This window comes from Nonomuraea marmarensis (assembly GCF_043197025.1).
Classification (GTDB): domain Bacteria; phylum Actinomycetota; class Actinomycetes; order Streptosporangiales; family Streptosporangiaceae; genus Nonomuraea; species Nonomuraea marmarensis.
In genome coordinates this window covers 56,082-110,758 of record NZ_JBICRM010000029.1, presented here as the reverse complement: position 1 = coordinate 110,758, position 54,677 = coordinate 56,082, and the positions used below count along the sequence as shown (strand labels likewise).

At 68.9% G+C, this 54,677-nt stretch carries 61 protein-coding genes and 3 pseudogenes (1 of these 64 only partly in view); 33 read left to right on the top strand and 31 right to left on the bottom strand.

Translation table 11 applies throughout. The features are described from left to right. A protein-coding gene (locus ACFLIM_RS36240) for a TetR/AcrR family transcriptional regulator (protein ID WP_393172890.1) crosses the window boundary here: on the bottom strand, positions 1-40 show its beginning. 590 nt of this gene lie to the left of the window's left edge; only the first 40 of its 630 coding nucleotides appear in the window; the start codon lies at positions 38-40; its stop codon lies off the left edge, out of view. Positions 41-391: 351 nt separating this feature from the next. Here ACFLIM_RS36240 and ACFLIM_RS36235 point away from each other — a divergent pair, with 351 nt between their 5' ends. The 3 genes from ACFLIM_RS36235 (at position 392) to ACFLIM_RS36225 (ending at position 2,909) form a co-directional block, all read left to right on the top strand. Then, on the top strand, positions 392-1,309 hold the full coding sequence (locus ACFLIM_RS36235; RefSeq protein ID WP_393172889.1) for an NADP-dependent oxidoreductase: 918 nt from the start codon (positions 392-394) through the stop codon (positions 1,307-1,309). Between the two features lie 153 nt (positions 1,310-1,462). Then, positions 1,463-2,407, top strand: coding sequence for an NADP-dependent oxidoreductase (locus ACFLIM_RS36230; protein WP_393172888.1), 945 nt, complete (start codon positions 1,463-1,465; stop codon positions 2,405-2,407). Between the two features lie 85 nt (positions 2,408-2,492). Continuing rightward, on the top strand, positions 2,493-2,909 hold the full coding sequence (locus ACFLIM_RS36225; protein ID WP_393172887.1) for a GNAT family N-acetyltransferase: 417 nt from the start codon (positions 2,493-2,495) through the stop codon (positions 2,907-2,909). A gap of 155 nt (positions 2,910-3,064) precedes the next feature. Here ACFLIM_RS36225 and ACFLIM_RS36220 read toward each other — a convergent pair whose 3' ends face one another. Further along, the gene (locus ACFLIM_RS36220; protein ID WP_393172886.1) at positions 3,065-3,925 is read right to left on the bottom strand and encodes a zinc-binding dehydrogenase; all 861 of its coding nucleotides are present in this window, start codon (positions 3,923-3,925) and stop codon (positions 3,065-3,067) included. A 269-nt stretch (positions 3,926-4,194) separates the two neighbouring features. Between ACFLIM_RS36220 and ACFLIM_RS36215 the strand changes: the two genes are divergently transcribed. The 6 genes and pseudogenes from ACFLIM_RS36215 (at position 4,195) to ACFLIM_RS36190 (ending at position 9,324) form a co-directional block, all read left to right on the top strand. Continuing rightward, positions 4,195-4,398 carry a hypothetical protein gene (locus ACFLIM_RS36215; protein WP_393172885.1) on the top strand — a complete coding sequence of 68 codons (204 nt, stop codon included), beginning with the start codon at positions 4,195-4,197 and terminating at the stop codon, positions 4,396-4,398. Between the two features lie 886 nt (positions 4,399-5,284). Further along, on the top strand, positions 5,285-5,665 hold the full coding sequence (locus ACFLIM_RS36210) for a nuclear transport factor 2 family protein (RefSeq protein WP_393172884.1): 381 nt from the start codon (positions 5,285-5,287) through the stop codon (positions 5,663-5,665). 50 nt (positions 5,666-5,715) lie between these two features. Further along, positions 5,716-5,976 (top strand): isocitrate lyase/phosphoenolpyruvate mutase family protein, encoded by a 261-nt coding sequence (locus ACFLIM_RS36205; protein ID WP_393172916.1) that lies wholly within the window; start codon positions 5,716-5,718, stop codon positions 5,974-5,976. 137 nt (positions 5,977-6,113) lie between these two features. Further along, positions 6,114-7,418: an MFS transporter gene (locus ACFLIM_RS36200; RefSeq protein WP_393172883.1), complete on the top strand. Its 1,305-nt coding sequence runs from the start codon at positions 6,114-6,116 to the stop codon at positions 7,416-7,418. An 88-nt stretch (positions 7,419-7,506) separates the two neighbouring features. Continuing rightward, positions 7,507-7,785 (top strand): annotated as a pseudogene (locus ACFLIM_RS36195) (DUF4440 domain-containing protein); the annotation flags it as partial. A gap of 390 nt (positions 7,786-8,175) precedes the next feature. Further along, on the top strand, positions 8,176-9,324 hold the full coding sequence (locus ACFLIM_RS36190; protein ID WP_393172882.1) for an MFS transporter: 1,149 nt from the start codon (positions 8,176-8,178) through the stop codon (positions 9,322-9,324). A 199-nt stretch (positions 9,325-9,523) separates the two neighbouring features. Here ACFLIM_RS36190 and ACFLIM_RS36185 read toward each other — a convergent pair whose 3' ends face one another. From ACFLIM_RS36185 to ACFLIM_RS36170, 4 genes and pseudogenes are all read right to left on the bottom strand, one after another. Beyond that, positions 9,524-10,126: a DUF7168 domain-containing protein gene (locus tag ACFLIM_RS36185; protein WP_393172918.1), complete on the bottom strand. Its 603-nt coding sequence runs from the start codon at positions 10,124-10,126 to the stop codon at positions 9,524-9,526. A gap of 30 nt (positions 10,127-10,156) precedes the next feature. Continuing rightward, positions 10,157-10,207, bottom strand: a pseudogene (locus ACFLIM_RS36180) (hypothetical protein); the annotation flags it as partial. 898 nt (positions 10,208-11,105) lie between these two features. Further along, positions 11,106-12,515 (bottom strand): sensor histidine kinase, encoded by a 1,410-nt coding sequence (locus tag ACFLIM_RS36175; RefSeq protein ID WP_393172881.1) that lies wholly within the window; start codon positions 12,513-12,515, stop codon positions 11,106-11,108. Next, positions 12,508-13,218, bottom strand: a complete 711-nt coding sequence (locus tag ACFLIM_RS36170; RefSeq protein ID WP_393172880.1) for a response regulator transcription factor — start codon at positions 13,216-13,218, stop codon at positions 12,508-12,510. The genes ACFLIM_RS36175 and ACFLIM_RS36170 overlap by 8 nt, the downstream gene beginning before the upstream one ends. Positions 13,219-13,372: 154 nt before the next feature. On the opposite strand from ACFLIM_RS36170, the gene ACFLIM_RS36165 reads away from it, so the two are divergent. The 6 genes from ACFLIM_RS36165 (at position 13,373) to ACFLIM_RS36140 (ending at position 19,599) form a co-directional block, all read left to right on the top strand. Next, positions 13,373-13,648 carry a hypothetical protein gene (locus tag ACFLIM_RS36165; protein ID WP_393172879.1) on the top strand — a complete coding sequence of 92 codons (276 nt, stop codon included), beginning with the start codon at positions 13,373-13,375 and terminating at the stop codon, positions 13,646-13,648. A 124-nt stretch (positions 13,649-13,772) separates the two neighbouring features. Then, positions 13,773-16,436: a heavy metal translocating P-type ATPase gene (locus ACFLIM_RS36160; protein ID WP_393172878.1), complete on the top strand. Its 2,664-nt coding sequence runs from the start codon at positions 13,773-13,775 to the stop codon at positions 16,434-16,436. Positions 16,437-16,646: 210 nt separating this feature from the next. Next, positions 16,647-17,018, top strand: coding sequence for a BlaI/MecI/CopY family transcriptional regulator (locus ACFLIM_RS36155; RefSeq protein ID WP_393172877.1), 372 nt, complete (start codon positions 16,647-16,649; stop codon positions 17,016-17,018). Then, entirely contained in the window at positions 17,015-17,968 is a 954-nt protein-coding gene (locus ACFLIM_RS36150) for a M56 family metallopeptidase (RefSeq protein ID WP_393172876.1), read from the top strand. Before ACFLIM_RS36155 ends, ACFLIM_RS36150 begins: the two co-directional genes overlap by 4 nt. Before the next feature lie 171 nt (positions 17,969-18,139). Continuing rightward, positions 18,140-18,805, top strand: coding sequence for a hypothetical protein (locus tag ACFLIM_RS36145; protein WP_393172875.1), 666 nt, complete (start codon positions 18,140-18,142; stop codon positions 18,803-18,805). A gap of 146 nt (positions 18,806-18,951) precedes the next feature. Beyond that, positions 18,952-19,599: a DUF305 domain-containing protein gene (locus ACFLIM_RS36140; protein ID WP_393172874.1), complete on the top strand. Its 648-nt coding sequence runs from the start codon at positions 18,952-18,954 to the stop codon at positions 19,597-19,599. 124 nt (positions 19,600-19,723) lie between these two features. Here the strand turns inward: ACFLIM_RS36140 and ACFLIM_RS36135 are convergent, their stop codons facing one another. Beyond that, positions 19,724-20,884 (bottom strand): hypothetical protein, encoded by a 1,161-nt coding sequence (locus tag ACFLIM_RS36135; RefSeq protein WP_393172873.1) that lies wholly within the window; start codon positions 20,882-20,884, stop codon positions 19,724-19,726. Positions 20,885-21,600: 716 nt separating this feature from the next. Then, positions 21,601-21,771, bottom strand: a complete 171-nt coding sequence (locus ACFLIM_RS36130; RefSeq protein ID WP_393172872.1) for a hypothetical protein — start codon at positions 21,769-21,771, stop codon at positions 21,601-21,603. 333 nt (positions 21,772-22,104) lie between these two features. Here ACFLIM_RS36130 and ACFLIM_RS36125 point away from each other — a divergent pair, with 333 nt between their 5' ends. Continuing rightward, complete coding sequence (locus tag ACFLIM_RS36125) at positions 22,105-22,506, top strand: FixH family protein (protein WP_393172871.1); 402 nt, start codon at positions 22,105-22,107, stop codon at positions 22,504-22,506. On the opposite strand, the gene ACFLIM_RS36120 is transcribed toward ACFLIM_RS36125, so the two are convergent. Then, on the bottom strand, positions 22,490-23,911 hold the full coding sequence (locus ACFLIM_RS36120) for an AfsR/SARP family transcriptional regulator (RefSeq protein WP_393172870.1): 1,422 nt from the start codon (positions 23,909-23,911) through the stop codon (positions 22,490-22,492). The genes ACFLIM_RS36125 and ACFLIM_RS36120 overlap by 17 nt on opposite strands. A gap of 225 nt (positions 23,912-24,136) precedes the next feature. On the opposite strand from ACFLIM_RS36120, the gene ACFLIM_RS36115 reads away from it, so the two are divergent. Then, positions 24,137-24,379 carry a hypothetical protein gene (locus tag ACFLIM_RS36115; RefSeq protein WP_393172869.1) on the top strand — a complete coding sequence of 81 codons (243 nt, stop codon included), beginning with the start codon at positions 24,137-24,139 and terminating at the stop codon, positions 24,377-24,379. Here ACFLIM_RS36115 and ACFLIM_RS36110 read toward each other — a convergent pair. Beyond that, on the bottom strand, positions 24,376-24,849 hold the full coding sequence (locus ACFLIM_RS36110; RefSeq protein WP_393172868.1) for a helix-turn-helix domain-containing protein: 474 nt from the start codon (positions 24,847-24,849) through the stop codon (positions 24,376-24,378). The two genes, ACFLIM_RS36115 and ACFLIM_RS36110, sit on opposite strands and share 4 nt — an antisense overlap. Between ACFLIM_RS36110 and ACFLIM_RS36105 the strand changes: the two genes are divergently transcribed. The 4 genes from ACFLIM_RS36105 to ACFLIM_RS36090 are packed head-to-tail and all read left to right on the top strand — an operon-like array spanning position 24,746 to position 26,735. Then, positions 24,746-25,066: a nitroreductase/quinone reductase family protein gene (locus ACFLIM_RS36105; RefSeq protein ID WP_393172867.1), complete on the top strand. Its 321-nt coding sequence runs from the start codon at positions 24,746-24,748 to the stop codon at positions 25,064-25,066. The two genes, ACFLIM_RS36110 and ACFLIM_RS36105, sit on opposite strands and share 104 nt — an antisense overlap. Before the next feature lie 24 nt (positions 25,067-25,090). Beyond that, the gene (locus ACFLIM_RS36100; protein ID WP_393172866.1) at positions 25,091-25,387 is read left to right on the top strand and encodes a hypothetical protein; all 297 of its coding nucleotides are present in this window, start codon (positions 25,091-25,093) and stop codon (positions 25,385-25,387) included. Beyond that, positions 25,387-26,403: a hypothetical protein gene (locus ACFLIM_RS36095; protein WP_393172865.1), complete on the top strand. Its 1,017-nt coding sequence runs from the start codon at positions 25,387-25,389 to the stop codon at positions 26,401-26,403. The genes ACFLIM_RS36100 and ACFLIM_RS36095 overlap by 1 nt, the downstream gene beginning before the upstream one ends. A 26-nt stretch (positions 26,404-26,429) precedes the next feature. After that, on the top strand, positions 26,430-26,735 hold the full coding sequence (locus ACFLIM_RS36090) for a DUF6247 family protein (RefSeq protein WP_393172864.1): 306 nt from the start codon (positions 26,430-26,432) through the stop codon (positions 26,733-26,735). Between the two features lie 297 nt (positions 26,736-27,032). On the opposite strand, the gene ACFLIM_RS36085 is transcribed toward ACFLIM_RS36090, so the two are convergent. From ACFLIM_RS36085 to ACFLIM_RS36075, 3 genes and pseudogenes are all read right to left on the bottom strand, one after another. Beyond that, on the bottom strand, positions 27,033-27,809 hold the full coding sequence (locus ACFLIM_RS36085) for a hypothetical protein (protein ID WP_393172863.1): 777 nt from the start codon (positions 27,807-27,809) through the stop codon (positions 27,033-27,035). 134 nt (positions 27,810-27,943) lie between these two features. Further along, complete coding sequence (locus ACFLIM_RS36080) at positions 27,944-28,879, bottom strand: helix-turn-helix domain-containing protein (RefSeq protein ID WP_393172862.1); 936 nt, start codon at positions 28,877-28,879, stop codon at positions 27,944-27,946. A gap of 171 nt (positions 28,880-29,050) precedes the next feature. Then, positions 29,051-29,326 (bottom strand): annotated as a pseudogene (locus ACFLIM_RS36075) (DUF5372 family protein); the annotation flags it as partial. 29 nt (positions 29,327-29,355) lie between these two features. Between ACFLIM_RS36075 and ACFLIM_RS36070 the strand changes: the two are divergent. After that, on the top strand, positions 29,356-29,604 hold the full coding sequence (locus tag ACFLIM_RS36070; RefSeq protein WP_393172861.1) for a hypothetical protein: 249 nt from the start codon (positions 29,356-29,358) through the stop codon (positions 29,602-29,604). Between the two features lie 76 nt (positions 29,605-29,680). Here ACFLIM_RS36070 and ACFLIM_RS36065 read toward each other — a convergent pair whose 3' ends face one another. After that, positions 29,681-30,352, bottom strand: a complete 672-nt coding sequence (locus ACFLIM_RS36065) for a response regulator (protein ID WP_393172860.1) — start codon at positions 30,350-30,352, stop codon at positions 29,681-29,683. Beyond that, complete coding sequence (locus tag ACFLIM_RS36060) at positions 30,349-31,488, bottom strand: sensor histidine kinase (protein WP_449291491.1); 1,140 nt, start codon at positions 31,486-31,488, stop codon at positions 30,349-30,351. Before ACFLIM_RS36060 ends, ACFLIM_RS36065 begins: the two co-directional genes overlap by 4 nt. A gap of 165 nt (positions 31,489-31,653) precedes the next feature. Between ACFLIM_RS36060 and ACFLIM_RS36055 the strand changes: the two genes are divergently transcribed. Further along, on the top strand, positions 31,654-33,594 hold the full coding sequence (locus ACFLIM_RS36055; protein ID WP_393172858.1) for a multicopper oxidase family protein: 1,941 nt from the start codon (positions 31,654-31,656) through the stop codon (positions 33,592-33,594). Between the two features lie 7 nt (positions 33,595-33,601). Here ACFLIM_RS36055 and ACFLIM_RS36050 read toward each other — a convergent pair whose 3' ends face one another. From ACFLIM_RS36050 to ACFLIM_RS36040, 3 genes are read right to left on the bottom strand one after another with little or no spacing between them, the layout of a single operon-like run. Then, a complete protein-coding gene (locus ACFLIM_RS36050; protein WP_393172857.1) occupies positions 33,602-33,994 on the bottom strand; it encodes a hypothetical protein in 393 nt (130 codons plus the stop codon). A 52-nt stretch (positions 33,995-34,046) separates the two neighbouring features. Then, positions 34,047-34,991, bottom strand: a complete 945-nt coding sequence (locus ACFLIM_RS36045; RefSeq protein ID WP_393172856.1) for a M56 family metallopeptidase — start codon at positions 34,989-34,991, stop codon at positions 34,047-34,049. A 13-nt stretch (positions 34,992-35,004) separates the two neighbouring features. Continuing rightward, positions 35,005-35,421 carry a BlaI/MecI/CopY family transcriptional regulator gene (locus ACFLIM_RS36040; RefSeq protein WP_393172855.1) on the bottom strand — a complete coding sequence of 139 codons (417 nt, stop codon included), beginning with the start codon at positions 35,419-35,421 and terminating at the stop codon, positions 35,005-35,007. Between the two features lie 147 nt (positions 35,422-35,568). On the opposite strand from ACFLIM_RS36040, the gene ACFLIM_RS36035 reads away from it, so the two are divergent. Genes ACFLIM_RS36035 through ACFLIM_RS36025 form a run of 3 tightly spaced genes read left to right on the top strand, consistent with a single transcriptional unit; the run spans position 35,569 to position 38,383 of the window. Beyond that, complete coding sequence (locus ACFLIM_RS36035) at positions 35,569-36,336, top strand: DedA family protein (protein WP_393172854.1); 768 nt, start codon at positions 35,569-35,571, stop codon at positions 36,334-36,336. Further along, positions 36,333-37,118, top strand: coding sequence for a phosphatase PAP2 family protein (locus ACFLIM_RS36030; protein ID WP_393172853.1), 786 nt, complete (start codon positions 36,333-36,335; stop codon positions 37,116-37,118). Before ACFLIM_RS36035 ends, ACFLIM_RS36030 begins: the two co-directional genes overlap by 4 nt. After that, positions 37,115-38,383, top strand: coding sequence for a glycosyltransferase family 4 protein (locus ACFLIM_RS36025; protein ID WP_393172852.1), 1,269 nt, complete (start codon positions 37,115-37,117; stop codon positions 38,381-38,383). Before ACFLIM_RS36030 ends, ACFLIM_RS36025 begins: the two co-directional genes overlap by 4 nt. A gap of 180 nt (positions 38,384-38,563) precedes the next feature. Here ACFLIM_RS36025 and ACFLIM_RS36020 read toward each other — a convergent pair whose 3' ends face one another. Next, the gene (locus tag ACFLIM_RS36020) at positions 38,564-38,833 is read right to left on the bottom strand and encodes a hypothetical protein (protein WP_393172851.1); all 270 of its coding nucleotides are present in this window, start codon (positions 38,831-38,833) and stop codon (positions 38,564-38,566) included. Between the two features lie 119 nt (positions 38,834-38,952). On the opposite strand from ACFLIM_RS36020, the gene ACFLIM_RS36015 reads away from it, so the two are divergent. Next, positions 38,953-39,123 carry a hypothetical protein gene (locus ACFLIM_RS36015; RefSeq protein WP_393172850.1) on the top strand — a complete coding sequence of 57 codons (171 nt, stop codon included), beginning with the start codon at positions 38,953-38,955 and terminating at the stop codon, positions 39,121-39,123. A gap of 84 nt (positions 39,124-39,207) precedes the next feature. On the opposite strand, the gene ACFLIM_RS36010 is transcribed toward ACFLIM_RS36015, so the two are convergent. Beyond that, on the bottom strand, positions 39,208-39,846 hold the full coding sequence (locus ACFLIM_RS36010; RefSeq protein ID WP_393172849.1) for a TetR/AcrR family transcriptional regulator: 639 nt from the start codon (positions 39,844-39,846) through the stop codon (positions 39,208-39,210). Between the two features lie 82 nt (positions 39,847-39,928). Between ACFLIM_RS36010 and ACFLIM_RS36005 the strand changes: the two genes are divergently transcribed. The 3 genes from ACFLIM_RS36005 (at position 39,929) to ACFLIM_RS35995 (ending at position 42,542) form a co-directional block, all read left to right on the top strand. Continuing rightward, positions 39,929-40,420 carry a hypothetical protein gene (locus tag ACFLIM_RS36005; RefSeq protein ID WP_393172848.1) on the top strand — a complete coding sequence of 164 codons (492 nt, stop codon included), beginning with the start codon at positions 39,929-39,931 and terminating at the stop codon, positions 40,418-40,420. Between the two features lie 160 nt (positions 40,421-40,580). Then, the gene (locus tag ACFLIM_RS36000; RefSeq protein ID WP_393172847.1) at positions 40,581-41,546 is read left to right on the top strand and encodes an NAD(P)H-dependent flavin oxidoreductase; all 966 of its coding nucleotides are present in this window, start codon (positions 40,581-40,583) and stop codon (positions 41,544-41,546) included. A 414-nt stretch (positions 41,547-41,960) separates the two neighbouring features. After that, positions 41,961-42,542, top strand: coding sequence for a hypothetical protein (locus ACFLIM_RS35995; RefSeq protein WP_393172846.1), 582 nt, complete (start codon positions 41,961-41,963; stop codon positions 42,540-42,542). Positions 42,543-42,554: 12 nt separating this feature from the next. On the opposite strand, the gene ACFLIM_RS35990 is transcribed toward ACFLIM_RS35995, so the two are convergent. Continuing rightward, positions 42,555-43,103 (bottom strand): hypothetical protein, encoded by a 549-nt coding sequence (locus tag ACFLIM_RS35990; RefSeq protein WP_393172845.1) that lies wholly within the window; start codon positions 43,101-43,103, stop codon positions 42,555-42,557. Between ACFLIM_RS35990 and ACFLIM_RS35985 the strand changes: the two genes are divergently transcribed. After that, positions 43,076-43,504 (top strand): alpha/beta fold hydrolase, encoded by a 429-nt coding sequence (locus ACFLIM_RS35985; protein WP_393172844.1) that lies wholly within the window; start codon positions 43,076-43,078, stop codon positions 43,502-43,504. The genes ACFLIM_RS35990 and ACFLIM_RS35985 overlap by 28 nt on opposite strands. A gap of 476 nt (positions 43,505-43,980) precedes the next feature. On the opposite strand, the gene ACFLIM_RS35980 is transcribed toward ACFLIM_RS35985, so the two are convergent. The 5 genes from ACFLIM_RS35980 to ACFLIM_RS35960 form a co-directional block, all read right to left on the bottom strand. Next, positions 43,981-44,592, bottom strand: coding sequence for a class I SAM-dependent methyltransferase (locus tag ACFLIM_RS35980; RefSeq protein WP_393172843.1), 612 nt, complete (start codon positions 44,590-44,592; stop codon positions 43,981-43,983). Further along, positions 44,589-45,215 carry a TIGR04282 family arsenosugar biosynthesis glycosyltransferase gene (locus ACFLIM_RS35975; protein WP_393172842.1) on the bottom strand — a complete coding sequence of 209 codons (627 nt, stop codon included), beginning with the start codon at positions 45,213-45,215 and terminating at the stop codon, positions 44,589-44,591. The genes ACFLIM_RS35980 and ACFLIM_RS35975 overlap by 4 nt, the downstream gene beginning before the upstream one ends. Positions 45,216-45,304: 89 nt before the next feature. Further along, positions 45,305-46,612, bottom strand: coding sequence for a hypothetical protein (locus tag ACFLIM_RS35970; protein ID WP_393172841.1), 1,308 nt, complete (start codon positions 46,610-46,612; stop codon positions 45,305-45,307). A gap of 268 nt (positions 46,613-46,880) precedes the next feature. Next, positions 46,881-47,006 (bottom strand): molybdopterin-dependent oxidoreductase, encoded by a 126-nt coding sequence (locus tag ACFLIM_RS35965; protein ID WP_393172915.1) that lies wholly within the window; start codon positions 47,004-47,006, stop codon positions 46,881-46,883. Between the two features lie 34 nt (positions 47,007-47,040). After that, complete coding sequence (locus tag ACFLIM_RS35960; RefSeq protein WP_393172840.1) at positions 47,041-47,247, bottom strand: hypothetical protein; 207 nt, start codon at positions 47,245-47,247, stop codon at positions 47,041-47,043. A 561-nt stretch (positions 47,248-47,808) separates the two neighbouring features. Here ACFLIM_RS35960 and ACFLIM_RS35955 point away from each other — a divergent pair. Both ACFLIM_RS35955 and ACFLIM_RS35950 read left to right on the top strand, forming a co-directional pair. Beyond that, a complete protein-coding gene (locus tag ACFLIM_RS35955; RefSeq protein WP_393172839.1) occupies positions 47,809-49,113 on the top strand; it encodes a molybdopterin-dependent oxidoreductase in 1,305 nt (434 codons plus the stop codon). Further along, positions 49,110-49,583: a hypothetical protein gene (locus ACFLIM_RS35950; RefSeq protein ID WP_393172838.1), complete on the top strand. Its 474-nt coding sequence runs from the start codon at positions 49,110-49,112 to the stop codon at positions 49,581-49,583. The genes ACFLIM_RS35955 and ACFLIM_RS35950 overlap by 4 nt, the downstream gene beginning before the upstream one ends. Here ACFLIM_RS35950 and ACFLIM_RS35945 read toward each other — a convergent pair. The 5 genes from ACFLIM_RS35945 to ACFLIM_RS35925 form a co-directional block, all read right to left on the bottom strand. Further along, entirely contained in the window at positions 49,507-50,952 is a 1,446-nt protein-coding gene (locus tag ACFLIM_RS35945; RefSeq protein WP_393172837.1) for a glycosyltransferase 87 family protein, read from the bottom strand. The genes ACFLIM_RS35950 and ACFLIM_RS35945 overlap by 77 nt on opposite strands. A gap of 55 nt (positions 50,953-51,007) precedes the next feature. Further along, positions 51,008-51,997, bottom strand: coding sequence for an NAD-dependent epimerase/dehydratase family protein (locus ACFLIM_RS35940; protein WP_393172836.1), 990 nt, complete (start codon positions 51,995-51,997; stop codon positions 51,008-51,010). Further along, positions 51,994-52,659 (bottom strand): TIGR04282 family arsenosugar biosynthesis glycosyltransferase, encoded by a 666-nt coding sequence (locus ACFLIM_RS35935; protein WP_393172835.1) that lies wholly within the window; start codon positions 52,657-52,659, stop codon positions 51,994-51,996. Before ACFLIM_RS35935 ends, ACFLIM_RS35940 begins: the two co-directional genes overlap by 4 nt. Beyond that, positions 52,656-53,321 (bottom strand): glycosyltransferase family 2 protein, encoded by a 666-nt coding sequence (locus ACFLIM_RS35930; protein WP_393172834.1) that lies wholly within the window; start codon positions 53,319-53,321, stop codon positions 52,656-52,658. The genes ACFLIM_RS35935 and ACFLIM_RS35930 overlap by 4 nt, the downstream gene beginning before the upstream one ends. 316 nt (positions 53,322-53,637) lie before the next feature. Then, complete coding sequence (locus tag ACFLIM_RS35925; RefSeq protein ID WP_393172833.1) at positions 53,638-54,360, bottom strand: flavodoxin family protein; 723 nt, start codon at positions 54,358-54,360, stop codon at positions 53,638-53,640. Positions 54,361-54,677 lie beyond the last annotated feature (317 nt).

Below are 54,677 nucleotides of genomic sequence, written 5' to 3'. Positions count from 1 at the left end.
TCAGCCTCTGCCCCGGCTGTTCGTTCTCCGGCCTGCTCACAGTCCTCAGGCTACCCTGTTTGATCACAGCCGCCGCATGGACTATATGGTCCCGCTCGGCCACGGGTCTGTCCCTAGACGGGACGCGGTGATGATGTTCTCCGCGGTGAGGATGTTGTCGCCCACAAACCGGAGTCAACTAACTGGACTATCACGTCCATGTAAGTCTGGCGTGGCATCGATTGGCAAGCCCTCCGCCAGTCATTAGCAGTAGGGTTGAGCAGCGCTTCTGATGGTCCTGGCGGTACGTCCTCGTCTGGTGGGGTGCATCTGCACTGTTACCATGATGGACGATATAGTCCACAAAATCGTCCAGAGACTGCGGCGAGGACTGGATACAGGGAGGTGCTGGATGAAGGCGATCGTGGTGACGGACGAGGCCGCGGGAACGGCCGGGATGACGCTGGCGAAGCGACCCCCGCCCGAGGCGGCGGGGAACGATGTGCTGGTTGAGGTTCATGCGTCGGGATTCACCCCAGGGGAGCTGACATGGCCCTCAACCTGGACCGACCGCCTCGGCCGTGACCGGACACCGTCGATCCCCGGCCACGAGCTGGCCGGAGTGGTCAGCGCTCTCGGCTACGGCACGACGGGGTTGTCGGTGGGCCAGCGGGTGTTCGGCCTCACGGACTGGACTCGCGACGGCACCCTGGCGGAGTACGCAGCCGTCGAGGCGCGTAACCTCGCCCAGCTGCCAGGCGACGTCGACTTCACGGTGGGCGCGAGCCTGCCGATCTCGGGCCTGACCGCGTGGCAAGGACTGTTCGAGCATGGCCGTGTCCAGGCGGGGCAGAGCGTCCTTGTGCATGGTGCGGCCGGCGGAGTCGGTTCGATAGTGACGCAGCTCGCCCGCGAGACGGGCGCCTACGTCATCGGCACCGGACGGGCTGCCGACCGGCAGACGGCGCTCGACTTCGGCGCGCAGGAGTTCGTCGACCTCGAGAACGACACCCTGGAAGACGTCGGCGGAGTCGATCTGGTGTTCGACGTCATCGGCGGCGACATCGGGAACCGGTCCGCAGGCCTGATTCGAGCCGGAGGAACGCTGGTGACCATCGCCGGCCCGCCCGAAGCGCGGCCCGCCGACGGCCGAGCGATCGACTTCGTCGTCGAGGCCGATCACGCCCAACTGAAGGAGATCGTCCAGCGGGTGCGGGACGGACGACTGCGGACGGTCATCGGAAACGTCGCGACCCTTGACGACGCCGTCGCCGCCTTCAATCCGACCGAGCGGGTCAAGGGGAAGACGATCATCCGCGTTCGTCCGTAAGGACTCGGGGGACGCGATCACGGGCGGCAGATCGGCACAACGAGCTTGGCGCTCTCCTCGCAACAAGATGTCGCCGGCTAGTCGAGTCGGCGCAGAACGTAACGCAGACCCAAAGCGCCATGTAGGCGAGGGCTAATACAGAGAGGTATTCACATGAAAGCGATCGTGGTGACGGACCAGGTCGCCGGAACGGCTGGGATGAAGCTGGTGGAGCGGCCCGAACCGCAGGCGGCTAGGCTCGCCAGCCTCTCGGGCGCGAACTACGGCGATGTCGTCGTTGAGGTTCATGCGTCCGGATTCACCTGGGATGAGCTATCGTGGCCCTCGACCTGGACCGACCGCCTCGGCCGTGACCGGACGCCGTCGATCCCTGGCCACGAGCTGGCCGGAGTGGTCAGCGCCCTCAGTTATGGCACGACGGGGCTGTCGGTGGGCCAGCGGGTGTTCGGTCTCACGGACTGGACTCGCGACGGCACGCTGGCGGAGTACGTAGTCGTCGAGGCACGCAACCTCGCGCCGCTCCCGGGCGACGTCGACTTCACGGTGGGGGCGAGCGTCGTGATGTCGGGCTTGACCGCGTGGCAGGGGCTGTTCGAGCACGGCCGCCTCCGGGCGGGGCAGAGCGTCCTCGTGCACGGTGCGGCCGGCGCAGTCGGTTCGATGGCGGCGCAGCTCGCCCGCGAGGCCGGCGCCTATGTCATCGGCACCGGACGCGCTGCCGGCCGTCAGACGGCGCTCGACTTCGGCGCGCAGGAGTTCGTCGACCTCGAGAACGACGCCCTGGAAGACATCGGTGGAGTTGATCTGGTGTTCGATGTCTTCGGAGGCGACATCGGGACGCGGTCCGCGGGTCTGGTTCGAGCCGGAGGAACGCTGGTGTCCGTCGTAGGACCGCCCGAGGCGCGGCCCGCCGACGGCCTGGCGGTCGACTTCGTTGTCGTGCCCGATCGCCCTCAACTGAGTGAGATCGTCCAGCGGGTGCGTGACGGACGAGTGCGGACGAACATCGGCAACATCGCAACCCTCGACGATGCCGTCGCCGCCTTCAACCCGACCGAGCGGGCCAAGGGGAAGACCATCATCCGCGTTCGCCCGTAAGGACCCAGCGACGTGATCGCCGGGCGGCAGATCGGCACGGCGAGCCGCGACGGCCCGCAGCCGGTCCACTCGGACGTCGGCTCGTGTGGCCAAGCCCAGGCATAGCCCTGGGATTGCTTTGCCCTCGTTGGTTACGCACATACGGAGAAACCAAATGGAACCCGAGATGAATGTACAGAAGAACGGCGACAGCGGATCGTACGATGCCGTGGTCGACGGACAGGTTGTCGGCATGATCGTCTACCACACGCAGCGAGGTGATCAACGCGTGACGTTCAGCCACACGATCGTTGAGCCTGAGTACCGCGGCCGAGGGATCGCAACTCGGCTTGTCAAACACGCCCTGGACGACCTGCGAGCGCAAGACCTGAAACTCACCAACTACTGCTCCTTCGTGGCGGACTACATTGCCGACCACCCTGAATACAAGGAACTCATCGACAGTCGCTTCCCGGGCCGCGCGACGGTACCCGACCGCGCACCGCGCGAACGCGCCAACTGACGGGGGAATGGCCATGCCGGTGAAGCCGGCGACGCGATCGCGTCACGGGGCTGCGGTGTCGCGAACCTCGGCGTGACCGGTCAGCTCACGTCGAGCACGGCCTTGCCCGCGATCTGGCGGGCGAAGAGCGCCTCCACCGCGCCGGCGACGTCCCTTCAGTCCATGCGCCGACCGATCTGCGGGTCGAGGCGGCCCGCGGCGAGCATCCCGACGAGAATGGCGAGGTCCCCGGCCAGCTCTGCGCCCATCAGGAACGACTGCAGGCTGCGCAGTTCCCCGACCGTCGCATACGGCTCGAACACGGTGGGCTCACCGGACGTGGCGCCGATGGACTGCACCGACCCGCCCACGGCGAGGAGGGCGAACGCTTGGGCGAGCTGAGGGCCACCGACGTTGTCGAGCACGCCGTGCAGCCCCGGCTCGACCCCGTCGAGCCCGACCACGACATCGGCCGCTCCCAGCTCGGCGAGGCCCTCGCCGCGTGCCGCGCTGCCGACCGAGGCGATCACGTGCGCCCCGGCTGCCGCTCCCAGCTGCACCGCGAACCGTCCGACCCCGCCGGACGCCCCGGTGACGAGCACCCGCTGACCCGTCACGAAGCCGAGCCTGCGAAGTGCTCGCAGCGCCGTGACCCCGGCGACCGGGAGCGCCGAGGCCGCTCCGAGGTCCACCTCTTCGGGCACGACCGCCAGCTCGGCGACCGGGACTGCCCGTAGCTGCGCCCATGCACCGGACGGTCCGAACGTGACGACCCGGCTGCCCGCGGGCGGCCCGGAGCCGTCGGCCGCAGGGGTGCGCACCACACCCGCGGCGTCCCACCCCGGTACGTAACCCGCCGGTTGATTGGCGATGCCGCGCAGCTCACCGTGGTTCAAGATCGCGCCGCGCAGCTCGCCGTGATTCAGCGAGATCGCGCGTACCTCGACGAGCACCTCGTCGGACGCGGGAACTGGATCGGTGGTCTCGCCGAGCCGCAACCCGGCCGGGACGTCGTGGTCCACCACTAGAGCGAGCACGGTCAACTCCTTCCGGGCGATCCTGCGACCGCCAGTGTTGAGATCGTCTTGGGGCTGGCTGCAACGGGACCGAGGTCGCCGTACAGGGGCCGCTGTTCACGCCCGCGATCGCACGACGGCACCGCGAACTCGCCGGCCAGAAGATGCGCTGGTTTCCTTCAGCCGGCATCCGATCGGCAGCGCCACCATGGCGGTACCCACGTCGTTCACGTGAGGCTTGAGCGTGGAAACCTAATCTTCCGTGATACGGGCAGTTTCACCACGTGGCTATGATCGTCGACGCCACGCTTAAGAGTGGGTCTATCGCCGGGAACTGCCGTGGCGCGCACGTGTCAGGCGGGCTGTCGCACCGCCGTCCCAAGAGCATTGTCGATCAGGTACCGCCAGAGTCCATCGGCGCCGCGGCGCGCGATATCGCTTGCCGAGCCTTCGAGGTGTACGTGCTTGCCGTCGGGACCTGTGCCATCAATTGACCAGTCCAGCACGGTCTGGGCGATATCGCCGTTAACGAAAACATGGCGTGCCTTGGCCTCCAGCGGCAGGCCGAGACTGATATCGCGCTCGAGTTAGGCAGCGATCTCGGTATGACCAGTGACGGTTCCCCGTCTCTCGCGATGAACACGGCGTCCGGCTCGTACAAGGTCATTATCGCGCTGACCTTGCCAGAGTTGAACCGCTCAAGCAGCGACGCGACGACACCTTCGGGTTCAGTGGCGAGTGAATAAGGCATCGTGGTCTCCTGTTCGTATTGGTTGAACTGCGATGCGGTGATGACGACTCAGGACTCCGTCGCCCTACCCAGGCGGGATGAGACCCTCGTAGGACCGTCGGCACCGCAACTTGGACTATATGGTCCATATTACTACATCCAACAGGCCCCTCGCGGGGGAGCAGCCAGTGGCGCGCCACATCGCAAACAGGGCGCTAGAGTCCAGGCGCGAGCGCTCAGGAGCGCTGCTGGAGGATGGCGGGTGGCCGTGTGCTCTGGTAGGCCAGCTCATCGAACACCCGCCCTGGCCTCGCCGTGATCGAAGCAGGCCGCAGGCTCGGGATGGTCGGGACCAAGCGCACACGCTTGGCAAACGGTGCTGCGATACCCTAACCTGGACTAAATAGTCCTACATCTCCCGGTGTCGGATCGACCGAATCCATCGGGTCAACCACCCGCCGCAACTCGCGGACGGAGCACGCAGGAGCCATCAACTGCGGAACCGATTGCGCCGATGCTGGAGCAAGACGGTGCGACGGATCTGACACTAACCAGGCGGAACAACCGTTCACGGCAGCACCGCGTAATACCGCGCGGAAACGACAACCAAGCTGCGGTGAACGCCGAACCACATGAAGAAGGAGAGAGAAATGAACGAAACCAAGCAGTCGGCCGAAGATCTGGCGATCCTTGAGCAACTTAACCTTGACTACAACCATTCGGACCAGGCCAGCGATGCCAAGCGCTTCAGTGAATTCCTCGCTGAAGATTTCATTGTGCAGACACCGGGTGTCACCCGCAATCGTGAGGAGTACCTCGAATACATCGCTAAGCCCCGGCCCTTCAAGGATCTAGTTCTGCACGAAGTCAAGATCCGCATCCTCGGCGATGTTGCGCTGATCCACGGCAGGGCGACATACACCATGATCGCCGATGGAGTGGATCAGGAAGCTCTGTACACGGACGTGTACCAGAAGCGTGAGGGCGCCTGGGTCTGCGTCTCCGCCTGCGCGATCGCCCCGGGCGCCTGACCCGCCGCCATAACTGACATTGCAGCCCAGGCGCGCTCCGAACGCCGAACCTGCGGGACATGGCGTCCATGAGCGCAGTCATCAGGGCTGTCGCTCCCAAGCCGGTCAATGTGCTCGTCAGCCCCCAAGATGCGGCTACCCTCGCAGAGCTCCAGACGATCGGTGTCCGCCGGGTCAGCCTCGGGGTCGACCCCTACACGCACGCCCTGGGAGCTACACAGGCGGCTGCGGCGAAGCTTGCGAAGGGAGACCTGACGGCACTCGCATCACGTCTCAACTTCGGCCACATCATCGACCTCATCAAGGGCTGACGCGGCCGCGCAATGGGCTCATGGAGCTAGAGCGCAACGTGAGCTGTTTTGACTGCCCGCGTGACTCGCGCAGATACCTTCTGGAGTCCCCACAGAGCAGAGCCCGGTCAGGAGTGTGCGATGAGTGAGGGGAATACGTGATCGAAAACGAAGAGGCGACGCAGACACTCCGTGCGCCGCGGGTGCGCGTGGTCGCGGCATCGTCGTGCGCCGCGGCCGTCCCGACCCAGCATGCAGCTGCCCGCGATGCTGTGCCTGCCGCCACTGGCGCGGAGCCCGGCAGCAGGCGGGGCTGGGCGTCCGTCGGTGCCCTCGCGCTCGGGGCGTTCGTCATCGTCATGACGGAGACGCTGCCAGTGGGGCTGCTGCCGCAGATCGCCGACGGACTGCATGTCTCGCTCGGCCTCGCAGGGCTGATGGTGCTCGTGCCGGGTTTCAGTGCCGCGGTGTCGGCACCGCTGTTCTTCCTCGGCTCCGGCCGCTTCAACCGGCGCTCGGTCATCCTCGTCCTGGGTCTGACGGTGCTGGTGTCGAACGCGGTCGTCGCGGTGGCGCCGAACTTCGTCCTGGTGCTGATCGCCCGTATGCTCTTCGGCGCCACCCTCGGAGCCTTCTGGACCGTGGTCTCACCGGTCGGACCCAAGCTGGTGGGCCCGGCGGGCGGCACTCGCGCCATCACCATCATCGCGGCGGGCATTTCGGGTGGGACGGTGGTGGGGTTGCCGGCGGGACAGTTCCTCGGCAACCTCGTCGGCTGGCGTCTCACTTTCGCCATTGCGGCGGCGGCGACACTGCTTGTCGTGGTGGCGCAGACGGTCCTGCTGCCGGGTATTCCGCCGGACAGGCGTACGCACCTGCGTGATCTCGTGGGAGTCGTGACGCGGCGGGCCGCCCGGTTCGGGATGGCAGCGGGCGCGGTGGTGTTCATCGGGCAGTTCACCGCCTGGACGTACATCACCCCGTTCCTGATGGACCACACGCATCTGTCCAGCAGCGTGATCTCCCTGCTGTACGTCATCTACGGCTGCGGTGGCATCGTCGGCTCACTCGTAGCCGGATCGCTGTTCAAGCGCGGGGTGATCGGCAGCTTCGCCGGGTCGGCGACGGCGGTGGCCGCATTGCTCATCGGGCTGGCGAGCGCGGGCACCATACCCTGGCTGGCCGGCATGTTGTTCGTGCTGTGGGGCTTGTTCTGGGGAATCGTGAACCCGGGAACGCTGGTCTGGATACTCGACGCGGCCCCGGAAACCCCGGAGGCCGCGTCGGCGGTGAATGTGACGAACCTTCAGATAGCCCTGGCGGCAGGGTCTGGCCTCGGCGCGATCCTTGTTTCGTCGACAACCTTGCAGACCCTGTTCCTCACGGCGGGCTTCATCGTCCTTGCCTCCGCCGTGCTCGCCGCGGTGGCGGCGCGGTTCGTGAAACTCGCCCGGAGGGAATGAGGAGACCGGAGCGAGCGGGCCGGCAGCGGGACGGCCTTGAGGGACGACGCCGCCCGCGAGAAGACTTCCGGGAGTCACCCGCAACCGTGCCGAGTTCCTCGACTACATCGCTAGGCCGCGCCCCTTCCTCGCTGTGCACGACGTCAACATCCGCATCCTCAGTGACGTTGCTCTCATCCACGGCCGCAGCACATACACCACGCTCGCGGATGGCGTGGATCAGGAAGCTCTGTACACGGACACGTACCAGAAGCGTGAGGGGACCCTGGGTCTGCGTCTCCGCCCGCGCGATCGCTCCGGGCGCCGCAAAGCTGCTGGTCGCGACGTGGCAACAAGCCGAGACTGTCCGATGAACTGGCTCCGGTAATCAGAGCACACGAGAAGGGCCACGAACAAGATCAGCTGAGTCGATACCGGTGTAGCCGCCTCCTCGTGATCCTCTCCGGCACGCCCGGCTCCGGAGATGGAACACCTCCTGAGGACTTAGCTGAGGAAGCACCCAGGCGTGATGCGACGCGAGGACGCGCTCAAGCACGCCTGAGGGTTCATGACCGACATCGTCTCAGTGCGTCCTGGCTCAGCGACACCTCCACGGTGCGCGGCTACGTCGACGTGCGCACCCCGAAACCTCCAGAAGCGCCGGCATGGTCCAGAACAAGAGAAAGACGGCTTGATGCTACACGTGACTCCAGCGACCAACCTGGGCCGCCGGGACAGAACGCTCCGGCTAGCGTTCGTTTCCGCGGTGGTCTCCCTAGTGGCCGTGTTTGCCGGAGTGGGCTCGACGATCCCTCTTTTCAACATTTACCGAGCCGAGGACGGGTTCACCAACGCCGGCATCTCGCTGACCGTCGTGGTCTACTCCGCCGCTACTCTCAGCACACTGCTGGTGCTGGGACGACTGTCCAATCATGTGGGCCGACGGCCCACCGCGATCGCCAGCCTCGGACTGCTCGTACTGGGTTGTCTGCTGCTTTTGAACGTGCACGACATCGGCATCCTGATCGCCGGTCGGCTCCTGATGGGTCTTGGCGCCGGGCTGGCCAGCAGCAGCCTCACCGCCTACATCGTTGACGCCGCGCCGGCCAGGCCGACCTGGCTGGCCTCCGTCGCTTCCAGCCAGACAGTCATGCTCGGTCTTGCCGTCGGTGCCATCGCCTCCGGTGCCTTGGTCCAGTTCGGCCCCTGGCCACGTGACCTCATCTACCTGGTTGTCGTCGGTCTGCTCCTGCTGTCTGCCGCACTCGTCGCCATCAGCTCGGAGACCGTGACTCCGGCGCCGGGCAGTTGGCGATCACTGCGCCCCAGCGTTCGCGTACCGGTCCGAGTCAAGCATCTGCTCCCCGTCGCGGCCGCAGTGTTCCTGGCCACCTGGGCGACCGGGGCCTTCTACCAGGCCTTCGTGCCCGCACTGGTCGAAGATCAACTTCACACCAACAGCTCGCTCGTCCTTGGACTGGTGTTCGCCGCTTACATGGGCCCCAGCGCTCTGGGCGCTCCCCTTGGGGGCCGGTTCTCACCAGCGGTAGCTCAACGCATCGGCATGATCGCCTTCGTGGCCGGATGGATCGGCATGATCACAGCGGTCACCACCGGCGCACTGCCGTTGTTCATCGCCGCAACTATCGTCGCCGGGGCCGCTCAAGGCATCGCCATCAGCGCCGCCACCCGTGGCCTGCTCTACGGCAGTAGGCTGACCGACCGGGCTCCGATCTTCGCCGTGGTCTATCTCCTCAGCTACAGCGGCGCGACCATTCCCAGCCTCATCTCCGCTCAACTCTCCAACGTCTTCTCAGTGCCGCACATCGCGCTCGGGTACGGCGCACTTGCCCTCATCGCCACCCTGTTCACCGTCGTCGCCGCACGCAACCCGCACACTGACACGACCGGCCAGCCCGATGTGTAATCATGACAAACGTCACCGTCACTCAGACGTCACTCGACGCTGAGCAGCGCGCCGCCCGCACTCGTCCACGTTCGTCGAGCGTCGCGCGGATCGCACGCTCTGCTTCTTCTCCGACCCAGACGAACTCGGCGACTGGTGAACTCGAACCGCACCTCGGGCGGGGATCACAGCTCCATCTGTGGCTTAGCTCGGGGTGGACTCAACCAGCGGACAGGCTCTCGATATGCGTAAGCGCCATGTCGATGGCCTGATCGGCGGCGGTACGGCCGGCCGCCCAGCCCTCCCGGTCCCAGGACGTGCGGACCGCGTGCGAGACCAGGTTCGGGAACATGCGCTCGACCGCCTGCTCCACCTCCTGTTCGCGGGCCGCCAGCACCGGCACCAGGTCGGTGCGCCGACTGGCGCTCTCCTGCGAGACCGCACCCGCCGTGGCCTCGGTGAGCCGCTCCCCGATCCTGGAGGCGAACGCCGATAGGAACGACTGGCGGAACGTCTTGTTCCTCGATCGGCCGGTGCCGTGCTTCTTGGTGCCCGTGTTCACCAGCGCGGTCTGCGCCTGCACCAGCAGCGAGGTGAACAGCATCTCCACCCAGGACAGGTCCGCCCAGAACCCCAGCACGGTGGCGAACCCCAGCTCCTTCGACCAGATCACCCGGCACCTGTTGGCCTCGGCGATGAGGTTGAGCAGCATGGCCTTGGGCTGCTCGTACGGCGCGTCGATGCCGACCCGGATGCCCGCCGGGGCCTCATCTCCGCCTGGTTGCGCGTCCAGCATCGCCGCGTCGATGCTGTACTTTGCCATCAAGCTCTGCGCTGCCGACGTGAACGTCTCCGCCTCCGCTTCGTACGGCGTTGACTCCGCCTTGGCAAGCAGCGCCCGCACCCGCCGCGAGCGTCTTCGCGCTGACCGCGTGCGAGCGTGCCTGGACCGTACAGCGAGCGGCCCCGGGCGGCGGGCTCAACGACTCCAGCCGGGGCAGCCCGGTCAGCAACCCCAGCAGTTCCAGCACACCGGAGACGGTCACCAGCCGGCCGGCCCCGTCGCGCGCCTGCCGCGCCGCCAGGTAGCCGCCCTTCCACCACACCGCGACCTCCAGGCCGGCGAGTTGGTCCCGCCAGCGCTCATCCACCGTGGCCGGCGCGTAGGCCCGCATCTCCCAGGCGATGAGGTCGGCCGTCGCCCGCCCGTGCCAGTCGGTCAGCCGCCTGGCCGCGATTCTGACCACGTCGGCGGGCTGCCAGCCGTTCCGCCACAACCCCGAGATCGCACGGGTCACGACCTCCACCAGCACGCGATCGGCGTCGTCCCGGTCGGCCAGGAAGGCGGCGGCGGAGTCGAGGGCTGCCTGATCCTCGCGGGCAAGGGCCTCCATCGCCGCGCAGATCAGCTCATTGGCCTTGCTCACACGTGCCGTCCACCTTAAAGAAAGTCCGCCCGAACTCTACCGTGACGGAGCCTCGTCCCCTGCTCACCGGCGCGGCGGAAGGCCAGGTGGCTCCAGGCGTTCACCGGCAACGGCGAAACACCGTTAGCCGTCGCATGCCCCGAAGCCGAGGTCTTGACCCAGCCGGACGGAACCGAGTCGCCATTGGCGGTGTACAGCAGGTGGGAGACGCCTCCAGCGCTCAACTCCTTGCCCACTACGCTGCCCCAGCTAGCGGGTCGTAGCGGACGACAAAGTGGTCCCGGGACAGCAGCTCGACCAGCTCGTCGGGCCAGCCCAGCCCGCTCGCGTTGGCGCCCATCACCAGTAGCAGGGCGGGACGCTCCGGATCGCCGGTTATGTTAGCGGCGGGATCGCTCGCCCTGTTCGCGGGGCGTCTTCATGGGCGATCGGCAGGGTGATGGTGAAGGTGCTGCCGCGGCCGGGTTCGCTGTCGGCTCGCACCTGGCCGCCGTGCGCGGCGACGAGTTCGGCGACGATGGCCAGGCCGATGCCGGAGCCTGCGGCGCGGGCCGCGCGGCCGCGGAAGAAGCGGTCGAAGACGTGGGCGAGCTCGTCTGGGGGGATGCCGATTCCGGTGTCGGTGATACGCAGTTCCGCGGAGTCTTCTCGCCGTGTCAGGGTGACGGTGGTGGTGCCGCCTGGTGGGACGAATTTGCGGGCGTTGGTGAGCAGGTTGCTGACGATCTGGCGTAGCCGTACGGCATCGCCGATCAGCACCACGTCGGTCAGATCGGTGTGCAGCGTGATGCCCGCGCCGGCGAACTGGCCGGCCAGCCCGTCGACTGTCTCCTGGACCAAGGCGTGCAGCGCGAGGGGTTCGCGCTGCAGCGTGAAGGCTGCCGCGTCGGCGGAGGCGAGGGCTTCCAGGTCGGTGACGAGCCGGCCGAGCCGCAGCGTCTCTTCGTGCAGCGAGGCGATGGTCTCGGGGCTCGGTTCGGCAATCCCGTCCTGGACGGCCTCGATCTGGCTGCGCAGGATCGCCAGCGGGGTGCGCAGCTCGTGGGCCACGTCGGCGGCGAACAGGCGGCGTAGTTCGTCCTCCTTTTCCACTTGGTCGGCCATGGTGTTGAACGAGCTGGCCAGGCGGCCGATCTCGTCCTGGGAGCGGACGGTGGCGCGTTGGTGGCGGTGACCCGCCGCGAGCTCGTCGGCGGCGCGGGTGAGTTCGGCGACCGGCGCGGTGATCCGGCGGGCGAAGAACAGGCCGGCGGCGAGGGCGATCAGCCCGGCGGCCACCCCGCCCGCGGCGAGCAGGCCGTTGACGGCGGTGCGGAAGTCCTGGTCCACGGCGGGGATCGCGCCTTGCTGAAGCCGCACGGCCAGGGTGCCGACCTGGCGTCCGTCGGCGACGATCGGCAGATTTTTGGGCGGGCCAGGCTCGCCGCCGCCCATCATCTCGCGGTGCATGGCAGCCATCTCCGGGTCGAGTCCCGCGTCGGTGACCGACCAGATGCGCTGCCCGGCGGGGTCGCGCAGTTCGGCCTCGGCGCCGGTCATGGCCACGGACGGTGCGAGTTCGTCTAGCGCCTGCGCTTGCCAGCGGCCCTGGTGCGTGTAACTGTCGGTGAACGCGGCGACCAGTTGCCGTTCACGTACCGATTGCTGGTCGGCGAGGTAGTCGTCGAAGCGGGCGCTGAAGGCGACATTGACCAGGATGGTGGTCAGCACGGCCGCCCCTACGCCGAGGATGGCGAAGGCCAGGGCGAGACGGTAGGCGAACCGGGTCCGCAGCAGCTCACGCATCCCGCTCGACTCCGAGCTTGTAGCCGATGCCCGCGACCGCGAGCACCAGGCGGAAGGGCGGGATGTCGCCGATCTTGCGTCGCAGGTTCTTCACGTGCACGTCGATGGTGCGTTCGTATCCTTCGAAGTCGTAGCCCTGTACGTGGGAGACCAGCTCCAGCCGCGTCCAGGCGCGGCCGGGGCGCGAGGCCAGTGCGGCCAGCAGGTCGAACTCGGTCCGGGTGAGCTCGACAGGGCTGCCGTCGGCGCGTACTTCACGGCGTTCGGTGTCGATGCGCAGGCTGCCGCCTCCGTAGGAGGCCGGCTCCGGCTCCGCCGGATGCGTGCCCCGGGCGCGGCGCAACACGGCCTCGACGCGGGCGGCCAGCTCGCGGGGACTGAACGGCTTGACGACGTAGTCGTCGGCGCCGAGTCGCAGGCCCATCACCCGGTCGTTCTCGGCGGCCTTGGCGGTCAGCATCACGATCGGCACATCGCTGTCCCTGCGCACCATCCGTACCACTTCCTCGCCGGGCAGATCCGGCAATCCGAGGTCGAGGATCACCAGGTCGGGCCGGGCTTCGGCGATGAGCTCGAGGGCTCGCCGTCCGGTGCCGGCCTCCAGCACGGTCAGGCCGTCCCGCACCAGATAGTCGTGGACCAGCCTGCGCAGCTTCGGCTCGTCGTCGACGACCAGGACGGTCCGGCCCGCAGTGCTCGGCATCGTCTTCTCCTCACAGGTGGATACCACCGATTGTCTCCCCGCTGACCAGGCAATCGGCACGTTCGCGAGCCAGGCACAGAGATCGCACATTGCTGCTTCATCGATCCTTCACACCTCGTGCCTAGCGTCACAGGAGAGCAGAGAGGAACACGAAATGTTCAGAAGAAGGACTGTGGCCCTGGCCATCGCGACGGCCGCCCTCGCCGCTGCCGGCACCTATGGGGCCACCACCGCGATCGCGGCCACACCCACCCCGACCCCCACGCCCAGCCCGTACCGCGAGGCGGACCATCCCGGCATGGACAGGGACGCGATGGTCAAACACTGCACGGACCGGCTCCCCGCGAGGGACCGTGATGCGGCGCGCAAGCACATGGAGAGCATGATGCCCATGGACTCGATGATGAACATGTCGGGTGAGGTGCACTGACCAAGCCCGACGCACTCCGGCACAACGGCTAGCCATCGCCTCGTTCGCCTAAGTCTCTTAGTTGACATCACATACCCTAAGGGGGTAATCAGGGTGTAGGAAAGAGATTAGGTGGTGAACAGGCATGACCGTTACGGACATCACGGTCCTCGTGGGCGCCGCCGCCCTGATCGGCCTCCTGGCGTGGTTCTTCTTCGGTCCCAGGAAGGCCCGCCTGGCCGAGGTGCGCGACGGTAGGCAGGAGATCGAGATCACGGTCAAGGGCGGCTACTCGCCGGACCTCATCCGGGTACGGCAGGGCGTCCCGCTACGTATCGTCTTCGACCGGCGCGAAAGCGGGGAGTGCACCTCGCAAGTGGTCTTCCCGGACTTCGGCGTCAGCAAGGCGCTGCCGGCGTTCGGGAAGGCGGCGGTCGAGTTGGTGCCCGACCGGTCCGGCGAATACGGCTTCGCCTGCGGCATGAACATGGTGCGGGGGCGCCTGATCGTCGAGGAAGGCGCCGGTGGAGGATCCTCGCCGGGCGACATCACCCGCAGCCCAGCCGAAACCCGTACAGCGGGTGAAGCAGGCGAAACCCTTGCTGAGGACGGCGAGGCGGCTGAGCGCCGTGCGGAGATCGCCGATCTGTCCCGGCGGGTGCTGGTCGGGGCGGTGCTGACCGCGCCGGTGGCCGTGGCGGTGATGGCGCACGAGGTCTTCGGCGCCGGCTGGGTGCCCGGCTTCCTGCTCAACCCGTGGATCCAGCTGTTGCTGATCACGCCGGTGATGTTCTACACCGGCTGGCCGATCCACCGGATCGGCTGGCTGACGCTCGCGCACCGGGGCGCGGAGATGAACGCGCTGATCACGCTGGGCACCACGGCGGCCTACGGCTACAGCCTGGTCGCCACCGTGGCTCCCGGGGTGCTGCCCGCCGAGGTGCGGGACGTCTACTTCGAGGCGGTCGGGGTGATCATCACCCTGATCCTGCTGGGCCGGTTGTTCGAGGCCACGGCCAAGGCCGGGACTGGGGAAGCGATCCGGGCGCTGATCGGGCTGCAGGCCAAGACCGCCCGCCTGCTGCGCGACGGCGCCGAGGTGGAGGTGGCGATCGAGCAGGTCGCACCCGGCGACGTGGTGGTCGTCCGGCCCGGCGAGAAGGTCCCGGTGGACGGCGTGATCGTCGAAGGGCGATCCACGCTGGATGAATCCATGGTGACCGGGGAGTCGATCCCGATGACCAAGGGCCCGGGCGATGAGGTGGTGGGCGCGACCGTCAACCAGACGGGTGCGTTCCGGTTCGAGGCGACCAAGGTCGGCGCGCAGACGATGCTGGCGCAGATCATCGGCCTGGTACGGCGGGCGCAGGCGTCCAAGGCGCCAATCCAGCGGCTGGCCGACCTGGTCGCCGGCTACTTCGTCCCGGCGGTCATCTTCATCGCGATCGCCACCTTCGCCGTCTGGTTCGTCGGCGGGCCGTCCCCGGCGTTCACCCTGGCCTTGGTGGCGGCGGTGGCCGTGCTCATCATCGCCTGCCCGTGCGCGCTCGGCCTGGCCACCCCGCTGTCGGTCATGGTCGGCACCGGCAAGGGCGCCCAGGCGGGCATCCTGATCCGCGACGCCGCATCGCTGGAGACCGCACACCGGCTCGACACCATCGTGCTGGACAAGACCGGCACCATCACCCGCGGACAGCCCGCCCTGACCGACGTGATCCCGGCGGACGGCTGGTCGGAGGCTGAGGTGCTGCGGTTGGTCGCCGCCGCCGAGCACTCCTCCGAACATCCACTGGGGCAGGCGATTGTGCGCGGTGCCGCCGAACGCGGGCTCGATCTGCCGCGGGTGTCGGCGTTCGACTCGGTGACCGGCAAGGGGATCCGGGCGACGATCGACGGGCGGCAGGTGCTGGTCGGCCGTTCCCGCTTGCTCGCCGAGGCGGGCGTGGACGTCTCCAGTATGGAAGGCACGGCGGGCGGCCTGGCCGCGGCCGGTCGTACGCCCATCCTCGCCGCCGTGGACGGCGCCCCCGCGGGAGTGCTGGCGGTGGCCGACACGGTCAAGGACGACTCCGGCGACGCCGTGGCCGAGTTGCAGCACCTGGGCCTGCAGGTCGTGATGATCACCGGGGACAACGCGCGGACCGCCGAGGCCATCGCCCGCCAGGTCGGCATCACCCGGGTACTGGCCGAGGTACTGCCCGAGCACAAGGCGGCCGAGATCGCCCGGCTACAGGGCGAGAGGCGGCGGGTGGGCATGGTCGGCGACGGCATCAACGACGCCCCCGCCCTCGCTCAGGCCGATGTGGGCTTCGCCATCGGTACCGGCACCGATGTGGCCATCGAGGCCGCCGACGTGACGCTGATCTCCGGTGCGCTCGGCGGCGTGGTCACCGCCATCCGGCTGTCGAAGGCGGCGATGCGCAACATCCGGCAGAACCTGTTCCTGGCCTTCGTCTACAACGTGGTGGGCATCCCGATCGCGGCCGGCGTGCTGTATCCCTTCTTCGGCATCCGGCTCAGCCCGATCATCGCCGCCGCGGCGATGGCCGCCTCGTCGCTGTCGGTGGTCGGCAACGCCAACCGGCTGCGCCGCTTCACAGCTACCGCGCCGCCGAAGGCGCCACCGGTTCCAGCGGACCTGGCGGTCGCCGTGGAAACCGCCAAGCAAGGCGAGACCGTCACCGACCCGGTCTGCGGCATGGACGTCGACCCCTCCACCGCCGTCTCGGCCGAACGCGACGGGCAGACCTTCTGGTTCTGCTCGACCGGCTGCCGCGACGCGTTCATGGCCACATCAGGCTCAACCTAAGCACCTTAGGCGCGCTGGAGCTGGAGCCGATGGTCCGGGAGCGCTGCCCGCGACCTACGTGCTGGACCTGCAAGGCCGGGTAGCGGCCTGCTTCTTCGGTGCGGTCACGGGAAGGAGTCTGCTCGCGGTGGTGCGCGACATCGCCAGCGAAGCCACTGGCCCTGTCGGGTAGATTGACCTATGGAACTTAGGTGATACGGAGGAGGCGGGGTGCGCAGACTCGGTGACCTGGAAGCCGCGATCATGGATGTGATGTGGGCGGCCGACGGTGCGCTGCCGGTGCGCGAGGTCGTCGCCCGGATCCGCGAGGATCGCGACGTCGCCTACACCACCGTGCAGACGGTGATGGACATCCTGTTCCGTAAGGAGTGGGTGGACCGTGAGCTGAAGCGGCGCGCCTACCTGTACTGGGCGAAGGCCAGTCGGGAAGACTACGTCGCCGGGCTGATGGCCGGGGCGCTGGACGAGAGCTCCGATCGCACCGCCGCGCTGGCGAGGTTCGTCGAGCGGATGGACCAGGCGGAGGTGGACGAGTTGCGCTCCCTGCTGGACGCGGCCCGATCCGGTGAGTCCGTCACGTGAACGTCGCGCTGATCCTGACGGCCTACGCGGCCGTCCTGGGCGCACTGGGTCCGTGGGCGCTGCGCCGGGCCGCCTGGCTCGACAGGGCGCCACGGCTGGCCATCCTGGCCTGGCAGTCGCTGGCGGTGGCGGTGGTGGGCGCGGCGACCTTGGCAGGGCTGACGCTTGTGGTGCCCGCCAGTGCCTTCGGCGCGGATCTGGCGGCCTTCCTGAACGCGTGCGTGCTGATGCTGCGCGCCGCATACGCGACGCCGCACGGCGCGCTGGCGGTCACGGCGGGGCTCGCGGTCTCGGCGACGATCGTGGTGAGGGCCCTGTACGGCGTGGCGGCGGAGCTGGCCGCCGCCCGGCGTGAGCGGTGCCGGCACTTGGCCGTGCTGGACATGGTGGCCCACCGGGACGCCGACCTGGGCGCCCTGGTGCTGGAGCATTCCGCCGCCACCGCGTACTGCTTGCCCGGCCGCGGCGGCCGGATCGTGCTGACCACGTCCGCCCTGGCCGCGCTCGACGAACGGCGGCTCGCGGCGGTGCTGGCGCACGAGCGGGCGCATCTTCGCGGGCGCCACCATCTGCTCGTGGCCATCGCCCGCGGGCTCAAGCGGGCCTTCCCCGTCATCCCGCTGTTCGCGGTCGCGGCCGAGGAGATCAGCCGGTTGACCGAGCTGGTGGCCGACGATGCCGCGGTCAAGCGGGCCGGCAGGCTCACCGTGGCCGATGCCCTGCTCACTCTGGCCGATGACCGGATGACCCCGGCCGCGGCGCTCGCCGCCTCCGGCCGGCACACCGGCCGAAGGGTACGTCGCCTACTCGGCGGTAGCCGGCCGTTGAAGGCGGCCGTTGTCGTACCGGCCTCGATCTTTGCGCTGGGGATGATGACCGCACCCGTGGCCGTCGCGGCCGCGCCGGCGGTGGCCGCGGCAGGCCAGAATTACTGCGTCGTCATCACCTGAGCACGGCGAACCCCTGCTGGTCGCTGGGCCGATCTGAACGATCGTCAACCCTGCATGCCAGTCGACGGAACCCCACGAAAGCCGCATCGTGCCTCGCTCTCTCCAGATTGGACTAAGCTCCTTAGGTATAACTAAGCAGGTTAGGTAAACAGTCGAGCGGGAGCATTCCATATGGGCGGGAAGAAGACCAAGGAGACTCGGCAACGGCTCGAGGAATTGCGAGCGACCCAGCAGCGCCAGGACCGCCGCCGCAAGCTCCTGATCACGAGCATCGGCTCAGTGATCGCCGTCGCAGCCCTGGCCGCGCTGGGCTACGGAATCGTCCAAGACCGCGAAGCCGAATCCAAGCCCTCCGGAGACGGCGGCAACCCACCGTGGGCCCTGCCGGCCAACCCCATGCCAGGCATCAAGGCCGCCGGCCTCAGCACCGGCCCCATGGGCACCGCCGACCACTACCACGCCCACCTCGACATCTTCGTCGACAGCAAGCCAGTCCCGGTCGCCGCCAACATCGGCATCGAGCAGTCCGGCGCGATGAGCGCCCTGCACACCCATGACGACCGCGGCGTGATCCACGTCGAAGCCCAGACGAAGGGCGACACCTACACCCTCGGCCAAGTCTTCAAGCAATGGGGTGTCGCGCTGTCGGTCGACCAGCTCGGCGCCCTCAAGACCGGCGCAGGCAAGACGCTCACCGCCCAGGTCAACGGCAAGCAGGTCGGCGGCAACCCCGCCGACATCGTCATCAAGGCACACCAGCAGATCGCCCTGGTGTACGGCAAGCCCGACCCGGCCTTCCGCCCTCCTGCCACGTACCAGTTCCAGGAGGGCGAATGAGGTCCACGAGCGGGCACTTCATCTCGGGACGGCAGACTCAGGCCTGACATACCCATCGCCCGGCGATCAGGCTCGATAGCACCGACACCGGTGAGTTACCCCTGTCTGAGGGCAGGAGAACGCCTCGGAAAGTCTTGGAGGCCGAGATGAATCGTTCGGCACTTGCGGGTATCGTGGCCGGGTCGGTGCTGGCGACCACGGCGGTAATGGGCATCGCCGTCGCGGCCGACCGTGATAGCCCGCCGCGGCAAGCCACGGCCCAGCGGCCGACCGCCTCACCGACCAGCTGGGGCACGATGGAGCCAAACGGCCCGATGTGTGGCGTGAGCGTCAGCGACGAGGCCGATTACCTCGCCCAGATGGTGGCCCATCACCAGGAGGCGGTGCAGGCGGCCAAGCAGCTCCAGCGCTCGGCCCGGACCGAAATGCGTACCCTGGGCGCGTCGATCGTCACCACGCAAAGCGCCGAGATCGCCACGATGAACAAATGGCTGGCCACCTGGTACCCCGGGCGTTCGAGAGCGACCGACTACCAGCCGATGATGCCCGACTTGTCCAAGCTATCGGGAGATGCGCTGGACAAGACGTTCCTGCAGGACATGATCCCGCACCACATGATGGCCGTGATGATGTCCCAGCAGCTGCTCATGCACGGGCGCATCCAACACCCCGAGATCGCCACCTTCGCCACCAAAGTGCGCGACGCCCAGCATGCCGAAATGCTCCAGATGCAGCAGTACCTGGCCAACTGGTTCGGCGGTGGCGGGGGCATGGGCATGCCCTGCCCGATGTGACCGGCCCAGAATGTCCTTGAGCCCCTTGTCCGGCCTGGATTCGTGGGGGATAGGCACCGGCTGGTTCGGCTTTCGTCACCTGCCACCGTCAACATCCTCGCCATTGACGGGACTCAAGCTCGGTTCAGGACGGCCGCCGTGCCTGGATCAGGCGCCTGCTCAAGGTCGCAGCCGCCAACCCGACGCCGAGCAGTATGTAGGTCGGACCGAGGACGCTTGCCACGCGACCCGCTGCCGGCGTGTGCGGCGGGAGATACAGGTCACGCAGCAAACCGACGACGCGGGCGGGATACTGCGCAGCGAGGTCGGGGAGCGCCAAGGCCAGATTAACCGTGAACAGGACGAGGTAGGCGACGGTGAGGGCGCCGTAGATCAGCACCGAGACCGATACCCACGTGGGCCAAGGGAGGCGCGTTCCTGGCCCGCGCCGCAGGCGGTCGAGGACGTGAACCGCGACCTTGCGTACCTGCCTGGACAGGTTGACCACGCCGAGCAGATCCGTCAACAGCCAGTAGCCGTCGAACTTGAAGATCGGTAGCAGCGTGAACAGGCCGAGGAAGAAGACGCTCGCGGCCGCGAGGGAGAAGATCTCCCACCCGGTCAGGCGGTAAATGACCAGGTAGACGGCGCCGACGAAGAACTGGAAGAACACGCCGGCAAGATCGATCACCACGCGCTGGCGACGTGTGAGTTCCCATGCCCCCGTGACGTCGCTGTAGAACACCGGATAGATCACGTAAAGTCCGATGCCGATGTCGCGAGCGGGGACGCCGTATCGCATGCTGGCGCTGGCGTGGCCCAGTTCATGCGCGAGCATCGAGACCATGAACAGTCCCAGCAGGGGCAGGAACGACGCGCCGGGATCCATCATGTTCTGGCGGACCGGTGCGCCGGCGGTCAAGGTGAGGATCGCCGCCAGTGCTGTGAAGAGGGCAAGTGGCGCTGCCGCCGCTGGGTGGAAAAGGCGTGACAGGTGCCGCGACAGACAACCGACCGCCGAGATCGGCAGGAGACGGATGCGAAGCCACAGGCCGAACGGCTTGGGGCGGCGTGGTTGTTGCGTGATCGCGTCGATCCGCTGCCGTACCTGCGCGTAGGCGGCATCGACGTGCGCGGCGGTCACCACGCGGCCGAGCTGGTGGCTCAGATCCTGTGCCACCTCATCCGCTGCGCTCCCACTGTCGATCCGAGTCAGCACGAAATAGGCCATGGCGGACAATCGGAGATAACTTCCGTTGCCGGTCTCCAGCAGGTAGGTCTGCTGCCGGTCGGACATGCCGGCCATCGGTTGACCGTTCGTGGGCGACGAATCCCGCGTATCCAAGGCTCAGCCACTTCCTTCCAGAGAGTACGGACAGTGCTGGCAGGCAGACCATGCGGGGCCCGCCAGCACCACTCTCGTCGGCTGAGTCGATCTCATCCCGTGATGCATGGGGGCATGATGATGATGGGCCCCTCGGGTGTGTCGAGGGTCGCGTTGGGGCAGCAATCCCATAGGCACTGGGGCGCCGTGAACTCCAGTCGCGGCTCCAGCTCTTCGACTAACAGATCATCGAGCGGGAACCCTGCTTCGAGAACTGATGTGATCTCCACTTGTCCTCCATGTGTCGGTAGGAGTCACTGATGAGTTCGACCCCATCCGAGGATTGAATGGCGCCTGACGTGGCAGGGCGTACTCGGACGTCGACAACAGCCCTGCGGGTAGCCGGGCCAGGCGATGTCTCCTCTTGGGGTCTCCAGGCTTCGCGCCGTTGGCAGCGCGTCAGCCGACCCCGCCGGCGGCGATGCCGGCCGGGGACGACATACGGTCGGATACAGCTTCCGTTGCTGCGCTCCAGCAGGTACGTCTGCTGCCACCTGGACGCGCCGGCCATCGGTCGGCCGGATGCCGGTGAGCACCGCAGCGTCCTGCGTACGCCACGGCTCGACCACCCTGCCGAGGGCGGTGACGAGTAGATCACGCCTGCCCGTCAGCACCCGATGTCGTCGTTGAGGCGGACCTCATTCGAGACAATAGAGTTCAATGCCTTGGGTCGGCGACCCCATGCAGAAGGTGCAAACACCATCGATCACCCAGCATCCCCCGGCGGTGAACTCCAGCCGGGGCTCCAGCTCTTCGACTCGCAGATCGTCGAGCGGGAACCCGTCTTCCACAACTGACGTGTTCGCCATGTGTCCTCCTTCTGTGGCAGGGCGCACTCAGGGATCATCTGGACGCGCAGACCTATCCGACGCCGGGACGACGCGGTTCCTGCCAACGCGTACGGATGTTCTCGTGTCTTCGACAACGTACGCGGGACCGCTGAACCCGCTCTGAACTCGCGTTGGCCCGACCCGATGGGACGCGTTTGGCGTCGATTCAGTGGCAGTCGAGCGGCCACCCATACGGTGCCGGGCATCATCCGATTCCCCCCATTCCGGGAGAGACGGGCTATGTCGATGTCCAATCCGGACAATGTGGTGCCGGCTGGAGCCGCGATCCGCCTTCGGCACCCCATGAGACGCTTGATCATCATCGTGGCCTGCGCCGTCGCGGGGGTCGTCACGGTGATCTTGGTGGGTGCCGGTCAGGCTCCAAGCCCCGTCTCTCTGCGTGCGCAGACGGCCGATTATCACGTTCGGCTGGATCTGGACGGCGCTTCGCTCGGTCGGCGCATCGCGACCGTCCACGTTGCCGGCGCTGATGGCCGACCCGTCGCTCCCGCCGACATCGACGTTCGCGCGACCATGTCGACGATGGGCATGACCGGGGAACTCCTGCGCGCACGGCAGATCGCGCCGGGCCGATACGAGGCCAATGGCGAGCTCTTCAGCATGCTGGGCGATTGGACGGTCACCGTTCGGATCTCGAAGCCGGGCCCGAACCCCACGCAAGAGGCCCTCTTCGCCGTCACAGCGGTGCCTTGACGACCAGGTTCCTTACGTAGTCCGCGATGGCCCGGCCGGGGTGGCCCACGACGCCGACCGCGGCCACCCGTAACGCGAGCGGGAGGTAGGCGCAGGCACGTACGAGCTCCGCTGCGGCTTCTGGCTCCGCGCTCATCCGTAGTGCGCCGACCAGGTGTTCCAGCAGCTTCCCAGCCTCGGCCGGGCTGAGTACGTCGAGATGGACTTGCGGGTGATGGGGCTGATGAGACAGCCCGTCGAGGGGAGCCCGGCTGGTCACCACGAAGACGCATCCTGGAACCCCGGCAAGCAGCGGCCGGATCTGCTCTGCGTCGCGGACGTGGTCAAGCAGCACCAGCGTGCGCCTACCGGCGAGCAACTCGCGATACCGCGCCGTCAGCCGCTCAGCGTCGAAGGGGATCTCCTCCTCCGGTTCACCGAAGGACCGCAGGATGCGGCTGAGTACATCGGCCGAACGAGGCGGTGACGTGCTCGTCTGCCCGCCCAGATTCACGTACAGCCGACCGTCGGAGAACATGTCTCGGTTCAGGTGGGCCCAGTGCAGGGCCAGAGCCGTCTTCCCCACGCCTGCCATGCCGTCAATCGCCACCACCGTCGCGCCACGGCCCACCGCCAAGTCGAGCAGGGCCAGCTCGGCCTGTCTGCCTACGAACCCCGTCACCTCATCAGGGAGCCGGGCATCGTCGAGCAGTGCCCCCGTGGGAGGTGCCAGCCGCCTGAGGTGAGCAGTTTCAGCGGGTGCCGCCGGCTCTGCGCCGTCGGTCAGGATCGCCTGATGCAGTCGGCGCAGTTCAGAACTCGGTTCGAGGCCGATCTCGGCCACGAGGGTGTCACGCACCCGATGGTAGGCGGCCAGGGCTTCGGCCCGGCGGCCACACCTGAACAGGGCCGTCATGAGCAGCCCGTGCAGCCGTTCCCTGAAGGGATGCGCCTGGACCAGCTCCGCCAGCTCGTCGACCACCTCCGCGTGCCGCCCCAGATCAAGAGCGCCACTGAATCGGTCCTCGATGACGGTCAGGCGCAGGTGTTCGAGCCGCTCCGCCGCACCCGTCACCGTCTGAGTGGCCGGTACGTCAGCGAACGGCCTGCCGCGCCACAGCCCGAGCGCTTCCGACAACCGCCCGACCCCATGACGCGTCTTCCCCGAGGCAAGGCTACGCCTGCCCATTTCGGCGTCCCGCTCGAATAGCGAGGCGTCGACAGCGCCGTCGTCGGCCACCAACTGGTACCCGTGCCCGCGCGTCACCAGCCCGACCGGCGAGCCCTCCAGCATCCGGCGCAGCCGCATCACATACACCTGCACCGTGCCGGTGGCGGTCCGCGGCGGCTTGTCCCCCCACAGCTCGTCAACCAGCCGATCCGTCGTCACGATCTGTCCCGCTTCCACCAGCAGGACCGCGAGCACCAAACGCGGTTGCGCCGCCCGAATCCCCGTCCACGCCATACCATTCCAAAGCTGCAAGGGGCCGAGCACCCTGATCCACACGTTCCCCACCTACCTGGCATGGGCAGTTGACTACCTCCGTCCCTCGTTGTTCGCACCACACCGATCGTCAGATTGGTCAGCGACGAAGTAGCACGCGACATCCCCACCAACGGGGCCTTCGCGGCCAGCCCCAAGAAGACCTGGATGCCCGGTGGCATGTACCGCAGCATGTTCTGGTTCCCCACGGCCAGTCGTGACGTGCTGCTCTGTATAGGCATCCACGGCCAGCTGGTCTACATCGACCGGGCCACCGGCATGGCCGGGGTGAAGCTCTCCAGCTGGGAGGACCCGGAGCCAGAGTGTGACGGCGCCTGGAAAGGCTTCTCCGCAGTGCGGATGTTCGACGCGATCAGCGACCATCTAGCTGCTGGGTCAGGCACGCTCTAGCTCGCGGATGCGAAGGGCCAGCCGATATTCGAGGACTCCTTCCCGGGGTGACCAACCTCGAGTTGATCACCCCGGGTAATCCGTTCCATGCGGTTGCTGAACGTGTGCCGGTGCACCCCGAGGCGGCGGGCGGTGGCCTCCGTGGACCCCCGGGCCGCCAGCCACGCCGCAAGGGTTTCGACAAGGACGCCGCAAGGTCCGCCGTCTCGAGGTCGCCGAGGACTGCGGTGCAGAAAGCGTCGAGCGTTGCCGGGTCGGCGGTGGCGAACAGCAGTTCCTGCAGCGAATCGAGTCCCTGCTCCACGAGGTGATTTCCTGCTCCAGCGTTCACCACCACCGCCGGGACGGCGCAGCTTCGGGCAGGCCTTGCCGAGCTTTTGGCCGGTCGCCTCATCGCGGCAGGAGCACGTCCTGCTGCTGGTGGTCGCCTCCGCGGGCGGAGCGCCCCGCCACCCCGTCTGGTACCACAATGTGCTGGCGCATCCGGCCGTACGGGTGGAGCTCGGCCGGGAGGTCTTCCCGGCGATCGCGACCCCGGCGGAGGGCGCCCGGCGTGACCGGCTGTTCGAGCAGGTGGTGCGCGTCGCTCCGGGGTACGCGACTACCAGCGCCAGACGGCTCGCACGATCCCGGTCGTGGTGCTGGAACGCCGGACGGCTCCGGAAATGTGACAACTGGACCGGTTGAAGGCGCCTCCCTACCATTGGCCCTGTGCGGCTGAACGTCCTCGGACCCATAGAACTCGTCGTGGCCGGGCAGGCCGTACCGGCCGGACCGCCGAAGGCGCGAGCCCTCCTGGCCCTCCTCGCGATGCACGCCCGCCGGGTCCCCGTCATCTTCGGCTGGCTCGCCTCGAGTGCGGACGCCGACCTGCTTGCGGCGTCGTACGCCGACCTGCCCGTCGTGGCCCGGCTCATGTTCCGCCTGTTCTGGTGGCCGGCCTACCGGCGGCGCTTCACCCGCCTGTACGGCGCCACCGCCCCCGCAAACGCTCTCTTGGAGTCGTGATGACCACATCCGCATCGACCACGTGGCCGCGCGAGGCGGCCGAGATTTTCGACCGCGCCATGGTATGCGAGTACGCCTCGCTCACCCGCGACGGCCGGCCCGTCACCTGGGCCGTCACGCCGTACGTCGGCGCGGGCGGCACGCTCGACGTGAGCACCGGGCTCACCTACCCCGGCAAGGCCGAGCGCGCCCGGCGCGACCCGCGCGTCGCGCTGCTCTACTCCAGCGCCGAGGGCACCGAACTGGACCGGGCATCCATCGTCCTCGTGCAGGGCCGGGCGACCGTACGCGACGCGGATCTGCAGGCCAACACCGACCGGTACGTCCGCGAGTCGCTCGCCAAGACCGGTGCCGGGTTCGCCGGGATGCCGTGGTTCCTGGTGAAGCGGCTTGGGTGGTATTTCGCCCGCATCTGGGTGGAGGTCACCCCCGAGAGGATCATCTGGTGGCCCGAGGGCGACCTGTCCAGGACGCCCGAGGTCTGGACGGGCCCGGGGAACGTCGCGATCCCCGCCTCCGATCCCGCCCCCACGGGCCCCCGGCTGCCGAGCCGGTTGGCCCCGCCGGCGGACTGGCGGCCCTTCGCCGACCGCGCGGCACGCCTGGGCGAGCCCGTCGTCACCATGGTCGCCGACGGCATGCCGCTGGCCGTGCGCACCCGCTCCGCCGTACGCACCGAGGCCGGCTTCGACCTGCGGCTGCCCGCAGGCGTCCAGGCGGCCGAGGGGCCGGTGTGCCTGACCTTCCACCGCCACGGCCCGGCCATGGAGTGGCAGGAGAACGTGGTGCTCGTCGGGACCGCGACCGGAGAGGGCGACCGGCTGAGCATGCGGGTCGAGCGGGCCCTGAACGACTGGAGCCTCTCCGGGAACCGCCGCGAGCGGAACCGCTCGTTCCTCGGCCAGGGCAGAATGCTCAGGAAGCGCCTGAAGGCCGAGGCCGCCCGCCGCGGCCAGCCCGTCCCCCGCGTCCGCCGCCCCACGCCTGGCTCCGTCCGCGAATCCGCCGGAGCGTGACGGCCTGCGGCGGGTACGGTGAAGCCATGAGCGCGCAGCCGGTTCATGATCCTCGATTCGATCCGCAGGCGATGCTCCAGGCGCTGCCGGAGAGGTGGCGGCCGGTTTTTCTCGCGCAGTATCGAGAGGCGTGGGAGGCGGCCCGGGAGCCGGGTGAGTACCACCGGCTACCCGAACTTCTCAATCTGTGGTGGCTGAACTCGATCGTGTTCGCCGATCCCTCCTATGAGCAGCGCGCGCAGGAGGCGGCTCGTGGGGTCGGCGAGTTGGTTTCCCTGGAGGAGGCCGTCCCCGACTGGGAGGAGCGAGTGGCACGGGCGCGGCGGTCGTGACCTCGCGGCAGCGAACCCCTGCCGTGGTCGTCGATTGGGGCTGGTCAGGGCGGTATGGGTCAGGCGGCCTGGGTCAGGGTGACGGTGAAGTCGAGCGCTTGGAGTTGCCGGACGTGGGCGCGGGTTTTCTTGTCCCGGTCGATGTTGTTGGCCTGGTACTCGGCTCCCACTCGAAGGCCGCTCGCACGCCGCGCTGATCTGCAAGCCCGGCGCGGTCACCCAGGTCATCGAGACCGCCACCCGCACTGTTTGCTGACGACCCGTCCACCTCAGTTGGCCTCTCGCATGGGGCCAGCCTCACCGCTTGTGGGCGACCACCTGATCGCCGCGGCCCGGAAACACCATGACCAGCACATGCTGCGGGAGACTCTCCGCCCAGACGGGTTCCCGATAGTGCACCCGCACGCGATAGCGCCCCCTGCCCCATACGGCGAGGTTCAGCGGCACGACCGAGCCTGCAGCCACAAGCTCGGATCTCCCCGTCGGGCTCTCGTACCCGATCTCCACCACCTTGTCCCACCCTGCCACCTCGACAGGCGGCCGGCGCCGGTACGTCTCCGCGGTCACGCAGATGTCCGCTTCACCGTCGGTGGAGATCGCCAGGTTCCCCGGCGTGCTGCCTACCAGGTCATGGTGCAGGGCAGGACGTTCGTCCGAGGTGAGTTCGTGATCCTCGAACGCCTGCAGCCCCGTCTCCGACCGTACCCGGTCGCGGGCCACGCCCACGGGCTTCAGCAACGGCCGATGCCGAGACCGATCGCAGGCCTCCTGGCTCGCCGCTTCCTGACGTTCGATCTCCGCCTGTTCGGCGGCGATCTCTCTGTCCGACTGCCGTGCCGCGGCGGGACAGATTGGCAGGATCAACGAGACGTGCACGGTGATGTCCGGATACGGGGCACATTGTCTGCGGCCATATGCCAGCAGCAGATGATCGGGCATCGTCGGGAAGGCGGTGCGCGCGTTGCAGAGAAAGGCCCGCTCACCGCGGCCTGGCCCCGGCCGGCATGCGTCGCCGCCGGTGACCGGCCCGGTCGTGACATCGGTGACGGGCAGGAAACACAGCAGCGCTCCCACACCCAGTCCTGACACCGCACGCCTGAACTCCGGCCGCCGGACGAACCGTCGCATCCGATCCCCGGGCACCCGTACCGCCAGCAGGGCACACACCGCGGCCAGCGCGAGAGCGAGGTCACCGACCAGGAAATCCGCTACACAAGGCCAGAAGACGCGTCAACGCCCACATCGACGCCGAGCGACAGCGCGCCGGAACCATGCACCAGCAGAACGCCGGCCGCCGGGACCCGCACGAACACCCGGCCTACCCGCTCACGACCTCTGCGGACGGCCGTCGCGTGCACCACGCAGGCCAGCAGCAGCACGGCCACGGCGGAATATCGCGCCGGCGTCCGCCACCGCAGCATCGCCCACGCACTGGAATCGAACTCCAAGCCCGAGCAGAGTGGCGTGCCCAGCAGAGCGAGGTTTCCTCCCGACCAGGGAAACACCGTCCACATGCCCACCACGGCCAGGACTCCCGAGATGGACCACCACAAAACCGATCGCGCATACACGAGTGGACAACCCAACGTGAGCTGGAAAGCCCGGATCTCAGTTCCGTGCGAATCCACGCCCGGGTGCTGGGCCACTCGTCGGACAAGGCGAATTTGGCATAGGCTCCGGTCGGGCTCCTGACCGGAGCGCTTGAGCGCGCGTTCGATCGAGCGCGGATGCACCCGCCGCCCGAACCGCTCGGCCACCGCCCGGGCCAGATCCGCCGCCCGCAGTGAGGGATCGGCGGCCAGCAGTGCCCGGATGTGCTCGACAACGTCGGGGGTGAGCTTGTGCGCGCCCCGGGGACCCGGCTTGGCCGGGACCGGCGCCGCCAGCCCGCCCTCGTCGAATGCGGCGGCCGCCTGGTAGAAGGATTGGCGGGAGAACCCAAAAGCCGAGGCGGCAGCGCTGACGCTGGCCCCGTCCTCGCGGACCCGGCGCACCATCTCGTACTTCACCTGCACCAGGTCGCGTGGGTCGAAGAAGTCCGCAGCGACGATGACTTCGTCGGTGACGGCCTGCGGGCGCGGATTCGATGTCCTGTTCGCGCGCAACGCCTCGGCCTTCGGATCGGGCCTCTTCTGCCTGGGCATGCCACCTCCCGAACCATCGCGTCCAGGAGATTATGTTCAAGCAGATCTGACACCTCACGGCACCACGCCGCTGGCAGCCCCGTCTCCGCTGATTACTTTTGCCATGAAGCATCGGCAGGCAGAGCAGCGACACCGCTACGGCCAACGCGATCGACATAATCATCGCGACACTCACGGCGTAATCCACCTGACACCCGAGCGCGTCGCTGATGGCCTGCCAGCACTCATCTGCTCGACGAGATCGGCGAGCTTCAGCAGGTCGTCTGTGCGGAATGCCGCACGACCATCGGCCATGACGACGAACGGGTCCTCGGCGACGACGTCGGTCCACTCGGCCGGCAATGAGACCAGCTCACCGCAGGTGTCGTAGACATATACCCGATCACCGTTGCCGTAGTTGTTACGGCGCTTGACGAACTCCAGCACCTGATCGAACAGCGGATGGAATCGATGCGTTACCCGGACACGGGCCGAGTATGGCGCATCATCCGCATCGCGCGCAGTCGACGGCGAGGTCCAACAACACCGGCGAGCGCGCGCTGCGCCCGGTCAAGACGCAAGTGAAGATCTCCGGCTGCCATCAATCCGAAGACGGTGCCGCGCACTGGCTGACCGTCCGCTCCTACCTCGACAGCGCCCGCAAGCACGGGCTGAGCGCCTTCGAGGCGATCCACCGCGCCTTCACCGGCAACCTCTGGATGCCGCCCGTCGCACTCGACGCCTGATCAGCACGTATCACCCAGCGTCACAGAACCTTCTGATTGCTTACAGGAAATCTGCGCTAATAGCGGCCACCGACCGTTACGGCGGCGTGGTCAGGCCATGACGGTAGGCCAGAGCGACGAGCTGGGCCCGGTCGCGGGCACCGAGCTTGGTGAGGGCGCGGCTGACGTGGGTCTTGACCGTGGTCTGCCCAATGAACAGCAGCCCGGCGATCTCCGCGTTGCTCATTCCTTGGGCCACAAGGTCGACGACTTCGCGCTCACGCTCGGTGAGCTGGTCGAAGAATTGGACGGATGGCTGCGACGGCCCGGGACGGCGGGCGAGTTGGGCGATTAGTCGCTGTGTCAGCCCGGGGGAGAGGAGAGCCTCGCCTCCGGCGACGACGCGGATGCCGTGCAGCAGTTGCGGCGGATCGGTGTTCTTCAGCAGGAATCCGCTGGCGCCGATGTCGAGTGCCTCTATGACGTACTCGTCGAGGTCGAAGGTGGTGAGGATCAGTACGCGGGCTCCGGTCAAGTCGGGGTCGGCGACGATCTGCCGGGTGGCTTCGAGGCCGTCCGTCCCGGGCATCTGGACATCCATGAGCACGACATCGGGCCGGTTCAGGCGGGCCAACTCAACCGCCTCGGCCCCGTCGCTGGCCTCTCCGACGACCGCCATGTCGGGGGCGTTGTCGACCAGGATACGGAAGCCGCCGCGAACCAGCGCCTGATCGTCGACGATGAGGACGCGTATGAGGTCGGATGTCATGCTTGCTCCGGGAGAGGAAGTACGCAGCGTACCTCGAAGCCGCCGGCCCGGTGCGGCGCGGCGCTGAAATCGCCGTCTAACGCGGCGACCCGCTCCCGCATCCCTCTGAGCCCGTGCCCGCTGCCGTTCACGTGGGGTGCCTTCGCCTGGCCGTCGTCACGAACTACCAGCGTAAGCTGGCGAAGCTCGTAGCTGATCGAGATGACGACAGATCTCGCTCTCGCATGACGGCGGACGTTCGTGAGAGATTCCTGAATGATCCGGTATGCGGTCACGTCTACCGCTCGAGGCAGGGGGAGAGCATCGCCCGAGATGGTCAACTCGGTGCGCAGCCCTGCCGCATGGGCCGTCTCGAGCAGAGCATCCAGCCTGTGCAGGCCGCTCCTGGTTGGGGTGGGTTCGTCACCACCACGCAAGGTCCCGAGGATGGCTCGAACTTCGGTAAGCCCCTCGTCGCTGAGCTTCTTGATCGCGGTCAGCGCCTCGATGGCCTGGCCCGGCTGCTGCTCGATCACGTGTAGCGCGGCGCCCGCCTGCACGCTGATGGCGGCCATGGAGTGGGCGCACACGTCGTGGACCTCGCGGGCGATGCGCACCCGCTCATCGGCCGCGATGCGAAGCGTTTCCTGCTCGCGGGCTCGCGCTTCGCGGGCGAGTTTCTCGCGGGTGGCAGCCTGCTGCTCGCCGTACCAGTAGACGGCGGTGCCCAGGGCGAACGCCGCCACTGTCACCGCCACCGCGTTGATCACCGGCTCCTCCAGCAACCTGGTACGGAGCGGCAGGCCTACCGCGACGGTCGCGGTGATCGAGTTCAGTACCACTGCGACGAGACCCCAGCGCCAGCCGCGCAGGGCGGTCACGGTGTAGCAGGCGATCAAGGGGGCTGCGGTCATGGCACGCCCGGGGTATCCGGCGAGCAGCCATCCCAGCGTGGCCGCATCGGTAGCGAGCAGGGCCGGTATCGGGAAATGTCGGCGCAGCGCGACGGCGACGGAGGCAATGACGATCAGCCCGAATGCGCCGACATCCACCGGCCGGCTAGCCCCTGATGAGGTCCATGCCATGACGGAGGCCCACACCGCCACGGCCACGGCCAGCAGAGCGTCGACTACGGTCCTGCGGGTGTGGGCTGGCATGATCCCAGCCTAGGTCGGAGCCGCCGTGTGCCACATCAGCCCAGCGGAGTGGTTCCCACGTACTGCCTGATGCGCATGGGTGTAGTCCGGCGGATGACCCTCTCGCCCACAATCAGCCTCACACCGGACGACGATGACCCGTCGTGAGCAGCAGAGTCGTGAGTCATGGAAATCATGCTCATCGTCGGATATGCGGCTGCCGCGGCTCTGATCGTGGCCTACGTCGTCGCCGTCCGGGCACGCTCGTCCAGGCTGGTCCGCGGGGCGCTCGTCGCTGCCTCGGTCATCGCGCTGATTCGAGTCGCAGGCGCCGGCTATCTGTGGTGGATCAATTGGGCTGCCGCTGCCGACGTCGTTATGGTGGCCTTGCCCGCGGTGGTCGCCGCGGTGCTTCTGGCTCCGCCGCGGGGAAGCGTCGCGCGCTGGCGGTTGCGGACTGCCGTTCTGGCTGCGGTTCTTCAGGGCTATGCCACCTTCGTTCCGCAGGCCCCGCCGTACCTGACCACAGTCGAGGTCATGGCGGCCGTGCTCCTCCTGGGCGGAGCGTTGGCGCGCTGGTGGGAGCACCGGTTGGCGGGTCCGCCGCGCCGTGGACGCACCGCCGGCCTGATAGCGGCGATCGTGCTGCTCGTCGCATCCGGTACGGCTGGCGCCTGGGCTGTGAGCAAGCTGCCCGAGCGCGCGAGCATGATGGACCACGGCAACCTCGACTACGGCGGCCGTTCCGACGTCTCGGCCCACGCCGCCATGCAGCACCCGCATGCTGCGAGCCCCGCTGTCGACATCAGCACGCTGACCGGGCCGCAGGGCGAACCGGACCGGCGTATCACGCTCACCGCCGAGACCGCCAAGGTCAAGCTCCCTTCGGGGGAGACCGTGGAGGCCTGGACGTTCAACGGCACGCTTCCGGGCCCCGAGCTGCGGCTGAAGCAGGGGGAATTGGTGGAGGTCACGCTGGTCAACAAGGACATCCCGGCAGGCGTGACCCTGCACTGGCACGGTCTCGACGTGCCCAACGCCGAGGATGGAGTCGCCGGGCTCACCCAGGATGCCGTCCAACCTGGTGGGCGGCACGTGTACCGGTTCGTCCCGCAGCAGGTCGGCTCGTTCTGGTACCACTCCCATCAGCAGTCGGATGCCCAGGTAAAGCGGGGCCTGCTCGGCGCGCTGGTGGTGGAACCCGCCGATGGGCCCGTGAGCGGAGTCGACGTCACCGCGATCGCGCACGCCTATCCCGTCGGTGACGGCAGGGTGACCGCCTTCTCCCTGGGCGGGGCCACGCCCTCGTCGCGAGTGTCGCGCAAGGCGGTCAAGCCGGGCACGCCGGTCCGGTTGCGGCTGGTCAACGCTGACAACGAGGCCCGCGGGTACTCGTTGGCAGGTGCGCCTTTCCGGGTGTCCGCAATCGACGGCACCGACCTCACTGGAGCATCGGACATCACAGGGAAGAGCCTGTTCGTGGCCGGGGGCGGCCGCTATGACCTCACATTCACGATGCCGGACGGCCCGGTGCAGCTCGCCATCACCGAGGACGAGAACGGCGACGGCAGCGCCGCGATCCTGCTGTCCCCCGACGGCGCGGGCGAGGTGCGCACCATCACCCCTGGACCGACGCTGGACCCGACCAGCTACGGGAGTGCGGCCCAGACACCGTTCGGGGCACGTAGCGATTTCGATCGCCAGTTCACGATGCTCCTGAGTCAGGGATTCGGGTTCTACGACGGCCAGTTCCTCCTGAAGCGGACCATCAACGGCGCGCTGTTCCCCGATGTGCCGAGCCTCGTGGTGCGCAAGGGCGACCTGGTCAAGGTGACCTTCCTCAACCGCAGTTTCAGCGAGCATCCGATGCACCTGCACGGCCACCACATGCTGGTCCTTTCACGCAACGGCACGCCGTCGACGGGCAGCCCGTGGTGGACCGACACTCTGCAAGTCTCGCCCGGAGAGAGCTACGAGGTCGCCTTCCGAGCGGACAAACCGGGCCTGTGGATGGATCATTGCCACAACCTGGAACACGCCGCCCAGGGCATGACCATGCACTTGATGTACGAGGGATACACGACCCCCTACCTGGTGGGCGATGCGACTGGGAACAACCCCGAGTGATGCGGGATCAGAGCAGCACGACAGGAAGGCCGCAGATAAGGCCGACGGATCTGGCGATGCGGGCCGGACGGCGCCAGACCCCCCATCTACGGCGCCCGGCCGCGGCGAGCAACGGAGTTCGATACCTGCCCGCCAGCTGGACGATCGTGCTTTCGGGAGTGCTCATCACGCTCTCCAGCCGCCACTCGACGGAAACGGATTCGAGTGCCCCGGTGAGCAGCATGAGCACGCTGAACTCCAGCTCATCGTCGTTGAAGAGGAAGGCGGCCGCAGGCTCGAAGGCAATGGACCAGGGCGGGGTGAACAGGAGGGCCACGGTGAGGGGGGACCCGGCTGTGGCGGCCATGTGCGCGGCCTGAAGCATGATATTCGGATCGAACTCGCCGCTCTCGGCGATCACGATGATGTGATCTGCCAACGGGATGTCCCGCGTGTGGCCTGGGTCGGCCCGGTTATCGCAGGCGGGCGAGTTCGAAGAGGGCCTCGAAGTCGTGGGCGGCCTCGATGGAGCACAGGGCGGCGGCGAGAAGGATCGCGGCGGCGACGGCCAGGGGCAGGGTGCGGCGGCCGGGTGGGGTGGTGAGGAGGGCTGCTACCCGGCGGGGCACGGGTCCCGCGGTGCGCAGGGATGCGGAATGGCGGCCGAGGATACCCAGGGCGGTGGCCGGGAAGCGCGAGCGGGCGCCGGTGCGGGAAGAGGCCAGGGCGGCCTTGCCCACGGTGCGGGCGACCCGGCGGCGGTCGCCGCAAGCGGCCGCGGCGTCCTCATCGGCCCAGCGTTCGACGGTGTAGGCCACGGCGCTGGCCAGGGGCCGCAGCAGGGGGTTGGCGGCGGCGGCCAGTTGGGCGGCGGCGGTGAACAGGTAGTGGCGGCCGGCGAGGTGGGCGCGTTCGTGGGCGAGCAGGATGTCGCGTTCGGCCGGGTCGAGGGCGTGCAGCATGCCGGTGGAGACGACGATGCGGCCGGGCAGTCCGGGCACTGCGTAGGCTTCGGCGGCGGGGTCGTCCATGATGACCACTTCGCCGGTTCCGGGTAGACAGGCGGCTTCGGCGGCGGCGGCGAGCAGGATGCGGATGCGGCGCCAGAACATGCGCACGGCGGCGGCCGCCGCCGCGGTCAGGAGCGCGCCGGCGATCAAGGCGGTCCACAGGGCTGTCGGGTCGTCGCGCTGCATGACACGCGCGGACCAGTGACCCAGGGCGGCCACGAGGGGGAGGCGGGCCAGCCCGGCCAGCGCCAGCAGGGCGAGCGCCGCGGAGCTGGCGGCGGCCAGCGCCACCGCGGAGACGGTCAGCAGCCAGGTGGCCAGCCGTGGATGCAGGCGGTCGGCCAGCGGCCGGGCAGCCAGAGCGGCCAGGGCCGGCAGGAGCAGGGGCAGGTAGACGGCGAGGCGCATGCGCGAGTGCTCCTTACTGCCCGGGGTACTGACCGGGGTCGAGGTCGGCACCCAGCAGGCGGCGCAGCAGCTGCTCCTCGCCCGCGGCCAGGTCGTCGACGAAGCGGCTCAAGACGGCCTCGCGGTCGGGTTCGTTCTCCAGGACCTGACGCATTTTCCGGGCGGCCAGGCCGGGTTCGTCGGCGGCAGGGGTGTAGGCGAAGGCCCGGCCACGAGGCGTGCGCACGAGCACGTCCTTGTCATGCAGCCGGGACAGGGTGGTCACTACGGTGCTATAGGACAAGGCGCCGCCCAGAGCGGTGCGGACCTCGCCGGGAGTCAGCGCCCGCGGCGCCGCCTTGCGCAGGACGGCCAGGACCTCGGCCTCCAGCGCGCCGCCGGGCCGGCGCCCACCCGCCGAGACGGCGTCGCCGTGCGCGTTCGCAGCCATCGAGTTGGTCACCCCTTCCGCTATCTTCTACAGTCGTGTAGAACTTCTACTATTGTGTAGAAGTCGCGTTTGTTCGACAAGTGTGCCATGCGCACCCATACCTCCGCATCGCCGGAGGGGGGACGCGGGCGGAATGAGGAAATCCCGTTGTCCCTGCTGTCCTATGCCGCGCTGTTGTATGCCGCCGGGCCGCCTGCCTGGGCGCTGGCGGTCAACCCGCTGGATCCGACCTCGCTGCTGACCAGCCTGGGTACGGTGGGGGTCTTCGCCGTGCTGTTCGCCGAGACCGGGCTGCTGATCGGGTTCTTCCTGCCCGGCGACTCGCTGCTGTTCACCGCCGGACTGCTGTGCGCCACGTCGGCCGGCGGGGTGCGTCTGTCGCTGCCCGCGGTGCTGGCGGCCGCGGCGGCGGGGGCGCTGCTCGGCGCGCACACCGGCTACGTGATCGGCCGCCGGGCCGGGCGTCCCCTGCTGGAGCGCAGCCGCAACGCGCACCTGCGGCGCGGTGCGGCCCGCGCCGAGGAACTGCTCGCCCGCTACGGCCACGGCAAGGCCATCGTGCTGGCCCGGTTCGTGCCCGTGGTGCGCACCGTCCTCAACCCCCTGGCCGGCGCGCTGGGGGTGCCCGCGCGCATCTTTGCGCTCTGGCAGGTCGCCGGAGGGCTGCTGTGGTCGCTCGGGCTCACCCTGGCCGGATACGCGCTGGGCTCCACCATCCCCGACGTCGACCGATATCTGCTGCCCGCGGTCGCCGTCATCGTCGCCGCGTCCCTGATCCCCCTGGCGGTGGAACTGCGCCGCCACCGCACCGCCCACCGCACCGCCCACCGCACCGCCCACCGCACCGCCCACCGCACCGCCCACCGCACCGCCCACCGCGACGCCGCGCACCGACGCGAGGACTACACCGCATGACCGCCATCGCCGCCGTGTCCCTATCCGGCCCGCTGTCTGGCCCGCTGTCTGGCCCGCTGTCTGGCCCGCTGTCCGGCCTACTGTCCGGCCCGCTGCCCGTACTCGACGGCCCCGCCTTCGACGGCGGCTGGTACACCGCAGTCACCGATGCCGCCCGGCACACCGCCTGGCTCAACGCGCCGGCCGAGGCGTGGACCACCTACGGCGTTCTCGTCTTCGGCGTCCTGCTCGCCGCCGCCTGGTGGCGCGCGCGCCACCGCGGCGGCCGGTCCCTGACCGCCGCCCTGTGCGCGCCGCTCACCACCGCCGCCGCCCTCGCGCTCAGCGCCGCGATCAAGCTGGTGGCGGCCGAGGCGCGTCCGTGCCGCGCCTTCCCGAACGCCTTCCTCGTGGAGGCGTGCCCCCCGGCAGACGACTACTCCTTCCCCAGCAACCACGCGACCCTGGCCGGCGTCGTGGCCGTCGGCGTGCTGCTGGTCAGCCGGCGCCTGGGCGTCCTGGCCGGGATCGCCGCGCTGGCGATGGCCGCCTCCCGCGTCTACGTCGGCATCCACTACCCCCACGACGTGCTGGCCGGTCTGGCGCTCGGCGCCGGCGTCGCCTGGGCCGGCCATCTGCTGCTGCACCGGCCGATCAGCCGGCTCATCCAGGCGCTCACCCGCACCCGCCTGCACCCGCTGCTCGGAACGGCCCCGCCCGCCGTGGTCGTGCCCGACGCCTACGGCGCCCGCCCGCCCGCGCTGGTCCCGGAGGGCAGGCCCGACGGGGAGGGCAACGGATGAAGATCTCCTTCCTGATCCACAACGTGTACGGGATCGGCGGCACCATCCGCACCACCGTGAACCTCGCCGCCGCGCTGGCCGGCACCCACGAGGTGGAGATCGTCTCGATGCTGCGCCACCGCGCGCAGCCGCGCTTCGCCATCGATCCCCGGGTCAGAGTGGTGCCCCTGGTCGACATCCGCCCCGGCAGCCGGGACAGCAGCGATCCCCTGCACCACGAACCGGCCCAGGCCTTCCCCGCCGCCGAGGGGCGCCACCGACAATACAGCCGGCTCACCGACCAGCGGGCCGAGAGGTACCTACGTGACTGCGGCGCCGACGTGGTGATCGGCACCCGCCCCGGCATCAACGTCTACCTCGCCCGCTTCGGCTCCCCGCACGCCCTGCGCATCGCGCAGGAACACCTCACCCACGACACCCACAGCAAGAGGCTGCGCGCCGAACTGGCCCGCCACTACCGCACCTTGGACGCCGTGCTCACCACCACCAACGCCGACGCCGCCGCCTATCGGGCCAAAATGTCGTTGCCGGGAGTGCGGGTACTGGCCATACCCAACAGCGTGCCCGAACCGCCGAACCCGCCCTCCGACGGCACCACCAAGGTCATCGCCGCGGCCGGGCGGCTGGTCCGCGGCAAACGTTTCGACCTGCTCATCGAAGCATTCGCCGAGATCGCCGCCACGCGCCCCGGCTGGCGCTTGCGGATCTACGGCGGCGGCACCGAGCAAGAGCGCCTGCAGCACCTCATCGAGCGCGCCGGCCTGACGGGCCGGGCAGCGCTGATGGGAGCGCACGCGCAGATCGAGGCCGAGTTCGCCAAGGCCTCGATCGTCGCGGTCTCCTCCGACGCGGAATCCTTCGGGATGACCATCGTCGAAGCGATGCGCTGCGGCGTGCCCGTGGTCAGCACCAACTGCCCGCTGGGCCCGGCCGAGATCATCCACGACGGGGTGGACGGCCGGCTCGTCCCCGTCGGCGACTCTCATGCGCTGGCCCGCGGGTTGCTCGACCTCATCGACGACGAACCGGCACGGCGCCGCATGGGCGCCGCCGCACTCGCCGAGGCCCGCCGCTACGACCCCCGGGCCATCGCCAGCCGCTACGACGAACTGTTCGCCGACCTGCACGCCAGCCGCCGCGCCCGCACCCGGCAACGCCGCCGCGCGAGGCTGCGCGCCCGGCTGAGCCGGGCCGCCCGCCAGATGCCCCATCTGCACCGGCTTCGCGCGCTCATCCCGTCCGTGCCCCGGGAAAGCCGCCGCTGACCTCGCTCCGAGGAGGGCACGATGTGGTCGAAGCACCGAGGCGGGAGAGGGCAGCGGTGAGGACCGCGCGGCCTGACAAAGCCCTTGGCCGCACTCCGCGCTCACCCGTACGCCGCCACATCGGACCAACCCCTCGCAGCAGCACGGGCAGCAGCACGCAGATCAGCGGCTGCAGGAATGTCACTCGGCCACAGCAGGAGTGCGGCGGGCCGCCGCCGCCACCGCAGCCACCACGACCGCCAGGACCGCGTAGCCCCCGGCCAGGCCCGCCGCCGCGGCCAGGCCGCCGACCAGCACAGGGCCGCCCGCGTCGCCGAGCTCGCGGCCGAGTTCGGCCGCGCCCATCGTCTGGCCCAGGCGTTCCTCGGGGGTGGCCGAAGCGAGCCAGGCGAAGGCCAGCGGGGTGATCAGCCCGGTGCCGGCCCCGATGCCGATGGCGGCCAGCAGCACGCCGGGCAGGCCGGGGAGATGGACTCGACCACGTCGACGCCCTCGCCCGCGTGTCCTGTCCGCTGTTGGTGCTCCACGCCGACTGGCGTCGCCTGCCCTCGCACGGTCTCATCGGCGCGATGGACGACGAGGACGCGGCCCAGATCAAGCGGCTGGTACCACACAGCCATTACCAGAAGATTCACGCCAACCACGTGATCCACATGTTCAAGCCCCGCCAGTTCGTGGCCGCGGTAGACGCCTTCCTGTTGGATACGACCTCTGCGGGCGAGGGTGCTCGACGCACCTAGATCGCGGATGCGGGCGTCGGTGGGTCGCGCATCGAAGCACGCCGCCGCCAAAGCGCGGACGGCCATCACCATGGGGACCCGAGGTCAGTCGGAGGCTGGGGCAAACCCCGGCGGGAGGCGCTCACCTCCATCATCTCTGTCAGCGGCCGTGGTTTTCGTGGGCCGGTTAAGCAGCAGGTCGGCAGCGCGGACGAGAACCTGGGCTCGTGTGCGGTCGCCGTGGTCGGCGGCGAGGAAGTGCTCGCCGATCGCTACGCAGAAGGCGAGCAGGCTGCGGGCTTCGACTTCGTCGGCATCGGAGCAGAAGGTGCCGATCATTTGGCGCAGTAGTGCCATGCGCCGGTTGTCCACTCGTCGCAGGCGCTCGGCGACCGCCTCGTCGCGCCGGGCCCAGTCTCGGATCGCGAGGTCGATCGGCAGCAGGCGGTCGCTGGAGAACGTGAGCACGCCCGCGCGCTGGATTTTGGTCCTCGGATCGCCGCCCTCGCGCTCGACGCGGTCGATCACCTCGTCGATGCTCTCCCGCTCCCAGGCGTCCAGCATCGCCTCCAGCAGCGCGTCGCGGTCGGCGAAGGACCCGTAGAACCCGCCTTTCGTGACGCCGAGCTTCTTCGCCAGCGCCTCGACGCGGACGGCATCCAGGCCGCCGGCGGCCAGCGCCCGTAGCCCCTCCTCGATCCACTTGTCACGCGGCGTGCGAGTCGCGCCCACGATGTGCTTCACCTAGCCTCCCCTATATACGCCACCGTATAAATGAGCTAACCTGGATTTATACGGCATCGTATACGTGAACGGAGACAGTGGGATGACCGTCGGCTTTGTGGACAGTGCCGTGGGGACACACAACATCCCCGAATCCGTTCGCGCACTTAGCTCGTTGCCTGACATCGACTACGCCGACCAATTCACCCTCTCCCCGGACGCGGACGAGGACGCGGACGCAACACCGGAGCAGTGGGCTCGGGCGATGTTCGGCGACGTCCCCAGCGTCGCGGAATCGCTGATCTGGCGCGGTCTCCTCGGTTTCCGACTCAGCCGAGGACGATCGCCGGCCACCGTGGCCGGATGGCAGATCGGCGAACGTGGCGAGGATTGGATCCGGCTTGAGGCTGCTTCCTGGTTTCTGACCGGCAACCTCCTCGTACAGACAGCCGATGGGCGGGTGTCGCTGGGGACCTTTCTGCGTTACGACCGGCGCCTGGGCCATGGCGTGTGGCCCCCGTTGTCCGTCATCCATCGCCGACTGGTACCCGGGGTGCTCCGCGACGCCGCGGCAAGGATTCGAGCATCCCGATGAGGAACGGACGCAAACCTTGAAAGGCGCGAATGTGGGTGGCGAACCGGTCACGGGCGCGCCGGTTTGGTGTGTGGCCGTTTCGGCGGGCTGGGCATAGCCGGTCGCGGAGGCCGGTTGGCGCTGCCTGATGTCCTGTCTATCGGAACTCGGAGATGATGTGATGAAGGTGTTGTCGACGCAGTTCACGAAGTTGTTCGGGGTGCGGCATCCGATTGTGCTGGCGCCGATGGGCGGCTCGGCCGGTGGTGCGCTGGCGGCGGCCGTCTCGCGCGGCGGCGGGCTCGGGATGCTGGGTGCCGGGAACGGGGATCGGGAGTGGCTGGATCGTGAGGTGCAGATCGTCGCCTCGAGTACCGACCAACCGTGGGGCGTCGGCTTCCTGACGTGGGCGATCGATGTCGGTGCGGTGGAGCGTGCGCTGGGATACGGCCCCCGGGCGGTCATGTTGTCCTTCGGCGACCCGAGCCCGTTCGTGGAACCCATCCGTCAAGCGGGGGCCGCCTTGATCATTCAGGTCACCGACGTGGAGGAGGCCTGGCGGGCCGTGGACCTGGGTGCCGATGTCGTCGTGGCGCAGGGCACCGAAGCCGGTGGCCATGGCGCCAGGCGCGGGCGGTCCACGTTGCCGTTCGTACCCATCGTGGTGGATCTCGCGGCTCCGGTGCCGGTACTGGCGGCCGGCGGGATCGCCGACGGCCGCGGCCTGGCCGCGGCCCTGGCCTTGGGCGCGGCCGGAGCCCTGATCGGCACCCGCTTCCAGGCCACCGTCGAGGCTCTGGTCGACCCCGCGATCACCAAGGCGATCGTCGAAGGACGGGGGCAGGACACCGAGCGCAGCAGCGTGCTGGACATTGCTCGCGGCTCCCGATGGCCGTCGAAGTACCCCGCCCGTACCCTCGGCCACCCTTACCTCGACCGATGGCGCGGCCGCGAGGCGGAGCTCGCCGGCGACTCCCAGGCCAGACAGGCCTACCAGAACGACGTGGCGCGAGGCGCCATACCCCCGCTACCGGTCTGGGCCGGCGAGGCCATCGACCTCATCACCGACCTGCCCTCAGCAGCGGACCTCGTCACCACCTTGGCCACCCAGGCCGTGGACGCCCTGGCCAAGGCCGGGAGGCGCTGACCGACAGTTGGTCTCGGTGAGCGGCACGTCCGGTGTCAAAAGCAGTTCTGGCGCTGGCCTGCGGGTTCGTGTCGAGCTGCGGTTCTTGATCCAGGATCAGGATCCGCTCTTTATCTCCGCATTCAGGGAGTTCTTCCACGCTGTAGGGCTTCGGGCCATTACGACTCTGTCGCGGACACTGAGAATGAACGCCATCTGTGAGCGGATCATCGCACCCTACGCCGTGAACTCCTGGAGCGCATCCTGATCCTCAATGAACGTCACCTGGTATTCGTGCTCCACTACGAGGTCACCTCTACGGACGTGGTGTATGGGTCAATCTTCGCGTGATTCTGTATCTGCGGTTACGACGTGGCGCATAATAGCCTGCGCCCCAATTGAGTGGCTTGCTTGGGTAGGTCGATAATGACCCCCATGTTGAAATCGCTGATAGCAAGGGCGGGTCTATCGGAGAACGCTTCCCTGGCGGAGGTCGTGGAGGCGGTGCGCTCGATGCCTTACGGGCGTCCCATGGAGCGGAGCGCTCAAGGGGCGCTCGCCGAATGGCGGGGGACGTGCTCGACGAAGCATGCGCTGCTGGCAGCGGTCCTGGCGGAACAGTGGCCGCACACCGAACCGCAGCTGGTCCATCGCGTCTACCGGTGCACGCCCGAAGACGCTGCCCGCAGCTTCGGCCCGACCGCAGCCGCCGCGGTGCCTGAGGAAGGCTTGTGGGACGTGCACCGATACCTGACCATCGACCTGGACGGGAACCGAGTCGTCATCGACGTCACCTTTCCGTCCGGCCCAGGCTGGGATGGAGCCAGCTCGATGCCGGTCGCGTGCGGGCCTGGAACCGACCATCCGGCTGGTTCCGCCCCCGACGCGGACAAGCGAGCTTTGGAGGAGGTTCACTGCGATCCTGGTATCCGCGAGCCCTTCGTCGCCGCCCTGAGCATGTCGGCAACGACGGCCCGTGATACGGCGGGGCCCCGGCCGAGCGGTGGTGATAGATGATCAGTGTTTATGTCATCGGTCTGCGACCCGCCCGCGCGGGGTGGGCTCGTAGGGCGTTACGTTCTGCACGGCCTCGGCGAAGCCGCCGTCCGCGACCATGTTGCGCAGGATGATCCGGTGTACCGCCGTCGGTTGGGCCCTCGAGAACGGCAGGAACGTCACCCCGGGCGCCTTCTCGATCGCTCGGCGCTGTGACTCCCTGCCGACCACGTAGCTGTAGCGTGCGTCGGCGTCGTGCTCGGTCTGGTCGTCGGTCCGGCACCCGTAGTCGGACGTGCCTCCGGGCAGCGGGTTCGCCACGACCTGGTACGGGGGCACAGTGAGGTTCGTGCACATCGACCAGTAGCGCGCATCCTTGCCTGTGGCCGGCCAGGGCGCCGGGTGCGAGCCCCGGGCGGTGCGCGGGGCCTTGCCGTGGATGACGACGACCTGGCGGTCGGAGGGCGGGGTGACGTCCGCGTAGAGATAGGCGGTGTCGGCGTTCGGGAAGCCGCCGCCGGGGCGACTGGCGAGGTCCGGGCGGGCGAACGCCGGTGTACCGGTCTGCCGACGTATCGGCATACTCGATCGTGCACCTGGTCGGCGACGTCACCGCGCTGCTGGAGGCGCTGGGCGAGAAGCAGGCCGTGATCGTGGGGCACGACTGGGGCGCGCCGGTCGCCTGGCACACCGCCCAGTTCCGCCCAGACCTCGTGCGCGGCGTCGCCGCGCTCAGTGTGCCGCACAGGCCGCGCACCTCCGGCCCGCCAGTGAAGCGGATGCGCGAGGTGATCGGTGAGGGGTTCTACATGGTCTACTTCCAGCGCCCCAAGGAGCCGGAGACGGAGTTCGAGCGCAACCCGAAGGCCACCTTAGGGACGCTTCAAGAAGGCTGCAATCAGGTTCTCACCCGCCGAGCTCACGGTATTCCCGAGCCTCATGGAGCCGAAAGATCTCCAGGGCCTCGGCCAGCTGCTGCGTGACCCGGCGTGGCACAACGCCCTCGAGAGTGAGGGTGTCGAGGTCGTCGGAGGCTGGTGGACCTGACCCATGAGCCAGTCGGCGGTTCTTGATTCGCGAAACTGCCCCTCCGGCAGCACCTGCGCTCGGTACTGGTCGAGTATGCCGATCAGCTACAACGGTCATCGGCCGCACCAATCCCGCTCGCAGCGACCACCCGATCATGACGAGCGAGCCGTCGTATCGTTGGGAGGCCGGATCGAACGTCGGGAGGTGCTCGGCGGGTTGATCAACGAGTACCACCGAGCCGCGTAGCCACTCCGGAGAATTCCCAGCTCAAGCCCTGCGCGATGGATCGGCAAGGCGCGAGCTGGGGCGTGACTTACATGTGGCTCACCGTGACTCACGGTCAGATGACGCGACTACAGGTTCGCGCAAAACCGCAGGTCGGCGTGGTAGGGCGGGTGGGACTTGAACCCACGACCCACGGATTATGAGCCTAGCTCAGACAGGCCATCCAGCGGCCGTGAGTCGTCCAGCAGTCCGCGACCGGGAAGCCGCCAGCACGTGCCACACGCTGGATGTCGCTCACCGACACGGTCGCCCAGCCGAACCAGTCCCCGACGAGCGGGCCGCGGTGCAGCCGTACACGGTCGACCCGGCTTTTCGTCTCGGGTGGTGCGACTTCGACCAGGACGTTCCCGCCCGGCCGGACCAATTGCCTGACCCGGCGCAGCAGCGTCTCGGGGTTGCCGCCGATGCCGATGTTGCCGTCGGTGAGCAGCGCCGTCGCCCACTGGCCACCGCCCGGGACCTCGTCGAAGACGTCCCGGAGCAGGGCGAACCCTCCCGCTCTGCGGGTGAGGGCGACGGCGCGAGGGGTGATGTCGATGCCGAGCGCCTGAACGCCGCGGCGGGTCAGCGCGACGGTGAGCCGGCCGGGACCCGAGCCAATGTCCAGGGTTGGGCTGGCGCACCTGCTCAGGAGCGCCTCGTCGCCGTCTACCGGCTCGAACCAGCGCGCGGTCTCCAGCACGACACGGGTGCCATCGACGTACTCGATCTCGGCGGGCGCTCCGGCGAGCGCGTCGGCGTAGATCTGCCCGATCATCGGCCCAGCTCCCGTAGCGCGGCGGCGAAGCGGGAAGCCGGCGCCTGCTCGGCCACCGCGTCCGCGTCCGCCGCAGTGTCGACATCGGTCAGCTCGGGCAGCAGGTGGACGGTAAGTCCGGCCCGATCCAGCCGGTCGAGCTGGAGCTTGCCGGTCTCCGGATGAGACATCGGCACGCCGCGCAGCAGCGAAGGGTCCGGCTCGCGCAGGCCGAGCAGCCAGAAGCCGCCGTCCGCGGCCGGGCCGAACACGGCGTCGTGCCGCTCCAAGACCTCCACCGCCTCCCCGAGCAGAGCGGGAGTCACCTGCGGAGTGTCCATGCCGATCAGTACGACGGCTTCCGGCCGGAGCCGGTAGGCGTCGGAGAACGCCGCCGCCAAACGCTCGTCCAGGCCCGTGCCGCGCTGCGGGATCACCACGAAGCCGGGAGGCAGCCAGCTGCCCGGCAGCCCGTCCAGGGCGAGTACCCGCTGGGTCGCGGGTGTCGCGGAGACGGCGAGCAGGCTGTCGCGGAGAGCGGCCTCGGCGAGGGCCGCGGCCTGGTCGGGGCTGTACGGCGGGGTCAGCCGGGTCTTGACCCTCCCGGCCACCGGCTCCTTGGCGATGATCATGATTTGGGCCACGTGATCGACAGTAGGGCGACGCAGGGTGCTCAATCCTTACGACATGCTGACGGCAGCCCGTTCGGTCAGGGCGAGCGCGGTCTTCGGGTTCATTGGCGTATTCCCGCTTCGCGGGGTCGGCGTACGGCCCAGCCGATCAGCACGGCCAGCGCGGCCGCGGCGTAGAACGGCATGGCCGGGCTGGGGTGCGCCGTCGGGCCGGCGATGTAGGCCATCGCACCCGCCAGGCCGACGCCCAGCCATTCCGCCCGGCCGTCCATGACGGCCAGTGCCACGACCAGGAGTGCGTACCAGGAGTACCCGGGGGTGAACAGCAGCAGGAGGGACCCGCTGATCACCAGCGCCCCGTGCCAGGGCCGCTCCGGGTCGCCGTGGCGCAGGACGCGGAGGACGACCAGGGCGAGCAGCAGGATGGCGGCGTACGGCGCCCACGAGTCCGGCATCACCAGCCGCAGCACCACATACCGGTTCCCATCGGCGGGTGCTTCGTACCGCTCCTCCTGGATGTAACCCAGCAGGTAGCCCACCACCGGGGCTTGCGAGGCCAGCACGTAGGGCAGGTATGCCAGGCCTACGACGAGTACGGCGGGCACGGAGAGCCTGAGTACGCGCCGCCACGCCACTCCGTCCGCCAGTGCTCCCGACAACGCGCCGAGCAGCGCTGTGGCGGGCAGCAGTTTGGCCGCGACGGCCGCGCCCAGCAGCGCACCGCGAGTGCGTACGGTGCCGAAGGCGAGCACCACCAGCAGCACGGCCAGCATGTCGACGTGCGCGTTGTTCACGGCCTCGACGGGTATGGCCGGGCACCACGCCCAGTACGCGGCCGTCCGGACACCGGCCTGGCGGCGCAGCGAGAGGAGCACCAGGATGGCCATCACCCAACCGCCGAGTTGGAGGACCTTGTGCCGGGCGCCGTCCGGCGAGAGCCAGTGGACCAGGAGGAAGTAACCTTGGGCGACCGGAGGGTAGATCGTGGGAACCGTGGGCCGGTTGATCCGCGTGCAGCCACCGGCGGGCAGAGGCCAAAGCTCGGGGGCCTCGCACTCGGATGGGAACAACCAGTCGTCGCGCAGCGGGGCGAGTGCGGGATCGGCCGGCGGGTGGTCGTAGGGCGAGACGCCTGTCGCCTGCACGCGGCCGTCCCATGCGTACCGGTAGGCGTCGGTGCTGGTGCTCGGCGGCGCGGCCAGCCCGGTCGCGGCCAGCGCGATGCCACCCGCGACGACCAGGGCGGTCAGCTGCCTTTCCGGCAGCCGCCGGGCCAGCGATAAGGCTGTGGCGAACAGCGCCCAGGCCAGGAGATACCAGCCCAGGCCGGGCGGCCCGGCCACCATTCTGACCACGACGGCGGCCAGTGCCAGGAGCACCCCGCCCACGTATAACACGTGACGGCTCACACACGGCAGCGTCGCACCCGGAGCCCGGTTCGTGGCCGCCGCGGCGCCAGCCGTACGCACTCCGTAAGAACCTCTAGGACGGGACGCGTCGCTTCGGGATGCGGTTGAGCATGACGGACAACAGCGTGCCGGTGAGCCCGCCCAGCTCGGTGCCGAGTAGCGCGGCGAGCCCGAGCGCGGCCAGGACGAGCAGCAGGTTGCGTAGGTAGTCGAGCGGCAGGATCGACGGGTTGTCGGCCCGCGATGCCGACGGCGTAGCCGATCCACCTCATGCGACCCGCACCGCCGCCACCCACTTGGTCTGCATGACGCCCGGCCGGTTGGGCGCGATCAGCCGCACCGGGTAGCCGTGATCGGCGTCGAGTGTCCGGCCGTTGATCTTGAGGACGAGCAGGGTCAGCGGGTCGTTCCAGTGCGGTGGCCGTACCTCAATGCTGCGGTAGTAGCCGCTCCGCTCGAGGGACTCGACCCGTCAGGAACGCCTCCGGCGAGCCGTCGGCTTGGTTGATCAGGTCGCGCAGACGCACGCCCGACCACTCGCACTCCACGCTCCAGCCTTCGACGCACGCGATCGGCAGCCTTACCGTGTGCTGCGGCAGCCGGGCAAGCAGCGCGCCCGCGACCAGCAGCAGCACGAACAGCCGCTCGGCGGCGTGCCTGGCCGAGCGCAGCGGCGGCCACTGCCGCAGTTTCGGATAGACCGCCCACAGCTTTGCCAGCAGGAGGGGGACCGTGGCGATTCCGCCGATGACGTGCAGGCCCTGGGTGATCCGGTAGAGGTTGACGGGCCGTGACGGCCACAGCAGCCACGCGGGCGGGTGCTGGACGAAATGACTGAACAGGCCGGTCGCGAAGGCGATGGTGAAGCTGATCCCCAGTCACGTTCCCAGCCTGGCCGCCATCTGCTCGGAACGCAGGCGGCTGGTGAACGGCCGGACAGCGACTGACCGAATGTCACGGTGGCGCGTATCAGGCTCATGCATCGGAGCCTGACACCGTGGGTCGCTCGCGATGCCGCCGCAGCGGGTGCCGTCCGCACTCTGTGAAGTCGCCCGGTTGGGGCGATCGGGCATGGCCAAATGCGTACCGTGACGAAGCATAGAAGGTGGCGTAACCGGTAAGGACAGCAGCATCCGACATCGGCTTCGGGGGGATCAATGCCGGATACGCCGCCCAGACGTGCCCGTGAGCATGACGTGACCGGTGGGGAGACGCGGTTGGCGGCGTGGTTGCGTGGCGGGCCTCCTGGGCCGTTTCGGCCCGAGTTCTGGCGGAGCCCTCTGCGTGGCCCGTGGCTCACGTCGGTGCTCGGCCTGGTCCTGCTGGTCGGGCTGGTCATCGTCGCGGTCACTGGGTTGTTGTCGTACGCCGCCTACGAGCCGCGACTGCCGGGAAACGACACCACCCCCACCAAGGGCCTGCTGGGCTTCTATCTCTTCGACTGGCCCACGAATCCGGTCTGGATGTACCGGCTCACCCAGGGCGCCCATGTCATCGTCGGGCTGACGCTGGTGCCGGTGCTGTTGGCCAAGCTGTGGTCGGTGATCCCGAAGTTGTTCGCGTGGCCGCCCGCGCGCTCGATCGCCGAGGCCGTCGAGCGGGCCAGCCTGGTGCTTCTGGTGGGCGGCGCGGTGTTCCAGTTCGTCACCGGGATCCTCAACATCCAGGTCTTCTACGTCTTCCCGTTCTCCTTCTACCCGGCGCATCTGTACGGTGCGTGGATCTTCCTGGTCGCGCTCGTCGTCCACGTCGTCGTGCGGCTGCCGAAGGCGATCGGCGCGGTGCGGTCACGGGACCTGCGCCGTGAGCTGCGCACGGGCCTGGCAGGCACGCGGCCGGAACCGCCCGACCCCGATGGCCTGGTGGCCGCGAAACCGGCGCCGCCCACCATGTCCCGGCGCGGGCTGCTGGCGTTCGTCGGCGGGGGTTCGGTGATGATGTTCGGCCTGTCGGTGGGGCAGACGGTGGACGGGCCACTGCGCCGTACGGCGTTGCTGGCGCCGCGCGGGCGGGAGTACGGCACCGGGCCCAACGACTTCCAGATCAACAAGACGGCGGCGAGCCTGGGCGTCACCGCGGCGGAGACGGGCGCGCAGTGGCGGCTGGCGGTCGCCGGCGCGGGCCGGCTCCACCTGTCCCGCGAGGACCTGTTGGCCATGCCGCTGCACACCTACGCGCTTCCGATCGCCTGTGTGGAGGGGTGGTCGACCGAGCAGATCTGGACCGGCGTACGGCTCGCGGACCTGGCCCGCCTGGCCGGAGTGCCGCCCGGCTCGGCGGGAGTCACGGCCAGGTCCCTGCAGCGCGTGGGCTACTTCGGCCAGGCGTCGCTGAGCGCCGGGCAGGTGGCCGACCCGCGCTCGCTGCTCGCGCTGCGCGTGAACGGCGCCGACCTGTCGCTCGACCACGGATACCCGGCGCGGATCATCGTGCCGAACGCCCCGGGTGTGCACAACACCAAATGGGTGCGCGAACTCGACTTCCGCGTGGAGAGGCCGTGAACCGGCGGGTGAGCGTCTACGGTGCCCCCCTGTGGCACCTTCTCGTGCTGGTGGCCTGCTTCGTGGTTGCGGGTTATGCCGCCACCCGGGTGGTCGCCGCCGGCATCTGGCTGGGGTTCGCCGCATGGTTCGTGGGTGCGATCATCTTGCACGATCTGGTGCTGTATCCCTTGTATTCCGCGGCCGACGCCGCCACCCAGGCCTTGACCAGGCGAGTATCGCGCCCGCGGCGGACGCGGCGGCCCGCTGTGATCAATCACCTGCGGGTGCCGGCCGCGCTGTCCGGACTGCTGCTGTTGGTGTGGTTCCCGCTCATTCTCCGCGGCGCCGAGCGCAACTATCGCTGGGCGGTCGGACTGAGCACCTCTCCTTATCTCGCGCGGTGGCTGCTGATCAGCTTGGTGCTCTTCGGCGTCTCGGGGCTGCTGTACGCGGTGCGGCGCGGTGTGTCGAGAAGGGCGGATCGTTGAGCAGCATGCGTGTGACGCAGCCTGCGACGACCGCCAGTGTCGCGACAGCGTAGGCGGCAGTTCCGAGGCCGGCTTGAGGGCCCAGGTAGGAGACGGCGGCGGCGAGCGGGATGCCGAGCCATTCCCAGCGCCCGTCGAGGGCGGCGAGCGCGACGACCAGCAGGGCGTACCAGGAGTATCCGGGCGTGAGGACGAGGAACGCGGTACCGGTCACCACCAGGGCTCCACGCCACGGCCGGTGGGCGTCGCCCCGGCGAAGGACGAGCAGGGCCGCGACCGTGAGAACGGCGAGGGCGGCGGGCAGGGCCCACGAGTCGGGCAGGACCAGACGGAGCACCGCGTAGCGGCGGTTGCCGCCGGTGTCGTCGTAGCCCTCCTCGTCCAGGTAGCCGAAGAGATAGCCGAGGACGGACTCGTGGGACGCCAGCATGTACGGCAGATACGCGAGCGTCACGACGAGGAGGGCGGGCCCGAAGATCGCCAGGGCGTCGATCGCGCGCCGTCGCGTGGGAGGCCCGCCTCTGGCCAGGAGCCCGGAGAGCATCCCGGGTGCGGCTGTGGCGGGCAGGAGTTTGACGGCGGTCGCCGCGCCGAGCAGCAGGCCGCTGCCGACTCTGTGCTGGTTCGCGATGATCAGGGCGATGACGGTGAGCAGCACGCCTAGCGCGTCGACATGGGCGTTGTTCGCCGACTCGATCGGAACGGCGGGGCACCATGCCCACCAGGCGGCCCGCGCGGGAGCCCTGAGCCGGAGCGCGATCAGCAGGACGAGGGCCGTCCCCAGCGCCAGCAACGCTCCGCCGATCTGGAGCGGCTTGTGCCGTGACCCCTCGGGCGAGAGCCGGTGCACGACCCAGAAGTACGCCTCCGCCAGTGGCGGGTAGATCGTGTGGACAGCGGGGCGGTTGATCCGCGTACATGATCGGGTGCCCTCGCTGGACGGGATCGGGTAGCGGTCCGGGCCGTCGCAGCCGACGCCCTCCGGGAAGAGCCAGCGGTCGCGCAGCAGCGCGAGCGCGGGGTCGGCCGGGGCGTGGTCATAGGGAGAGACGCCCGCCGCCTGCACCCGGCCGTCCCAGGCATAGCGGTAGGAGTCGGTGCTGGTGGCCGGAGGCGCGAGGAGGCCCGTGGCGGTCACCGCGATGCCTCCGGCGACCACCAGGAACGCTGCCTGGCGTCCCGGTACCTTGCGCAGGGTCCACACCGCCGCGGCGAAGAGCGCCCACGCGAGCGCGTACCGCCAGAGCAGGTCGACGCGGTCGGTGTAGAACGAGCCCGCGCTGATTGTCAGCGCGAGCACGCAGACCAGGGAGAGGAGGAGCACGGCCGTGCCGGCGAAGCGGCAGCGGGCCACGCTGTCCGGCGTCATGTCCCGGTCCGCGGAAGGCGCTGGAACTGATCCTCCAAGGCAGGCATTCGAGTGGTCAGGCCAGGGGTGCGGTGGCGAACTCCTTCATCCCTTCGGCAAATCCGATACGCGCCCGAAAGCCGAGTTCGACCGCTGCCCGGTGCGGTGCGGCCACGATGTGGCGAACGTCGCCCAGCCGGTACTCCCCGGTGGTGACCGGTTCCGGGCCGCCCCGCTGCGCCGCCAGGGCCGAGGCCATCTCGCCGACGGTATGCGGCTCGCCGCTGGCGATGTTGTAGACGGTCAGCGTTCCGGGCTCGCCGCGGGTGAGGGCGGCGACGTTGGCGTCGGCGACATCGCGGACGTGGACGAAGTCGCGCATCTGCCCGCCGTCCTCGAACACCCGCGGAGGGCGACCGGCCTCCAGCGCGGACCGGAAGATCGCCGCAACGCCCGAGTACGGAGTGTTCCTCGGCATCCTGGGGCCGTACACGTTGTGGTAGCGAAGGGCGGTCGCCATTGCGCCCGTCTCGCGCGCCCAGTTGGCGGCGAGATGCTCCTGCGCAAGCTTGGTGGTGGCGTACGCGTTGCGCGGATCCGCTGGCGCGTCCTCGTCGATGGCGGCGAAGGCCACGCCCTCACCGCACCGGGGACAGCGGGGTTCGAAGGACCCTCGCGACATGTCCGCGACGGAGCGGGGACCGGGCCGTACCCGGCCGTGCCGCGCGCAGTCGTAGGCGCCCTCGCCGTAGACCACCATCGAGGACGCCAGCACCAGCCGCCCGACACCGTGCTCCGCCATCGCCGCCAGCAGCACAGCCGTGCCGTACACGTTGACCGAGGCGTAGTCCGGCAGGTCCGCCACGTTCACGCCGAGCCCGACCTTGGCCGCCTGGTGCACGACCACATCGACCTCCGGCAGCAGCCGATCGAGAACGGCCGTGTCGCGAACGTCGTCGCCGGACCGAAGGTCAAGTCCGGCCACCTCGTGGCCGTTCGCCTCCAGCGCCTCGACCGCATGACTCCCGATGAACCCGGCCGCACCGGTCACCAGCACCCTCGTCATTGCGCCGCTCCGATCCCGGCGAGCGCGGCGGCGTAGCGCGACCGCGGGGCCATCGCCGCCACCTCGATCGCGTCCGTGATGGTGTCCACATCGGTCAGGCACGGCATCAAGGCGACGCTCATCCCTGCCTCCCTGAGTCTTCGCAGCTGGATCTCTCCGGTGGCCGGCTCCGACATCGGCACGCCGAGCAGCAGCGCCGGGTCGGGGACACGCAGCCCGAGCAGCCAGAAGCCGCCGTCGGTCGCCGGGCCGAACACCGCGTCGTGGCCGGCCAGCAGAGACACGGCCTCGGTCAACAGGCCAGCGGACGCTTGCGGGGTGTCCATGCCGATGAGCACGATGGGGGAGGGCCACAGCCGGTGGGTGTCCTCGAATGCCGCGGCCAGCCGTTCGTCCAGACCGCCCCCGCGCTGCGGGAGCACCGTGAAGCCGCCGGGAAGCCAGACCCCGGGGGCGCCGTCAAGGGCGAGCACCCGATGGACGCCCGGGACCTGGGCGACGGTCCGCAACGTGTCCTCCAGCGCGGCGCCGGCCAGAGCAGCGGCCTGACCGGGGGTGAGAGGCGGAACGAGCCGCGTCTTCACCCTTCCGGGCACGGGCTCCTTGGCGATCACGACGATCTGCGGGCGGAGCTCGGTGTCCCGGCTGTCCGCCGGATTCACGCCGCCCCGTCCCGACGGGCCATGACCCGGCGCATGTCGCCGATCGCCCGCAGCGTGCCGCGTACCGTGCCGGTCACCTTCGACCTGCCCTCGCGGGGCAGGTAGTCCACCTCGGTCTCGCGGATGCGCCAGCCCGCCGCCCCGGCACGCAGCACCATCTCCAGCGGATAGCCGAAACGCCGGTCGACGAGCCCCAGCCGGAGCAGCGCGACACGCTCGCACGCCCGCATCGGCCCCAGATCGTGCAGCGAGGCACCGGTACGGCGGCGCAGCCTCCGAGCCAGTACCGCGTTGCCGAGCCGGGCGTGCACCGGCCATGACGCGCCCGGCCGGAGAACACGGCGGCCGAGGACGAGGTCGGCCTCACCGGCCACGACAGGTCCGCTCACCCGAGGTAGCTGACCGGGGTCCAACGACGCATCGGCGTCCATGAAGCAAACGACGTCCGAGACCGCGGCCACCAGCCCCGCATGGCACGCCGCGCCGAACCCGCGCAGGGGCTCGCACACCACCATCGCACCGAGCCCGGCCGCGATCTTCGCGGATCCGTCGGTCGAGCCGTTGTCGACCACGATCGGGCGAAAGCCGTCCGGCATCCGCCCGAGCACCCACGGAAGGGCCGCCGCCTCGTCCAGGCAGGGCAGCACCACGTCGATCTCCACGCCGCCGACGCTAACGCGACACCTCGGTCCACACCCTCGCCAAGAGGTCCGCCTTTCCGAGAAATGACCAGGTCATAGCCGTCAGGCTCAAGCGGATCCCTCCTGCGGGCGGGTCGCGGCGCGTGCCGGTGTCGCCGGCTCGGCTCGGGCAGTGACCGGTGGAGGCGCTTGACGGTGACCGCGACGAACCAGAGGGACGCGAAGCCGTCGACGCGCCGGGGCTCTCCCGCCCGGATCGGCGCGGGTGTAGCCAGCAGGCTCTTCCACGAGTCGAGCACGCTCGCTCACCAAGTGCAGCCCGAGGTTTCTGCACCCTCTATCGGTGCTCAGGGTTCTCGAAGTCGAAGCGGCATCCGGCGTCCCATTCCGAGCGCTGGTTGCCGTGCGCGGGGATGCCGCCGACGTCCTTGAGCATGCGGGCCAGGTGCAGCAGGTTCCAGGTCATGAAGGTGGTGTTACGGTTGGTGAAGTCGTTCTCCGGCCCGCCCGAGCCCGGATCGAGGTAGGACGGACCGGGCCCGGCCTCGCCGATCCAGCCGGCGTCGGCCTGGGGCGGGATGGTGTAGCCCAGATGCTGCAGGCTGTAGAGCACGTTCATGGCGCAGTGCTTGACGCCGTCCTCGTTGCCGGTGATCAGGCAGCCGCCGACCCGGCCGTAGTAGGCGTACTGGCCGGCCTGGTTGAGCAGGCTGGAGCAGGCGTACAGGCGCTCGATGACCTTCTTGGTGACCGAGCTGTTGTCGCCCAGCCAGATGGGCCCGGCGATGACGAGGATGTCGGCGGCCATCACCCGCTGGTAGATGGCCGGCCACTCGTCGCTCTCCCAGCCGTGCTCAGTCATGTCCGGCCAGACGCCGGTGGCGATGTCGTGGTCGACGGCCCGCAACTGCTCGACCCGTACGCCCTGCTTGTCCATGATGCGCGCGCTGAGATCGATCAGGCCCTGGGTGTGGCTGCGCTCTGGGCTCCTCTTGAGCGTGCAGTTGATGAACAGCGCCCGCAGATCGTCATGCCGGGCAGAAGCTCCGTTGACCGTCATCGTGACAGCTCCTTTCGATGCGGTCCAGGCGCCCACCGTACGCAGGCTCTGGGCCGATACCTGTTTCTTCGGCCACTGGGCTCGCCGCGTTGCGGTATTCGGTCGCATCGCTCAGCGGTGCGCTCAGGCCGGTGGTCCCGGACTTTCGTCGGCCTCGGCAAGGCGGGCCAGTGAGGGGGAACCGCCACGGAACCCGCGGCGGTATCGTCCGGGTGAGCCGAGGCCGAAGAACTCGCGCAGCCAGGCGACGTGCTCGCTCTTCTCATTGTGGATGGCTTGGACCAGCCCATGAGTGCGAGGATCCTTTCCTTCAGTGA

Bases quoted from the DNA above. Each gene is read 5' to 3' on its own strand.
- ACFLIM_RS36070 (WP_393172861.1), top strand. From the start codon at position 29,356: ATGGCGCATCATCCGCATCGCGCGCAGTCGACGGCGAGGTCCAACAAC.
- ACFLIM_RS36160 (WP_393172878.1), top strand. From the start codon at position 13,773: ATGACCGTTACGGACATCACGGTCCTCGTGGGCGCCGCCGCCCTGATC.
- ACFLIM_RS36045 (WP_393172856.1), bottom strand. From the start codon at position 34,991: ATGCGCCTCGCCGTCTACCTGCCCCTGCTCCTGCCGGCCCTGGCCGCT.
- ACFLIM_RS36210 (WP_393172884.1), top strand. From the start codon at position 5,285: ATGAACGAAACCAAGCAGTCGGCCGAAGATCTGGCGATCCTTGAGCAA.
- ACFLIM_RS35995 (WP_393172846.1), top strand. From the start codon at position 41,961: ATGTTGAAATCGCTGATAGCAAGGGCGGGTCTATCGGAGAACGCTTCC.
- ACFLIM_RS36065 (WP_393172860.1), bottom strand. From the start codon at position 30,352: ATGACATCCGACCTCATACGCGTCCTCATCGTCGACGATCAGGCGCTG.
- ACFLIM_RS36185 (WP_393172918.1), bottom strand. From the start codon at position 10,126: ATGGCAAAGTACAGCATCGACGCGGCGATGCTGGACGCGCAACCAGGC.
- ACFLIM_RS35940 (WP_393172836.1), bottom strand. From the start codon at position 51,997: ATGACGAGGGTGCTGGTGACCGGTGCGGCCGGGTTCATCGGGAGTCAT.
- ACFLIM_RS36040 (WP_393172855.1), bottom strand. From the start codon at position 35,421: ATGGCTGCGAACGCGCACGGCGACGCCGTCTCGGCGGGTGGGCGCCGG.
- ACFLIM_RS36130 (WP_393172872.1), bottom strand. From the start codon at position 21,771: ATGGCGAACACGTCAGTTGTGGAAGACGGGTTCCCGCTCGACGATCTG.
- ACFLIM_RS35990 (WP_393172845.1), bottom strand. From the start codon at position 43,103: ATGCCGATACGTCGGCAGACCGGTACACCGGCGTTCGCCCGCCCGGAC.
- ACFLIM_RS35980 (WP_393172843.1), bottom strand. From the start codon at position 44,592: ATGATCGGGCAGATCTACGCCGACGCGCTCGCCGGAGCGCCCGCCGAG.
- ACFLIM_RS36030 (WP_393172853.1), top strand. From the start codon at position 36,333: ATGACCGCCATCGCCGCCGTGTCCCTATCCGGCCCGCTGTCTGGCCCG.
- ACFLIM_RS36115 (WP_393172869.1), top strand. From the start codon at position 24,137: ATGCCCGGTGGCATGTACCGCAGCATGTTCTGGTTCCCCACGGCCAGT.
- ACFLIM_RS36090 (WP_393172864.1), top strand. From the start codon at position 26,430: ATGAGCGCGCAGCCGGTTCATGATCCTCGATTCGATCCGCAGGCGATG.
- ACFLIM_RS36005 (WP_393172848.1), top strand. From the start codon at position 39,929: ATGACCGTCGGCTTTGTGGACAGTGCCGTGGGGACACACAACATCCCC.
- ACFLIM_RS36170 (WP_393172880.1), bottom strand. From the start codon at position 13,218: ATGCCGAGCACTGCGGGCCGGACCGTCCTGGTCGTCGACGACGAGCCG.
- ACFLIM_RS36135 (WP_393172873.1), bottom strand. From the start codon at position 20,884: ATGGCCGGCATGTCCGACCGGCAGCAGACCTACCTGCTGGAGACCGGC.
- ACFLIM_RS35945 (WP_393172837.1), bottom strand. From the start codon at position 50,952: ATGACGCCGGACAGCGTGGCCCGCTGCCGCTTCGCCGGCACGGCCGTG.
- ACFLIM_RS36055 (WP_393172858.1), top strand. From the start codon at position 31,654: ATGGAAATCATGCTCATCGTCGGATATGCGGCTGCCGCGGCTCTGATC.
- ACFLIM_RS36095 (WP_393172865.1), top strand. From the start codon at position 25,387: ATGACCACATCCGCATCGACCACGTGGCCGCGCGAGGCGGCCGAGATT.
- ACFLIM_RS36165 (WP_393172879.1), top strand. From the start codon at position 13,373: ATGTTCAGAAGAAGGACTGTGGCCCTGGCCATCGCGACGGCCGCCCTC.
- ACFLIM_RS36215 (WP_393172885.1), top strand. From the start codon at position 4,195: ATGATCGTCGACGCCACGCTTAAGAGTGGGTCTATCGCCGGGAACTGC.
- ACFLIM_RS36015 (WP_393172850.1), top strand. From the start codon at position 38,953: ATGGACGACGAGGACGCGGCCCAGATCAAGCGGCTGGTACCACACAGC.
- ACFLIM_RS36140 (WP_393172874.1), top strand. From the start codon at position 18,952: ATGAATCGTTCGGCACTTGCGGGTATCGTGGCCGGGTCGGTGCTGGCG.
- ACFLIM_RS36235 (WP_393172889.1), top strand. From the start codon at position 392: ATGAAGGCGATCGTGGTGACGGACGAGGCCGCGGGAACGGCCGGGATG.
- ACFLIM_RS36080 (WP_393172862.1), bottom strand. From the start codon at position 28,879: ATGCCCAGGCAGAAGAGGCCCGATCCGAAGGCCGAGGCGTTGCGCGCG.
- ACFLIM_RS36000 (WP_393172847.1), top strand. From the start codon at position 40,581: ATGAAGGTGTTGTCGACGCAGTTCACGAAGTTGTTCGGGGTGCGGCAT.
- ACFLIM_RS36230 (WP_393172888.1), top strand. From the start codon at position 1,463: ATGAAAGCGATCGTGGTGACGGACCAGGTCGCCGGAACGGCTGGGATG.
- ACFLIM_RS36175 (WP_393172881.1), bottom strand. From the start codon at position 12,515: ATGCGTGAGCTGCTGCGGACCCGGTTCGCCTACCGTCTCGCCCTGGCC.
- ACFLIM_RS36145 (WP_393172875.1), top strand. From the start codon at position 18,140: ATGGGCGGGAAGAAGACCAAGGAGACTCGGCAACGGCTCGAGGAATTG.
- ACFLIM_RS35925 (WP_393172833.1), bottom strand. From the start codon at position 54,360: ATGACGGTCAACGGAGCTTCTGCCCGGCATGACGATCTGCGGGCGCTG.
- ACFLIM_RS36025 (WP_393172852.1), top strand. From the start codon at position 37,115: ATGAAGATCTCCTTCCTGATCCACAACGTGTACGGGATCGGCGGCACC.
- ACFLIM_RS36060 (WP_449291491.1), bottom strand. From the start codon at position 31,488: ATGCCAGCCCACACCCGCAGGACCGTAGTCGACGCTCTGCTGGCCGTG.